The 57,671-nt window shown below is 33.8% G+C and carries 51 protein-coding genes and 1 tRNA gene (1 of these 52 running past the window's edge); 25 read left to right on the forward strand and 27 right to left on the reverse strand.

Annotated features, from left to right (window positions below):
• The 5 genes from ACM55H_RS07005 to ACM55H_RS07025 form a co-directional block, all read left to right on the forward strand.
• A partial coding sequence (locus tag ACM55H_RS07005; RefSeq protein WP_416835844.1) for a hypothetical protein occupies window positions 1–181 on the forward strand: 181 nt, incomplete at its 5' end.
• 57 nt (window positions 182–238) lie between these two features.
• The gene (locus tag ACM55H_RS07010; RefSeq protein ID WP_416836081.1) at window positions 239–1,474 is read left to right on the forward strand and encodes a tyrosine-type recombinase/integrase; all 1,236 of its coding nucleotides are present in this window, start codon (window positions 239–241) and stop codon (window positions 1,472–1,474) included.
• Window positions 1,475–1,646: 172 nt separating this feature from the next.
• Window positions 1,647–2,501 carry a hypothetical protein gene (locus ACM55H_RS07015; protein WP_416835845.1) on the forward strand — a complete coding sequence of 285 codons (855 nt, stop codon included), beginning with the start codon at window positions 1,647–1,649 and terminating at the stop codon, window positions 2,499–2,501.
• A 95-nt stretch (window positions 2,502–2,596) separates the two neighbouring features.
• Window positions 2,597–3,595, forward strand: a complete 999-nt coding sequence (locus tag ACM55H_RS07020; protein WP_416835846.1) for a hypothetical protein — start codon at window positions 2,597–2,599, stop codon at window positions 3,593–3,595.
• Between the two features lie 145 nt (window positions 3,596–3,740).
• Complete coding sequence (locus tag ACM55H_RS07025; RefSeq protein WP_416835847.1) at window positions 3,741–5,579, forward strand: hypothetical protein; 1,839 nt, start codon at window positions 3,741–3,743, stop codon at window positions 5,577–5,579.
• Window positions 5,580–5,728: 149 nt separating this feature from the next.
• On the opposite strand, the gene ACM55H_RS07030 is transcribed toward ACM55H_RS07025, so the two are convergent.
• A tRNA-Ala gene (locus tag ACM55H_RS07030) sits at window positions 5,729–5,805 on the reverse strand.
• Between the two features lie 127 nt (window positions 5,806–5,932).
• Here ACM55H_RS07030 and ACM55H_RS07035 point away from each other — a divergent pair.
• From ACM55H_RS07035 to ACM55H_RS07050, 4 genes are all read left to right on the forward strand, one after another.
• Window positions 5,933–6,700: an enoyl-CoA hydratase/isomerase family protein gene (locus ACM55H_RS07035; protein ID WP_416835848.1), complete on the forward strand. Its 768-nt coding sequence runs from the start codon at window positions 5,933–5,935 to the stop codon at window positions 6,698–6,700.
• A gap of 179 nt (window positions 6,701–6,879) precedes the next feature.
• A complete protein-coding gene (locus ACM55H_RS07040; RefSeq protein WP_416835849.1) occupies window positions 6,880–7,344 on the forward strand; it encodes a 6-pyruvoyl trahydropterin synthase family protein in 465 nt (154 codons plus the stop codon).
• A 4-nt stretch (window positions 7,345–7,348) separates the two neighbouring features.
• Window positions 7,349–8,104 carry a UDP-2,3-diacylglucosamine diphosphatase gene (locus ACM55H_RS07045; RefSeq protein ID WP_416835850.1) on the forward strand — a complete coding sequence of 252 codons (756 nt, stop codon included), beginning with the start codon at window positions 7,349–7,351 and terminating at the stop codon, window positions 8,102–8,104.
• Between the two features lie 176 nt (window positions 8,105–8,280).
• Complete coding sequence (locus ACM55H_RS07050; protein WP_416835851.1) at window positions 8,281–9,093, forward strand: alpha/beta fold hydrolase; 813 nt, start codon at window positions 8,281–8,283, stop codon at window positions 9,091–9,093.
• Window positions 9,094–9,247: 154 nt separating this feature from the next.
• On the opposite strand, the gene ACM55H_RS07055 is transcribed toward ACM55H_RS07050, so the two are convergent.
• The 6 genes from ACM55H_RS07055 to ACM55H_RS07080 form a co-directional block, all read right to left on the reverse strand.
• Window positions 9,248–9,604 carry a hypothetical protein gene (locus ACM55H_RS07055; protein ID WP_416835852.1) on the reverse strand — a complete coding sequence of 119 codons (357 nt, stop codon included), beginning with the start codon at window positions 9,602–9,604 and terminating at the stop codon, window positions 9,248–9,250.
• Between the two features lie 235 nt (window positions 9,605–9,839).
• A complete protein-coding gene (locus ACM55H_RS07060; RefSeq protein WP_416835853.1) occupies window positions 9,840–11,111 on the reverse strand; it encodes an MFS transporter in 1,272 nt (423 codons plus the stop codon).
• A gap of 13 nt (window positions 11,112–11,124) precedes the next feature.
• A complete protein-coding gene (gene recJ / locus ACM55H_RS07065; RefSeq protein WP_416835854.1) occupies window positions 11,125–12,813 on the reverse strand; it encodes a single-stranded-DNA-specific exonuclease RecJ in 1,689 nt (562 codons plus the stop codon).
• A gap of 115 nt (window positions 12,814–12,928) precedes the next feature.
• A complete protein-coding gene (locus tag ACM55H_RS07070; protein ID WP_416835855.1) occupies window positions 12,929–13,273 on the reverse strand; it encodes a HopJ type III effector protein in 345 nt (114 codons plus the stop codon).
• A gap of 7 nt (window positions 13,274–13,280) precedes the next feature.
• Complete coding sequence (gene rsmI / locus ACM55H_RS07075; RefSeq protein ID WP_416835856.1) at window positions 13,281–13,994, reverse strand: 16S rRNA (cytidine(1402)-2'-O)-methyltransferase; 714 nt, start codon at window positions 13,992–13,994, stop codon at window positions 13,281–13,283.
• Window positions 13,995–14,128: 134 nt separating this feature from the next.
• The gene (locus tag ACM55H_RS07080) at window positions 14,129–15,100 is read right to left on the reverse strand and encodes a hypothetical protein (RefSeq protein WP_416835857.1); all 972 of its coding nucleotides are present in this window, start codon (window positions 15,098–15,100) and stop codon (window positions 14,129–14,131) included.
• 197 nt (window positions 15,101–15,297) lie between these two features.
• On the opposite strand from ACM55H_RS07080, the gene ACM55H_RS07085 reads away from it, so the two are divergent.
• Window positions 15,298–15,888 carry a thymidine kinase gene (locus ACM55H_RS07085; protein ID WP_039108599.1) on the forward strand — a complete coding sequence of 197 codons (591 nt, stop codon included), beginning with the start codon at window positions 15,298–15,300 and terminating at the stop codon, window positions 15,886–15,888.
• A gap of 140 nt (window positions 15,889–16,028) precedes the next feature.
• Here ACM55H_RS07085 and ACM55H_RS07090 read toward each other — a convergent pair whose 3' ends face one another.
• From ACM55H_RS07090 to ACM55H_RS07110, 5 genes are all read right to left on the reverse strand, one after another.
• Window positions 16,029–16,319, reverse strand: coding sequence for a helix-turn-helix transcriptional regulator (locus ACM55H_RS07090; protein ID WP_416835859.1), 291 nt, complete (start codon window positions 16,317–16,319; stop codon window positions 16,029–16,031).
• On the reverse strand, window positions 16,309–16,662 hold the full coding sequence (locus tag ACM55H_RS07095; protein ID WP_416835860.1) for a type II toxin-antitoxin system RelE/ParE family toxin: 354 nt from the start codon (window positions 16,660–16,662) through the stop codon (window positions 16,309–16,311). The genes ACM55H_RS07090 and ACM55H_RS07095 overlap by 11 nt, the downstream gene beginning before the upstream one ends.
• A gap of 379 nt (window positions 16,663–17,041) precedes the next feature.
• Entirely contained in the window at window positions 17,042–18,508 is a 1,467-nt protein-coding gene (gene rpoN, locus ACM55H_RS07100) for an RNA polymerase factor sigma-54 (RefSeq protein WP_416835861.1), read from the reverse strand.
• 80 nt (window positions 18,509–18,588) lie between these two features.
• Window positions 18,589–20,025: an asparagine--tRNA ligase gene (gene asnS / locus ACM55H_RS07105; RefSeq protein ID WP_416835862.1), complete on the reverse strand. Its 1,437-nt coding sequence runs from the start codon at window positions 20,023–20,025 to the stop codon at window positions 18,589–18,591.
• Between the two features lie 430 nt (window positions 20,026–20,455).
• Window positions 20,456–22,828 (reverse strand): efflux RND transporter permease subunit, encoded by a 2,373-nt coding sequence (locus ACM55H_RS07110; RefSeq protein ID WP_416835863.1) that lies wholly within the window; start codon window positions 22,826–22,828, stop codon window positions 20,456–20,458.
• 196 nt (window positions 22,829–23,024) lie between these two features.
• On the opposite strand from ACM55H_RS07110, the gene ACM55H_RS07115 reads away from it, so the two are divergent.
• The 6 genes from ACM55H_RS07115 to ACM55H_RS07140 all read left to right on the forward strand — a co-directional run bounded on the left by ACM55H_RS07115 (window position 23,025) and on the right by ACM55H_RS07140 (window position 29,754).
• Window positions 23,025–25,292 (forward strand): cation:proton antiporter domain-containing protein, encoded by a 2,268-nt coding sequence (locus tag ACM55H_RS07115; RefSeq protein WP_416835864.1) that lies wholly within the window; start codon window positions 23,025–23,027, stop codon window positions 25,290–25,292.
• Window positions 25,293–25,294: 2 nt separating this feature from the next.
• On the forward strand, window positions 25,295–25,624 hold the full coding sequence (locus ACM55H_RS07120) for a DMT family transporter (RefSeq protein WP_416835865.1): 330 nt from the start codon (window positions 25,295–25,297) through the stop codon (window positions 25,622–25,624).
• Between the two features lie 4 nt (window positions 25,625–25,628).
• A complete protein-coding gene (locus tag ACM55H_RS07125; protein WP_416835866.1) occupies window positions 25,629–25,880 on the forward strand; it encodes a DUF7683 domain-containing protein in 252 nt (83 codons plus the stop codon).
• 26 nt (window positions 25,881–25,906) lie between these two features.
• Complete coding sequence (locus ACM55H_RS07130) at window positions 25,907–26,677, forward strand: sensor histidine kinase (protein ID WP_416835867.1); 771 nt, start codon at window positions 25,907–25,909, stop codon at window positions 26,675–26,677.
• Window positions 26,640–27,359 (forward strand): LytR/AlgR family response regulator transcription factor, encoded by a 720-nt coding sequence (locus ACM55H_RS07135; protein ID WP_416835868.1) that lies wholly within the window; start codon window positions 26,640–26,642, stop codon window positions 27,357–27,359. The genes ACM55H_RS07130 and ACM55H_RS07135 overlap by 38 nt, the downstream gene beginning before the upstream one ends.
• A gap of 124 nt (window positions 27,360–27,483) precedes the next feature.
• Entirely contained in the window at window positions 27,484–29,754 is a 2,271-nt protein-coding gene (locus ACM55H_RS07140) for a cation:proton antiporter (protein WP_416835869.1), read from the forward strand.
• Window positions 29,755–29,820: 66 nt separating this feature from the next.
• Here ACM55H_RS07140 and ACM55H_RS07145 read toward each other — a convergent pair whose 3' ends face one another.
• The 4 genes from ACM55H_RS07145 to ACM55H_RS07160 all read right to left on the reverse strand — a co-directional run bounded on the left by ACM55H_RS07145 (window position 29,821) and on the right by ACM55H_RS07160 (window position 34,621).
• Window positions 29,821–32,319, reverse strand: a complete 2,499-nt coding sequence (locus tag ACM55H_RS07145) for a DUF5686 family protein (protein ID WP_416835870.1) — start codon at window positions 32,317–32,319, stop codon at window positions 29,821–29,823.
• Between the two features lie 117 nt (window positions 32,320–32,436).
• The gene (gene frr / locus ACM55H_RS07150; protein ID WP_039108610.1) at window positions 32,437–33,000 is read right to left on the reverse strand and encodes a ribosome recycling factor; all 564 of its coding nucleotides are present in this window, start codon (window positions 32,998–33,000) and stop codon (window positions 32,437–32,439) included.
• 65 nt (window positions 33,001–33,065) lie between these two features.
• Window positions 33,066–33,773 carry a UMP kinase gene (gene pyrH / locus ACM55H_RS07155; RefSeq protein ID WP_416835871.1) on the reverse strand — a complete coding sequence of 236 codons (708 nt, stop codon included), beginning with the start codon at window positions 33,771–33,773 and terminating at the stop codon, window positions 33,066–33,068.
• Between the two features lie 68 nt (window positions 33,774–33,841).
• Window positions 33,842–34,621 (reverse strand): patatin-like phospholipase family protein, encoded by a 780-nt coding sequence (locus tag ACM55H_RS07160; protein WP_416835872.1) that lies wholly within the window; start codon window positions 34,619–34,621, stop codon window positions 33,842–33,844.
• 105 nt (window positions 34,622–34,726) lie between these two features.
• Here ACM55H_RS07160 and ACM55H_RS07165 point away from each other — a divergent pair, with 105 nt between their 5' ends.
• Entirely contained in the window at window positions 34,727–35,329 is a 603-nt protein-coding gene (locus ACM55H_RS07165; RefSeq protein WP_416835873.1) for a thioredoxin family protein, read from the forward strand.
• Window positions 35,330–35,708: 379 nt separating this feature from the next.
• On the opposite strand, the gene truB is transcribed toward ACM55H_RS07165, so the two are convergent.
• The 6 genes from truB to ACM55H_RS07195 form a co-directional block, all read right to left on the reverse strand.
• Window positions 35,709–36,407, reverse strand: a complete 699-nt coding sequence (truB, locus tag ACM55H_RS07170) for a tRNA pseudouridine(55) synthase TruB (protein WP_416835874.1) — start codon at window positions 36,405–36,407, stop codon at window positions 35,709–35,711.
• Complete coding sequence (locus ACM55H_RS07175) at window positions 36,407–37,207, reverse strand: undecaprenyl-diphosphate phosphatase (RefSeq protein ID WP_416835875.1); 801 nt, start codon at window positions 37,205–37,207, stop codon at window positions 36,407–36,409. The genes truB and ACM55H_RS07175 overlap by 1 nt, the downstream gene beginning before the upstream one ends.
• Window positions 37,208–37,450 (reverse strand): DUF3098 domain-containing protein, encoded by a 243-nt coding sequence (locus ACM55H_RS07180; RefSeq protein WP_039108616.1) that lies wholly within the window; start codon window positions 37,448–37,450, stop codon window positions 37,208–37,210.
• Window positions 37,451–37,565: 115 nt separating this feature from the next.
• Window positions 37,566–38,441, reverse strand: a complete 876-nt coding sequence (locus tag ACM55H_RS07185) for a cell division protein FtsX (RefSeq protein ID WP_416835876.1) — start codon at window positions 38,439–38,441, stop codon at window positions 37,566–37,568.
• Between the two features lie 131 nt (window positions 38,442–38,572).
• Window positions 38,573–41,140 carry a TonB-dependent receptor gene (locus tag ACM55H_RS07190; protein ID WP_416835877.1) on the reverse strand — a complete coding sequence of 856 codons (2,568 nt, stop codon included), beginning with the start codon at window positions 41,138–41,140 and terminating at the stop codon, window positions 38,573–38,575.
• A 54-nt stretch (window positions 41,141–41,194) separates the two neighbouring features.
• Complete coding sequence (locus ACM55H_RS07195) at window positions 41,195–41,542, reverse strand: winged helix-turn-helix domain-containing protein (protein WP_416835878.1); 348 nt, start codon at window positions 41,540–41,542, stop codon at window positions 41,195–41,197.
• A gap of 301 nt (window positions 41,543–41,843) precedes the next feature.
• Here ACM55H_RS07195 and ACM55H_RS07200 point away from each other — a divergent pair, with 301 nt between their 5' ends.
• Window positions 41,844–44,903: a leucine--tRNA ligase gene (locus tag ACM55H_RS07200; RefSeq protein WP_416835879.1), complete on the forward strand. Its 3,060-nt coding sequence runs from the start codon at window positions 41,844–41,846 to the stop codon at window positions 44,901–44,903.
• Window positions 44,904–45,110: 207 nt separating this feature from the next.
• Window positions 45,111–45,797 carry a zinc metallopeptidase gene (locus ACM55H_RS07205; protein WP_416835880.1) on the forward strand — a complete coding sequence of 229 codons (687 nt, stop codon included), beginning with the start codon at window positions 45,111–45,113 and terminating at the stop codon, window positions 45,795–45,797.
• 96 nt (window positions 45,798–45,893) lie between these two features.
• Here ACM55H_RS07205 and ACM55H_RS07210 read toward each other — a convergent pair whose 3' ends face one another.
• The gene (locus ACM55H_RS07210; RefSeq protein WP_143387568.1) at window positions 45,894–46,364 is read right to left on the reverse strand and encodes an Lrp/AsnC ligand binding domain-containing protein; all 471 of its coding nucleotides are present in this window, start codon (window positions 46,362–46,364) and stop codon (window positions 45,894–45,896) included.
• 183 nt (window positions 46,365–46,547) lie between these two features.
• Window positions 46,548–47,303, reverse strand: coding sequence for an SDR family NAD(P)-dependent oxidoreductase (locus ACM55H_RS07215; RefSeq protein ID WP_416835881.1), 756 nt, complete (start codon window positions 47,301–47,303; stop codon window positions 46,548–46,550).
• 120 nt (window positions 47,304–47,423) lie between these two features.
• Here ACM55H_RS07215 and ACM55H_RS07220 point away from each other — a divergent pair, with 120 nt between their 5' ends.
• On the forward strand, window positions 47,424–47,777 hold the full coding sequence (locus ACM55H_RS07220) for a winged helix-turn-helix transcriptional regulator (RefSeq protein WP_416835882.1): 354 nt from the start codon (window positions 47,424–47,426) through the stop codon (window positions 47,775–47,777).
• A gap of 81 nt (window positions 47,778–47,858) precedes the next feature.
• Here the strand turns inward: ACM55H_RS07220 and ACM55H_RS07225 are convergent, their stop codons facing one another.
• The gene (locus tag ACM55H_RS07225) at window positions 47,859–48,608 is read right to left on the reverse strand and encodes a uroporphyrinogen-III synthase (protein ID WP_039108622.1); all 750 of its coding nucleotides are present in this window, start codon (window positions 48,606–48,608) and stop codon (window positions 47,859–47,861) included.
• Window positions 48,609–48,621: 13 nt separating this feature from the next.
• Window positions 48,622–49,293: a DUF4271 domain-containing protein gene (locus ACM55H_RS07230; RefSeq protein WP_416835883.1), complete on the reverse strand. Its 672-nt coding sequence runs from the start codon at window positions 49,291–49,293 to the stop codon at window positions 48,622–48,624.
• A gap of 105 nt (window positions 49,294–49,398) precedes the next feature.
• Here ACM55H_RS07230 and ACM55H_RS07235 point away from each other — a divergent pair, with 105 nt between their 5' ends.
• The 3 genes from ACM55H_RS07235 to ACM55H_RS07245 are packed head-to-tail and all read left to right on the forward strand — an operon-like array spanning window position 49,399 to window position 51,943.
• A complete protein-coding gene (locus tag ACM55H_RS07235; RefSeq protein ID WP_416835884.1) occupies window positions 49,399–50,124 on the forward strand; it encodes a polyprenol monophosphomannose synthase in 726 nt (241 codons plus the stop codon).
• A gap of 12 nt (window positions 50,125–50,136) precedes the next feature.
• Window positions 50,137–51,477, forward strand: a complete 1,341-nt coding sequence (locus ACM55H_RS07240; RefSeq protein ID WP_416835885.1) for a dihydroorotase — start codon at window positions 50,137–50,139, stop codon at window positions 51,475–51,477.
• Between the two features lie 10 nt (window positions 51,478–51,487).
• Complete coding sequence (locus ACM55H_RS07245) at window positions 51,488–51,943, forward strand: DUF4296 domain-containing protein (RefSeq protein ID WP_416835886.1); 456 nt, start codon at window positions 51,488–51,490, stop codon at window positions 51,941–51,943.
• Here ACM55H_RS07245 and ACM55H_RS07250 read toward each other — a convergent pair whose 3' ends face one another.
• The gene (locus ACM55H_RS07250) at window positions 51,944–52,933 is read right to left on the reverse strand and encodes an NAD-dependent epimerase/dehydratase family protein (RefSeq protein WP_416835887.1); all 990 of its coding nucleotides are present in this window, start codon (window positions 52,931–52,933) and stop codon (window positions 51,944–51,946) included. It lies immediately after the preceding gene.
• Between the two features lie 91 nt (window positions 52,934–53,024).
• Here ACM55H_RS07250 and tyrS point away from each other — a divergent pair, with 91 nt between their 5' ends.
• Both tyrS and ACM55H_RS07260 read left to right on the forward strand, forming a co-directional pair.
• A complete protein-coding gene (gene tyrS, locus ACM55H_RS07255; RefSeq protein ID WP_416835888.1) occupies window positions 53,025–54,332 on the forward strand; it encodes a tyrosine--tRNA ligase in 1,308 nt (435 codons plus the stop codon).
• Between the two features lie 301 nt (window positions 54,333–54,633).
• A protein-coding gene (locus tag ACM55H_RS07260) for a hybrid sensor histidine kinase/response regulator transcription factor (protein ID WP_416835889.1) crosses the window boundary here: on the forward strand, window positions 54,634–57,671 show its 5' portion. The gene runs 1,036 nt beyond the window's last position; only the first 3,038 of its 4,074 coding nucleotides appear in the window; its start codon is at window positions 54,634–54,636; its stop codon lies beyond the right edge, outside the window.

Below are 57,671 nucleotides of genomic sequence, written 5' to 3' on the forward strand. Positions count from 1 at the left end.
GTTTTTAATGAAAAATGGAGGTGGTCATTTTGCTCCGGAATTAGGTGGTCATTTTGAATTGGAATCAGGTGGTCACTTTAAATTGGAATTGGGTGGTCAATATCACTGGAATTTGCACCAAAGGGAAAATTGTCCAAAAAATTATTTGGCGGGTCACTTAAATAAAGTACACTCGCATTAAATCTAATTATAAACTATGAAAATATTGAAATATAAAAAATTTACGGGGTTGCACATAGTGTGTAAGAAATGTAACAAACTCATTGAGGTTTCACAAGATGTTTACAAGGACTGTAAGCATCCATTTGAGAAGCAGAAATACAAAGCAATACTTAGGCAGAATGGAAGTCGTAAAACGAGGGATTTGAAAGCATTGGAGTACGATGATGCGATTAAGGAACTACTTGATTTCAAACATGAATTATCCAATCCAATTCAGTTCATTTCCAAGGCTCCAAAAGTTGAAGTTAAAAATGAATTATTGAAAGATTGTATTATGATGTTTGCCGATTGGCTTGAAAATGTTGATGTCCCAAATCATCAAAAAAGACCTCGTACAAAAGGATATATTACAACGACAGTTCAGTATCTTGTTAGATTTAGTAAGTTTCTAGAAGATAATAAGTTCGACCTCAACAAGTTTAAAATCTATGATTTGAATGATGTTATCGTTGGAAAATATTATGATTCTTTAGATGAGACTTGCAAGATGGCATCTACTTATAATCATAATACAAAGGCATTAAAGAATTTTAATAATTTTTTAATTAATCACAAGGGTTTCAACGTTCCAAATTATTTTGGAAAAGTAAAATTGAAATATGAAAGTATGAACCCAACAAGTATAAAGGATGATGATTTTAAAAAATTATTAGGAGTGATATCAGGTGATGAGTCTATAGAAATAAATCCAAAAGGACGAAGAAAGAATATGTACAGACCTTATACGAAAAATGCAATAGAGTTGGTTGCTTATACTGGAATGAGAATCGAAGAAACTATGGTTTTAAAGTTCTCCGATATTGTTTTAGATGATAATGGGGACGTTCAACATTTAGTCGGTACAGATTTGAAATTTGAAAGGGCTCATAATTGGAACAACACCAAGGCTCCTAAAAAAGTTATGATTCCATTTTCAATTGAGTTAGAAAACTTATTGAATAGATTGGAGTATAAGAAGTATTTAGGTGCTGATAAATATCTGATTGCCGATGATTATAATATTTCTAGAAAAACTCTTAAAACTCAAGTAAGTCATTCGTTTACTTTTTTCAGAAAGAAAGCGGGACTCAGTGATGATTTTAGCATTAAGCATTTGCGAAAAACATTTCTAACAAAATTGCATACCAAAACTGGTTTCATTGAGTCATTAGGGTATCAAAGGTCTGCAAAAGTAACATTGAACAATTATATTGATAAGGTTCAGGTCGTAAAAGAAATTAACAGAATGGGGTTTGGGTATTTTAATGAATAGTATTTTCTAAAAAAGCAAAATCATAGAGATATAAGACCCTTCTTAGCTCAAAAAGTATCCAACAAATAAAATATTCATTTGATGATTTGTAAAAATTAAAATGTACATTGGTTTTTTAAAAGTCTATATACCAGTTATTGGCAATGTTACCAAAAAACCGTAAAACTAAAAGATGGATAATTGTTGGATTTGTTCAAATATAGCTGATTCAGAAGAACACAAGTTTAAAGCTTCTGATTTAAAAAGATTCCATGGTAAAAAAATGAATGCTTTATATATTAGTAAAAAAATAATCGAGTTAAATTCGTATAAAGACAAAAGTCTAAAATTCCCAAAAGTAATTTGTACAAATTGTAATAATAATTTAACTCGTCCTCATGATGATGCTTATGATAAATTTGTGATTTTTTGTTTCGAAAACCACGAGCAAATTTTAAAAACTCAAGTTATAGATTTTGAAGAAATATATGGTGAAAATTGGGAATTAGAAAAAGTCAATCTTTATAGATATTATGCCAAACATGCTGGGTGCAAAATTGTAACATCCAATATAAAAGCAGATTTAAAAAACTTATCTGAATTCATAAAGGGCAATATACAAGTAACAGATTTTCTTGTAAAATTTGAAAGAAAAGCAGGAGTTCAGGCAATTATGCACGCTTTTAATCTGGCAGATAAATACAATCATCTATATAACTCTGAAACTACTTATTGGAATATTCATATTGCACCAAAATTTGGGGGTTGGTTATCTAATAATTATATGACCACAAATTGGGTTTTTGGTACTAATATAAATACTAATTCAAAAAATATTTTTAAAAACAAGTATGAGACTATACTTTTAACTGACAACCATTTTTTTGAAATTAAGGAACAAGAAGATGACACTGAATTTTCCAGAATAAAATTTATTGACCAATATATAATTGGTTTTGAAAATAGTCATAACAAAACAACTGAATTAAAAGTTGAATATTTTGAAAATCTAATACTCGCAAATAACACTGCCCATAACAACTCCTAAAACGGATTTTGGAAATCAAAAAATAGGCTTAATTTAGCCTAAAACCAGCTGTAGTTAAAGGTCGTTATGTTCCATATTAACTGAAATCGTATAAAATGATAGAAACTGAAATCACTATATTGATTAATCGAAAATCTGACATAGGAGTTATTAAGCAAAATATCATTGAAACAAATATTCAGTTTCCAGTTTACATCATTGAATATGAAAATCATTATAAAATAGATTTTGTAAGTGATTACGAAGAATGGGAATTTGATGCCAAAATCCTTAATTTTTTTTCAGAATATGAATTTACGTCAAACCTTGAAAACGGTAGAAAAGAGATAAGGTTACAATTATCAAGATATCAATCCGAACTTTCAACAGATGGTTGGGGAAGACGAATTGAAAACCCTCTAAATGAAGTAAAATATCTTATAAAAAAATCAAACATAAAAACTGAAAAATTCAATCCTAAAATAAAGGTTTTGTTTGGTAGCAATGAACAAAATTATTATATCAATATTGTTAATGGAATAAATAAAGCAACTGATGAAAAAGGTTTTTTACTTCTAAATGACTTTAAAAGCAATGATGAAAATAAAGAAGTCGAAATTATAAAAGACAAACTATATAAATCACCTATTGAAGCATTCGACAATGGTTGTTACAAAATTCAAGAAATAGTAAATCAAGACTTTAAAGATTACATTCAAGCTCAAAAGAAAGAAATAAGAGAAAAACAAAAACTTCCACGCAAACTTATTAGAGATTTCATAAATTCTTGCAATAAATCTGAAACAGAAGGAATTTTGAAAAATCTTGATGAAAACATAATTTTTGAAAAAAGAATTCGGTGGAAAACAGAATTACTGATTGAAGGGATTCAAGAATTTGAAACTTACATAAAATCCCCAAATCAAGAATTATTTGCAAAAAATTTTAAAATTAGGTCGTCTTGGAGTATAAATTTACCGCACATTACAATTGGAGTTAAATTTTATCCAATTACAACCAACCACGAGGAAGAAATCAAAAACACACTTAGATATAAGCAAATCAACTTTGAAATAAATAACAACAAAATTATATGCATAATAGAAGAACAATAAATACAGCACCAACAACGCGTATTTAACCATTTGCAAATTTAATGGAATTACCGTTTTTAATTGTATTTTAGTTAAGTCGAAAATACTACTCTACACCATTTGTGCAAACATAACGAACGACACAGAAACCATTGATTAACCAAATATGAAAACCATTTTGAAAACTGAAAAACAATATTTCTCCAATGCAGTTCATATGGGACAAATTCTAGAATTTAATGTTGCTTTTCCAGAAGAAGAAAGATTATCAATCGAACATTATTTGTCAGGATGCAGTAGAGAGATGATTTTAAATGCAGCCGCTTATTTTTTAGGTTTCAATAATCAAAAATCAAAGTTTGATGACATCGGGGAGTTTCTGGAAATGTTCTTCCGACAAGAAAATAGCGAGCTCGCAAATCAAGTTTATGATAGAATAAAAGAGATTGAAAAAAAAGGAGTTAATATTGGAATAATAAATACTTATTCGAGTTTGAAACTTTTTGAATATTTTTTTTCAAGGCCTGAAGAAGCCGAAACTCAAACAGAAGCAGACGCAGAAGTTAATTTGTTTAAAGCTTACTTAGCTTTAAATACGGAATTTACAGAAAAACAAAGTATTGCCTTTGCATCACTAAAAGGAAGTGACGAGGAATTGAAAATTCCAATGATAATGTTTTGTATGGATTATCCTGTATCAGATAAATCAAATTTTGACATCTATCAGATTTGGACAACACAAATGATTAAGGCAATTTATCTCTTTCAGTTTCTTGAGTCAAATGAAAAAGCACAGCCCCTATTGGCTGCATTTTTAGCTTATTTCAATTGTGATACATGGCAAGAGTATTTGAAAAGTATTTTACCATTAACTATTCCTGCAATAACGAATGAAAGAGAAGCTCATACCGACATCATTGTAGAGCTTGGAGATAATTTTGAACAGAGTTGTTCTTTTATTGAAAAGTTAATGATTCAGGAAAATGACGAACTTGACCAAAATGATTTCCTTACCATCAGAGCAAAGCCATTTTACAAATTAAAGGATGGCGTTTACCGTATCATCTTCAATTTGTTTGTGGTTGAAAAGCTTTTCAAAGGAGTTTATTTCCTTTTAAGAGATGTAAATAAAACTCTTCCCTCATCTCAAAGAATAAAAGAAATCAAAAGCTTTTATGGAGACGAATTTTCAGAAAAGATACTTTGCTACAAGGTAATGGAAAGCATATATCCTAATAACTGCATTCGGTTTTCAGGTAAAGAATTGACAGATAAGAAAATTGACGGTGCACCTGATTATTATGTAAGAAAAGGCAAAAATATTTTGCTTGTCGAATCAAAGGACTTCTTGATTACCGCAGATAAAAAAATGTCCTTCGACTTCAATGTATATGAAGAAGAATTTGGTAGAGTATTGGATTATGAAGAATTGCCAGATGGCAAAATAAAGTCAAAAGCAGTTATGCAATTGATAAACAGTATACGCAAAATTCTAAAAAATGAGTTTCCTGCTGATAAAGGCTATTACTACAGAGAAATTTTCATTTATCCAGTATTGCTTACTCATGACCATCAATACGATACCGCAGGATTTAATGAACTTATCGATTTTTGGTTTCAGGATGAATTATTGCAGCTAGCGGAAGAAGGTTTGTTTATCTATCATGTTAAACCCTTATCTATAGTAAATATTGATTCGCTTATCTACAATCAGGTTGGATTAGCCAACGACATTACATTGCATGAAATCTTAAACATTTATAACGAAAACAAAAAAATCGAAAAACAAAAAAAGAGAAACTTTAAATATCAACAAGAATATGACAAGTATTTGGAAGATTACAAACAAATGAGGATGTCTAAGCTTATTCCATTTTCGGTGTTTATAGATAAATATTTCAATAAAAAAGGATTGTGGAAACAACCCCCACAGCTTGACTTGGTATTTCCTGCAATTTTCAAAGAAGAATATGAAAAAAAGCAAGCGGCTAAAATTGAAGATTGATGAAGATTCCAATCCGACATCATTATGACATAGAAACTCAATAATAAAATAGAGTGGAGTTACTTTATATCATTTTTCGAAAAGTGCACTCTAAAAGAGCACTTAGATAAAATAAAAAAACCTTACATCTCTGTAAGGCTTGATTTTACTGGTGGAGAATACCGGATTCGAACCGGTCACCCCTTGCCTGCCAGGCAAGCACTCTAGCCAAATGAGCTAATCCCCCAAACTATATCGCAAATATAAGATATTAATAAAGCAAAAAGCAAATTTCATAAATACAAATCCATACTATTTGAAAAAAAAGCCAAAGCATCCTTTACTTTTTTTAACTTTACATCAAAATAGGTGCTATGGTAACAGAAATTCCAACAGGTTCGCTCATCACAACAATCGAAAATAAAATCGCAACACTTGAATTTGGTCATCCGGCGAGCAATTCTTTTCCGAGAGAATTGTTAGACCGTTTAACAAATGAATTCAATAGTTTGAGTGCTAATGCTGCTGTTTCGGTGATAATTGTAAAAAGCGAAGGAACAGGTGCTTTTTGTGCCGGAGCTTCGTTTGATGAACTTTTGGCGGTTTCTAATCAGGAAGAAGGAACCCGATTTTTCTCGGGATTTGCACATTTGATTAATGCCATGCGTTCGTGCTCAAAACTAATTGTTGGTCGCATTCACGGCAAAGCTGTAGGTGGTGGCGTAGGAATTGCTTCCGCTTGCGATTATTCATTGGCAACAAAAAATGCTGCTATAAAATTATCAGAATTGGCGATAGGCATTGGACCCTTTGTAATAGAACCCGTAGTTTCCAGAAAAATGGGGAAAATGGCAATGGCCGAAATGACACTGGCAGCGCACGAATGGAAAACAGCCGATTGGGCAAATGAGAAAGGATTGTATGCCAATACTTTTGAAACTGTCGAAGCACTTGATAATGCAATTGCTGATTTCAGTGCTAAATTATCCAGCTATAATCCAGAAGCATTAGCCGAAATGAAAAAAGTCTTGTGGGAAGGAACTCAAGATTGGGAAACACTATTGCTGGAGCGTGCTGAGATTTCGGGAAGATTAGTGTTGTCTGATTTTACCAAAAAGGCTTTGTCTCAATTCAAAAAGTAATTTTTTTAGAATTTATTTCAGGAGCTATTTCCTGCTGTCCGCTATATCTATTGTGGCGAACCCCGCCACAATAGGATGCCGCTTCCATCAGGGCTAGACCTTGGTGGAATTCGAATACCAATATTTACAACTCATTTCTCATATCAATTTGCTAAATTTGCAATCAAAATTAAACTCCGATGAGCAATATCAGAATTACAAAACAATTTGGTTTCGAAACCGGTCACGCTTTATATGGTTATGACGGGAAATGTAAAAATGTTCACGGGCATAGTTATAAATTGTCAGTAACCGTAATAGGGCAGCCAATCGAAAACCGTAACGACGTAAAATTTGGAATGGTAATCGATTTTTCTGATTTGAAGAAAATTGTAAAAGAAGAAATTGTAGATCAATTTGATCATGCAACGGTTTTTAACGAAACAACTCCTCATATTGAATTGGCAAACGAATTGAAAAATCGCGGACATCATGTTATTTTGGTAGATTATCAGCCAACGAGCGAGAATATGGTAGTCGATTTTTCTCAAAGAATAATGAGAAGATTACCGGAAGGAATTAAACTTTTCTCGTTAAAATTGCAAGAAACGGAATCTTCTTTCGCCGAATGGTTTGCCAGTGATAATGTGAAATCTATATTGTAGCTTCATGCAATTACCAAATAACAAAAAAATATATTTCGCCTCTGATCAGCATTTTGGAGCACCAACACCAGAATTGAGTTTTCCAAGAGAACAAAAATTTGTGGCTTGGCTCGATGAGGTAAAAAAAGATGCGGAAGCTATTTTTTTAGTAGGTGATTTGTTTGATTTTTGGTTCGAATACAAAACAGTAGTTCCAAAAGGGTTTATCCGTGTTTTAGGCAAACTGGCCGAAATTCGCGACAGCGGAATCCCTATTTATTTCTTCGTGGGAAACCACGATTTATGGATGGAAGATTATTTCCAGAAAGAATTGAATATTCCGGTGTATCATGACAATCAAGAATATACTTTTGGCGATAAAACATTCTTAGTGGGACATGGCGACGGAAAAGGACCCGGCGACTTGGGGTACAAACGAATGAAAAAAGTATTTACAAATCCATTCTCTAAATGGCTTTTTAGATGGCTTCATCCGGATATTGGAGTAGGGCTGGCGCAATATCTTTCCGTAAAAAATAAACTGATTTCAGGTGATGAAGACGTGACCTTTCTTGGCGAAGACAAGGAATGGTTGATTCTTTATTCCAAAAGAAAACTGGAAACCAAGCACTACAATTACCTTGTTTTTGGACACCGTCATTTACCTATGAAAGTAACAGTGGGAGAAAATTCCGAATATGTTAATTTGGGTGATTGGATCACTTATTTTACCTATGGCGTTTTTGATGGGGAGACTTTCGAAATCAAAGAGTATCAATAATTTTTCAAGGTTTTTTTTGACTTCCTGTTTTTTGTACTGTTTAAAAAACTTACAAATATACTAATGGTTTTCTATTAGTGTTTTCTTTTGTATATATTTGATGAATATCAAAGCAATGTGTCAGAGCTATAAATGAGTTGTGTCCCAGTTTAAAAAAAAAACGAAACGTATAAAATATGAGATTTAAAATATTGTTTTTTACATTGGTTTTCTCTTTAAGTGGAATTGCCCAAATAAAATACGGCTCAAATAATGGAAAATATTTGACAATTAAAGGAACGAAAATTTATTATGAAGAGTACGGAGAAGGAATTCCTCTATTGTTAATACACGGAGGATTTGGAAGTATTATCGACTTTGAAAATGTTATTCCAATTCTTTCAAAAAAATATAAAGTTATTATTTCTGATGCGCCTGGACTCGGTCGCTCAGAATACTCAGATATTCCATTAAGTTATAAATTATTGGCAGAGTACAACTCGGAAATCATTGATAAATTAAAACTAGATAGCCTTTATGTCATTGGTTGGAGTGATGGTGCAATTACTGGTTTGATTCTCGCAAAAAACAGACCTGAAAAAGTGAAAAAATTAATAATTTCAGGAGCGAATTATAAAATTGAAGGATTTAAAAATATAGAAGAGGCTAAAAATTGGACAGATACAAATTGGATCGAAAAAAATTGGCCACATTGGATAAAATATTATCAAAAACTATCATCAAAAGATTGGAAAAGATATGTTAATGAGGCTAGACAAATGTGGTTTCAAGAACAATATTTTCCAAAAACTGATTTAGAAGCAATAAAAACGCCAACTTTAGTGGTTTATGGCGACAATGATATGTATACTTTAGAACACGGCATTGAGATTCATAATGCTATAAAAAACAGTCAGTTTTGTGTAATTCCAAATTGTTCACACGAAGTGTTTGGAGAAAAACCTGAAATAATTAGCCGAATATCAATTGATTTTTTTAAAGGTGAATGAAACCTGTACACAAAAGGCTCTGATATGTTTCTGTCTATAAGAAGTCTTAGTTGTAACTGTTGTGTAAACATCTCTTTTGCCCCATTCTTGCATTATAAAAGTTCTTAAAAAGAAGAGTGTTAATTCCTAACGATAGTTAGTTTTAAAAAAAAAACTAATTCATTCCCACTCCATACAAATAATCATCTAAATTCATTTTAAACAGAGTACCTTCCACTAAGTCTTTTACGGCGTTTAATTCTTTCATGGAAACGACCAAATCAATTTGGGAACAAGTTGTTTTTAGCAAGAATTTGTGGCATTTGTTTTTCAGTTCGCAATCGTCGCAGCATTTATTTTGGATAAAACTTTCTTCAATGCAATATTTAAATAGTTGTAGTTCGTGCTTGGTAAAATAAAAACCTGTTTCTCTAAAAATTAATTGAACTTTATCCAGCATCACTTCATCCTCTTTTTTCCAGTAGAAAGAAGTTCCTGAATCATTGTAGTATATCTGTTTTATTTCTTTCATATGAAGATAATATTTGTTTTTTAAAGGAATATGGTATCGCCATTCGCCATTATTATTACTAATTTTTGAATCAAGGCGATTTCATTTGAGATTTCTTTGAAACAAATATAATAATTATTTAGATTTATTCTAAATAAAAAAATATAAAAAAGTCATAAAAAAAGTCGGTAAGTAATCCTGAGATTATTTTACCGACTGATTGTATTTTAAGCGTTTTTTTAGAAAAATCTATATGTTACTCGCCTTTTTCGTGTTCATCAATGTCCTTTTGTAAGTCCAATTTTCTAAATGAAGGAGAAAATATTCCTGTTCCAAGCACAATTAAAAGAGTCATGCTTCCGCCAAAAACCACTGCAGTTACCGTTCCCATTAGTTTTGCCGTCAATCCGCTTTCAAAAGCACCCAATTCATTGGAAGAACCCACAAAAATAGAATTCACTGCCGAAACTCGGCCACGCATGTGATCCGGTGTTTTCAATTGTAAAATAGTTTGACGTATCACTACAGAAATTCCATCAACTGCACCACTTAAAAACAAAGCGAATACTGATAAAGCAAAAATAGTGGAAAGCCCAAAAACAATAATACAAAGTCCAAAGACAAAAATAGCGGACAAAAGCTTCAATCCCGCGTTTTTATTCATTGGTACGTAAGCAGAAACAATCAGTGTTAAAAAAGAACCAACTGCTGGAGCAGCTCTTAAAACACCAAATCCTTCAGGACCAACTTTCAAAATATCCTGAGCAAAAATGGGTAACAGCGCAACGGCTCCGCCAAATAGAACTGCTACCATATCCAATGATAATGCGCCCAAAACGGTTTTGTTAGTGAAAACAAATTTTACACCTTCTTTCAAACTTTCCATAATGGGTTCGCCAATTTTTGGATTCAAAATAGGCTTAGCGGCTATTTGAGACAAAGCGATTAAAGAAAAAACGGAACAGGTAAAAACAGAACACATAGACCAGTGAACGCCAATCAAAGTAATAGAAAAACCCGCTACTGCTGGTCCTAAAACGGAACCTATTTGCCAAACCGAACTGCTCCATGTAGCAGCGTTAGGATATACTTTTTTTGGAACAATTAAGGATAAAAGTGAAAATATGGTTGGGCCAAGAAACGAACGTACAATTCCTCCCAGAAAAACCAGAAAATAAATGCCGTACAAAATTACTTTTGTAGAATATTCGCTTACAATTGGCGGCCATGTTAACAAAAATAATCCAAAACTGATTACTGAAAATCCTAAAATGCATTTGAAAAGAAGTGCTTTTTTCTCGTTTTGATCTACAATGTGTCCCGCAAATAATGCCATGGCAACAGCAGGAATTATTTCCATTAATCCGATGATTCCCAGTGAAAGTGGATTTTTGGTCAAACTATATACTTGCCATTCAATAACAATAAATTGCATGGACCAGGCAAAAACCATGGCAAAACGCAATAATAAAAATGTATTGAATTCTTTATAACGCAAGGCTGCGTAGGGATCGTGTGTTTTTTTCATTTTGTTAACCTAATTATTTAATATCTCTTAATCGTAATTGTAAACTGACATTTCCTTTCCATTCGTTTTCATCAATAGAATAAACCATTTCAAAAGGTTGTCCGTTTTTAGTAGTTTCTAATTTTTTGCCTAAGCCAAAGCCTATTGCAGCAATGCCTTCGGAATTATTTTGTTTTACAAACAGTTTTAAATGTTCGTCTTCTTGCCCCATTGGCTTTCCGTAACCAGTATCTTTTACATTTTTAGTCAGGAAAACAGGTGTCATATTTTGTGGTCCAAAAGGCTCAAATTGTTTTAGAATCCGAGTCAATTTTGGAGTTATATCGGTGAAATTAATTTCGGCATCAACCGAAATTTCCGGAGTCAACATATCTGGATGAATGGTTTTTTCGACTTCTTTTTCGAAAGCATCTTTGAATAGTTGGTAATTCTCTTCCTTTAAAGTCATTCCGGCAGCATACATATGACCACCAAATTGCTCCAAATGTTCCGCACAGGCTTCGAGTGCGTTATACACATCAAATCCTTTTACAGAGCGAGCCGAAGCCGCATATTTATCGCCACTTTTGGTGAAAACTAAGGTGGGACGATAATAAGTTTCTATCAATCGGGAAGCTACAATTCCTATGACTCCTTTGTGCCAATCCTCTTGAAAAACTACAGAGGTAAAGCGCTCTTTTTCCTTGTTGTTTTCAATTTGCGAAAGTGCTTCTTTAGTGATTTGTTTGTCTAATTCTTTCCTGTCGGAATTGTATTTTTCGATTTCTGAGGCAAATTGTTGCGCTTGCTCAAAATCAAATTCGGTTAATAATTCCACCGCATGATTGCCGTGTTTGATGCGCCCGGCAGCATTAATCCTTGGTGCTATTATATAAACAACATCAGTAATATCTAAGGTTTGTTTTTTTACTTGGTGAATCAAAGCTTTGATTCCGGGTCTCGGTTCAGAGTTGATGACTTGTAATCCAAAATAAGCCAACACTCTGTTTTCGCCAGTCATAGGTACAATATCAGCCGCAATGGCAGCTGCAACTAAATCCAAATAGGGAAATAAGTCTTCGATGGTTTCCTCTCGATTTTGGCCTAAAGCCTGAATCAATTTGAAACCAATTCCGCAACCGCACAATTCATCATACGGATAGGTGCAATCGTCCCGTTTTGGATCGAGAACCGCAACGGCTTCTGGTAAATTTTTCCCGGGTCTATGGTGATCACAAATGATAAAATCAATGTTTCGCTCTTTGGCGTAAGCAACATGATCGATGGATTTTATACCACAATCCAAAGCAATAATAAGCGAAAATCCATTATCATCAGCAAAGTCAATTCCTTTGAAAGAAATTCCGTAACCTTCGTCATAACGATCCGGAATGTAGGTCGCCACGTTAGGATAATAGCTTCTTAAATACGAAGAAACGAGCGAAACAGCTGTTGTTCCATCAACATCATAATCACCAAAAACAAGAATATTTTCCTGATTTTCAATTGCGTTTTCAATTCGTTCTACCGCCTTTTCCATATCTTTCATCAAATATGGGTCATGCAAATCATCTAAACTGGGACGAAAAAAGCGTTTGGCATCTTCAAAAGTTTCAATGCCGCGTTGCACTAATAATGTGGCCACAAAATCTTCCACATTCAAAGCTTGAGCGAGATGTTTCACGGTATCTTCGGAAGGTTTTGATTTTAGGGTCCAACGCATGTTGATTTGGGTTATAAGATTTTCAGTAGTGTTTTTTGTCAGGTCGAGCGCAGTCGAGACCAATTGATGTGTCTCGACTGCGCTCGACCTGACACTAAATAGTAACTTTTATTTTTTATTTTGAAACCAAAGCTTCGCCTTCAAATTGAATTCCGTTCCAGCCTGTTTTCATAAAGTTGCGGATATTTTGATGATCCGTTCCTTCTGGATTTTTCAGAACGTCCTCATAATAATAAGCTCCAAAACAGGATAAAGTTTCTGCCTCGGTTAGGTTTTGTAATTTGGCAAAAGCAAATAATTTACAAGAACCTGAATTTTCTCCTGCAGTATTCAGTTGAGAACCGTTTTGGAATGTAGTTGGAGTAAAAGTATAGTTTTCTTCAATGGTAGCAATAGTTTCTGTAAATGCGATTGCTTCTGGAGTTTGTTTTAGTTTTTCTAAGTAAGATGTTAGGCTCATATTTATATTATTCTTCTGATGAAAATTTAGATTTTTTAGGGTCTTTGGTAATTGTTTTTCCGCTTACGACCACGACAATTTCGCCTCTTGGCGCTATTTTATCAAAATGGGCAGCCACTTCTTTCACGGTTCCGCGAACATTTTCTTCGTGCATTTTTGATAATTCCCGTGAAACTGATATCTGTCGGTCTTCGCCAAAATAGGTAATGAACTCCGCTAAAGTCTTTACTAATTTATGCGGTGAAACATACAAAATCATCGTTCTGGTTTCTTCTGCCAAAGCCAAATATCGGGTTTGACGTCCTTTTTTGTCAGGCAAGAATCCTTCAAAAACAAACTTGTCATTGGGTAAACCGCTATTGACTAATGCAGGAACGAAAGCCGTTGCGCCGGGTAAACATTCCACATCAATTCCATTTTCGACACAAGCTCGGGTTAGTAAAAAGCCAGGATCAGAAATGGCAGGCGTTCCCGCATCCGAAATCAGGGCAATATTTTCTCCGGCTTTCAATCTCGAAATTAAATTTTCGATGGTTTTGTGTTCGTTGTGCATGTGATGGCTGTACATGTGCGTGCCAATTTCGAAATGCTTTAACAATTTTCCGCTGGTTCGCGTGTCTTCGGCGAGAATCAAATCGACTTCTTTAAGAATCCGAATCGCTCGAAAAGTCATGTCTTCGAGATTGCCAATAGGCGTAGGAACGATATATAATTTTGACATAATTAAAAAATTAAACGCATCCCGAATTTTCGGGATAAGAAATAAAACGGAATGAATTTTAAAACTTAAAATTCATTCCGTTTTTTATTATTTTGTTTTTGTTCAAAGGAACACTCAGAACAATTCAAACGGAATTACAAGAATTTTTTCTCGATAATATCCATAAAACGCTCCTCGTAATCTTGTTTTCCTTCCCAGTTATTGTAATCTGGTTTTACCATTTCCTGAATAAAATCTCTAGTTTCGTAGAACGTGTCAAACGTGATTAATTGATTTAAAACACGGTTGTAATCCTCACTGCTGTTACCAAAAAGGTGTTTTGTAAATGCAATGCGATCATTCAAATCGATATTGATATTTTTGGCTAATTTTTCGTTTAGGGAAGCTATTTTTGGTTCCGTCGGTTCCGGTTTCACTTCTTCAATGGTGTCCAATTGCTTTTCTTCGAAATCAATGGCAATGGCAGTAGGAATGTTTTCAAGCGGATGTACTTTTACAAACTGAGCATCGCTGTAATTGCCGCCTAATAAATCTTCGAAAGAAATTTGGACTGCTTCCATTTTCTTTGGCGTTTCAATTTCAGCTGCTTTTTCTTCTTCAACTTCCTCTTCTTCTGATAATTCAAAAGCAGGAAGGAATGGAGCAGTTTCCGGAGCTGTTATTTCTTCTTCAATTGCATCTTCCTCTTCAGCAACTATTTCCTCTTCAATTGCTGGTTCTTTCTCAGCTACTATTTCTTCTTTTTCCTCTAAAGGCGTTTCGATAGTTTTCTCAGAAATTATTTCTTCGGCAGCTACAGGGATTTCTTCGTTTTGTTCTGCCGGTGTTTCAACTATTTTGTCAGTTATCGTTTCTTCGGTAGCTGTATTTGTTTGAGGTTGAGTAGTTTCCTTTTGGTCAAAAACTTCCTCAATTTTTTTCTCTATTTCAGTAATTCCAATAGTTGGTTTTGCATCACTAAAATGTTCGTCTACAAATCGCAAGACAGAAAGTTTTTCATACAGTTTCTGCGTTTCCAGATATAATTGATTGATATCAGATTTATTTTTTAGTTGTAATATTCTGTGTGCAATGCTGATTAAATCGGCTTCCAATTTTTTTTTCATAACTTTGAAATTATAGTGTGTTAGGCGGGTCTTTTTCAATAAATTTCTTCCTGAGTTTTATTTAGCCTAAGGAAGAAGTAACCTTTAATAAAAATGTCATACTTTTGAAACGACGTAAAAGTATAAAATTTTTAAGTCGGTTTTATCCGTTACAAAGTAATAAAAACTATTCATTTTTTAAGTCAGAAAAATACAAAATGTTTCTCGAAAATACAGTAAATCATAAAGAACAATTTGGTTGGATTGAAGTCATTTGTGGCTCCATGTTTTCGGGTAAAACCGAGGAACTCATCCGTCGTCTGAAAAGAGCGCAATTTGCCAAACAAAAAGTAGAAATTTTCAAACCGGAAATTGATACACGCTATCATGATGATATGGTAGTTTCTCATGACGCTAACGAAATCCGTTCCACGCCTGTTCCTGCTGCTGCAAATATTGCTATTTTGGCGCAAGGTTGTGATGTGGTGGGAATTGACGAAGCGCAGTTTTTTGATGACGAAATCGTTAAAATCTGTAACGATTTGGCAAACCAGGGAATCCGGGTAATTGTTGCCGGATTGGATATGGATTTCAAAGGAAATCCTTTTGGTCCTATGCCCGCATTAATGGCGACTGCCGAATATGTTACCAAAGTGCACGCCGTATGTACCCGCACCGGAAATCTAGCGAATTACAGTTTTCGTAAAACCGATAATGACAAACTCGTCATGTTAGGCGAAACTGAAGAATACGAGCCGTTGAGTCGTGCCGCGTATTATCACGCAATGAGGAAAGATCAAGAGAAATAGATTCTCTCCCCTCCCGACGCTTCGGGACTCTCCAAAGGAAAGGGAGCCGGAACTGGATTGAAATATAAAAGTATGAAAAATTTAAAAACCCTTTCAAATGTTTAAATTTTGAAAGGGTTTTTAAATTTTTTACGGAGTGGTTATAGTTCAATCTGAATTTTGACTTTTCCACCTAAACCTTTTTCTACAATATCATACAAGGTTTTTAGCGTAAGATTACTTCCGTTATTTTCGATTCTGGAAATATATTCTCTTTTTTTATCAACAAGTTCTGCAAGTTCAGTTTGAGTTAAGTGTTTTTCTAAACGTGCTTTTTTTAATTGCAATCCAATTTTAAATCCTTCAAAATCTCTTTCCAGTTCGTCCCGTCTTTCCGTTCCTTTTTCCCCGTAAACACTATCTTTAATTTCTTTCCAGCTTTTAGTTTCCATTTTTATTTGATTTTTCTTGATAATATTGTTTCATTAAAAGCAAGGCTTTATCAATCTCATTTTTAGGCGTTTTTTGTGTTTTCTTTTGAAAGCCGTTTAGTAAAATAACAAGTTTACCATGGTCAAAAAAACAGAAAACCCTCCAAATGTTTGAAGCTAATTGTATTCTGGCTTCATAAAGTCCATTTGTTCCTTCCATTGATTTCAAATAATTGGATGGAACTCTTTCAAGAGTTTCTATAGCTTCAATAATTTTAAAGATTTTATCCTGAACTTTTTTCGGTTGTTCAAGAAGAAAATCTTCAAAGTAATTTTTATATGCTATGACTTCTCGAACATTCATTTCAAAGGTAATTTAAAAGTTACATAAAAACAATTTTTCAGTGTGATTTTGGAAGTGCTATTCATAAAGTCAGTTTGAATTTAAATAAAGCTGTTCTGTTTTAGGAAGATTTATTTTTTAGTTTAACATTGAATGGATAGGACAAATTTTAATTAAGCCGAAAACCCAAATTCAATAAAACGTCTTGTTGTAAGAAGCTTGTGTTAATGTTTAATCTATTTTTTGAACTTACAATCTGCAAGTTCAATTTTTTCAACTCCCTAAACAATACCCACATTTAGTGATATTTAAAAATTTGTAAAAGAGTAAATTTTTTACATAAAAAAAGGGGAACTTGTTTCAAAACAAATTTCCCCTTTTTAGTATTTTAAATTCCAGATTACATTTTCTTTCTCATTCTCGCTACAGGAATATCGAGTTGTTCCCTGTATTTTGCAATCGTTCTTCTCGCAATTGGATAGCCTTTTTCTTTAAGAATTTCGGCTAATTGATCGTCTGGAAGTGGTTTTTTCTTGTCTTCTTCTTCAATCGTATTCTGAAGAATTTTCTTGATTTCAAGTGTAGAAACATCTTCTCCTTGGTCGTTTTTCATCGATTCCGAGAAGAATTCTTTGATCAGTTTGGTGCCATAAGGCGTTTCCACGTATTTACTATTTGCTACACGCGAAACGGTCGAAATATCAAGACCTACCATATCAGCAATGTCTTTTAGAATCATCGGTTTCAACTTGGTTTCATCACCATCGAGGAAATATTCTTCCTGATAATGCATAATCGCATTCATGGTCACAAAAAGTGTTTCCTGACGTTGGCGTATCGCATCGATAAACCATTTAGCTGAATCCAATTTTTGCTTGATAAATTGTACCGCATCCTTTTGCTGCGCTGATTTATCACGGGAATCCTTATAGGTTTGCATCATTTCCTGATAATCTTTGGAAACGTGCAGGGAAGGAGCATTTCTTCCGTTTAAGGTCAATTCCAGTTCTCCATCCACAATTCTGATGGCAAAATCAGGAACTACATTTTCAGTAACTTTATTATTTCCGGTAAAGGAACCACCTGGTTTTGGATTCAGTTTTTCTATTTCGTGAATGGCTTTTTTAAGCTGCTCATTCGAAACATTGTATTTTTGAATTAATTTATCGTAATGTTTTTTGGTAAAAGCATCAAATTGATTTTCGATAATATCGGTTGCTAATGCTACGTATTCCGTTGGTGTTTTATGTTTCAATTGCAACAACAAACATTCCTGTAAATCTCGTGCGCCCACGCCTGAAGGTTCCAATTCATGAATGACCTGCAACATTTTCTCCACCATTTTCTCATCGGTGTAAATTCCTTGGGTAAATGCCATATCGTCCACCATATCAGGAACGCTGCGACGGATATAACCCATATCATCGATGCTTCCTACCAGAAATTCGGCAATTTCACGCTCTTCATCATTCAGGATGAACGTATTCAACTGATTGATTAAATCTTGGTGAAAACTTACAGGAGCGGCAAAAGGCGTTTCGCGATCATCATCATCGTCACTGTAATTGTTGGCCTGTGTTTTATAATCAGGTGTTTCGTCGTTGCTTAAATATTCGTCGATGTTAATATCTTCGGCATCAATTCGCTCTGATTCGGCATCATCATAGTCGTCATAATCTTCGTTGTCGAACTCGTCTTTTTCGTAATCCTCTTCATCTTTTCCAGTTTCCAGTGCTGGATTTTCGTTCATTTCTTCTAATAAACGTTGCTCGAAAGCTTGCGTAGGCAATTGAATTAACTTCATCAACTGTATTTGTTGAGGAGATAATTTCTGGGATAACTTTAAATTTAAGAATTGCTTTAGCATTAAGTTTAATCGTTTATTTGTTTAATCGTTTATTCGGGATGATCGGTTAAACAAATAAACGATTAACCGAATAAACCTTTTTAAAATTCTGCATTCATTGGTGTTCTAGGAAAAGGAATTACGTCACGAATATTCGTCATTCCTGTTACAAATAATACCAATCTTTCGAACCCAAGTCCAAAACCAGAGTGAACTGCTGAACCAAATCTTCGGGTATCAAGATACCACCACAATTCTTCTTCATCAATTCCTAAGGCTTTCATTTTTTCTACCAAAACATCAAAACGCTCTTCTCTTTGTGAGCCACCTACGATTTCTCCAATTCCAGGGAAAAGAATATCCATGGCGCGAACTGTTTTTCCGTCTTCATTCAAACGCATATAAAATGCTTTGATATTTGCCGGGTAATCAAACAAGATTACCGGACATTTAAAGTGTTTTTCCACCAAATAACGTTCGTGTTCTGATTGTAAATCAGCACCCCATTCGTTAATGATATAGTTGAATTTTTTCTTTTTATTTGGCGTACAATCTCTTAAAATATCAATTGCTTCGGTGTACGAAACACGTTTGAAATTGTTTTCCAAAACAAAGTTTAATTTATCAAGTAAAGCCATTTCACTTCTTTCTGCAACTGGTTTAGATTTCTCTTCATCCAACAGTCTTCCTTCCAGGAATTTCAAATCTTCCGGACATTTGTCCATCGTATATTTGATTACATACTGAATAAAATCTTCAGCCAAATCCATGTTGTCATTCAAATCATTGAAAGCCACTTCCGGCTCAATCATCCAAAATTCCGCAAGGTGACGCGAAGTATTTGAGTTTTCGGCTCTAAAGGTTGGTCCAAAAGTATATATCTGACCCAAAGCCATTGCAAAAGTCTCTCCTTCTAATTGTCCCGAAACCGTAAGATTCGTTTCTTTCCCAAAGAAATCTTCTTTGTAATTCACTTTTCCGTCTTCGGTTCTTGGCGTTCCGTCAAATGGCAAAGCGGTAACTTTGAACATTTCACCGGCACCTTCAGCATCCGATCCCGTGATGATTGGCGTGTTTACATACACAAAACCTTTCTCCTGAAAATAACTGTGAACCGCATATGATAATACAGAACGTACTCTCATAATGGCTCCAAACATATTGGTACGAACTCTCAAATGCGCATTTTCACGCAAGAAATCCAAGCTCGGTTTGTTTTTAGGCTGTATTGGGAATTTCTCTGCATCCGAATCTCCAAGGATTTCCAGTTTTGCCACCTGAATTTCAAATTGTTGTCCCGCGCCTTTACTTTCTACCAAAGTTCCGGTTACAGAAATGGCAGCACCAGTAGTAATTCTCTTTAAAGTCTCATCTGGAGTATTCTCAAAATCGACAACACATTGTATATTATTGATAGTTGAACCATCGTTCAACGCGATAAATTGATTGTTTCTAAAAGTTCTCACCCATCCTTTTGCATTAACTTCATGAAGCGTCGTGGTACTGTTTAGTAAGTCTTTAACTTTTGTGTGTCTCATTTTAAGTATATAATTGATATTGAAAATTGTCTTGTAACCGAACTGCAAATATAAAGGATTTGTTTTAAAAGTCATTGCGAGAAATAAGGTAATCAGGAGCTATTTCCCGCTATCCGCTATATCTTTGTGTTTTTAAAGAAAAAACACAAAGGATGCCGCTATTATCGGGGCTAAACGAATGGAGATATTTGGAATTTTTCTGAAAATATTTTTTAGGGATATCCTGCACCGTTTTTTTTAACTTGTAGGTTTGAAATAAAATCTTAATCTACAAGGTTAAAAAAAATCATGCAGGATAAAAGTGCGAATTGACTAAATTATAAGTTACCACAATTCCTAGCCCTGATTGAAACGGCATCCTTTTCTTGTCTCTTTTTTGGGACAAGAAAAGATAGAGTGTAAAGCGGGAAACAGCTCCAAATAAAAAAAACTAATTCACTAATTCGACTTCTACAAGGTCTTCTTTCTTGGCTTTTTTCTTTTCAAAAGTCAATACCAATGCCGGTAAAACCAATAAGTTAGCAAACATAGCAAACAATAACGTACAAGAAATCAAACCGCCAAGCGCAATGGTACCGCTAAAGCTGGAAAGTGTGAAAGTCGCAAATCCAAGAATCAATACCACCGAAGTATAGAACGTACTAATTCCAGTTTCTCTCAACGCACTAAATACTGATTTTTTGACTTTTCCGTTGTTTTGCAGTAAATCGTGACGGTATTTTGCCATAAACTGAATCGCATTATCCACCGAAATACCGAAAGCAATACTGAAAACCAGTATCGTAGATGGTTTCAACGGAATGCCAAAATAACCCATCAATCCTGAGGTGATGCAAAGCGGTAAAACATTCGTGATTACGGACGCCATTACCATTTTGCCCGATCTAAATAAATAGGCCATTAATAATGCTATCAAGAAAATAGCGAAAATCAAGGATTCAATAAGGTTGTCAATTAAGTATGAAGTTCCTTTTTGGAAAACCAACGCTTTTCCGGTAAGTGTCACTTCATAGCGGTCTTTTGGGAAAACTTTATCTATTTTTTGTTGCAACTGATGTTCCACTCTTGCCATTTCCACGGTTCCAATGTCTTTCATGAAAGTGGTGATTCTGGCATATTGTCCAGTGGAATCCACATAGCTTTTCATCAAGTTTTCTTTGGTGTTTTTAGTGGCATTTTTGGCATACGAAAGGATGAATGCCTGTTCTTGCGAAGTAGGTAATTCATAGTATTCCGGATTGCCGTTGTAATAGGCTTGCTTGGAATATTTAACCAAATTTACAATAGAAATAGGTTTTGATAATTCTGGAATTGTAGCAATAGTCTCTTGCAACTCGTCCATTTTTTTCATCGTGGACAATTTCATAACCCCTTTTTTCCGTTTGGTGTTAATCATGATTTCCAATGGCATAACACCGTTGAATTCCTTTTCGAAGAAAACAATATCTTTAAAGAAAGAAGCGCTTTTTGGCATTTCGCCAATCAAACTTCCCGAAACTTTCATCTGTGAAACCCCAATTACGCTAAATAGAAGTAGTAAAGCGTAGATGATATAAATCGTTTTTCGTTTGTATTTTACAATATTTTCCACCCAATCCAACAAGGTTGAAATGTAGGTTTTGCTCAAGTGATACAAGTGTTTTTCCTTTGGCAAAGGCATAAAACTATAAAAAATTGGCACAACAACCAGCGTCAACAGATACACGGAGATAACGTTGATGGAAGTCACTAATCCAAATTCAAAAAGTAAGTCGTTACCCGTAATCATAAACGTAGCAAAACCGGCCGCTGTTGTTAAATTTGTCATCAGCGTAGCAACACCAATTTTAGAAATTACACGTTGTAGGGCTTTAGCTTGATTCTGGTGAATTTTTATTTCCTGCTGGTATTTATTAATCAGGAAAATACAGTTTGTAATCCCAATAACGATAATCAATGGCGGTATAATAGCCGTTAAAATCGTGATTTTGTAATGGAATAATCCCAATGTTCCAAAGGACCACATCACTCCAAAAAGCAAAATGCAAATGGATATAAATGTCGCTCGAAACGAACGGAAGAATAAAAAGAAAATTAATGAAGTAATGAATAACGCCGCACCAATGAAAAGACCAATTTCGCCTTTCATGTTCTCAGCATTTATCGTTCGGATGTAAGGCATTCCCGAAACGCGAAGGTCGATTCCGGTAGTTTTTTCGAATTTCTCGATTTTTGGAACCAGATTCTCAATAATAAAAGTTTTTCTACCTGCAGTATTTACAATTTTCTTGTTTAAATAAACCGCTGAACGAATACTTCCCGATTGTTTATTGAACAATAATCCTTCGTAAAAAGGGAGATTATTAAAGAGTTCGTTTTTTATTTTCTGTAAATATCCTGGGTTTACAGTTTGAGTTTGGTCTATAAGCGGCACCAATTCAAATTTTTCCTCCGCTTCGTTTTTTTGTAATTTTTTTAAATCATTCAACGAAACAACCAGTTCCACTTCTTTGGAATTTTTTAAACCTGTCATCAATTCATTCCAAGCAGCAAAAGCTTTTGGAGTGAAAAAAGTGTTGTCTTTGAAACCGATAACAATCAAATTGCCTTCTTCGCCAAACTTGTTTAGAAAATCTTCGTATTGTTGATTTACAATGTGTTTTTTAGGAAGTAAATTGGCTTCGGTATACGTCATACCAAGGTTTTTCCATTGCAATGCCAGAAAAACGGTTAGGGCAAGAATAACTCCTAGTATTACAATTCTATTTTTAAGTACAATCCGGGCGATTAATTCCCAAAATCCTACTGTTATTTTCTTTTTCATAGCTGATTTAAAAATGCATGCAAATGTAATGAAAACCGTTATAAATCATAAAGTTTAAAGCAAACTTTTTGTATTGTGGCTAGGATGATTCTTTGTTTTTTATTTTACATTAAGATAATTTATGAGATATAAATTATATATTTGGTTTTCTCATCTTTACTTTTTTAGAGATAAGAAAGTCCATTTAAAAATAAATATGAAAAATTACAAAAATGCATTATTTTATTTCGGTGTAACAGGTGGTTTCACTGCTTTAATGTACTGGATTATTAAAAAAGGCAAGCATTTAGAAGTAAGTAAAAAAGTCACTATTGCTGCAATTGAAAATGGTTCCTGGAATGACTTCATAGCTTCAATGCAACATAGTTTTCAAGATCCTTTGGCGATACTTTTAGCCCAAATTATAACGATAATTCTTGTAGCCCGTTTTTTTGGATGGGTTTTTAAAAAAATTGGGCAACCCTCAGTAATAGGGGAGATTATCGCCGGTATTGTTTTAGGACCCTCTTTATTAGGGCTGTATTTTCCTGAATTTTCGGCTGCATTGTTTCCGGTGGAATCCTTAGGAAATTTAAAGTTTTTAAGCCAAATAGGATTGATACTTTTCATGTTCGTAATAGGTATGGAACTCGATTTGAAAGTGTTAAAAAATAAAGCCAATGAAGCCGTAGTAATTAGTCACGCCAGTATTGTGATTCCTTTTACCCTCGGTATTGGATTGGCCTATTTTGTTTACAATAGATTTGCTCCCGAAGGCGTAAAATTTCTTTCCTTTAGTTTGTTCATGGGAATTGCCATGAGTATAACCGCTTTTCCAGTTTTGGCAAGAATTGTTCAGGAACGAGGAATTCATAAAACTAAATTGGGTGCCATAGTTATCACTTGCGCTGCTGCCGATGATATTACTGCCTGGTGTATTCTGGCAGTGGTAATTGCAATTGTAAAGGCAGGAACTTTTGTTAGTTCGTTGTATATTATTTCGTTGGCATTAATTTATGTTCTATTAATGATTTTTATTGTAAAGCCTTTTTTGAAAAGAATCGGTGATTTATATGGAAGTAAGGATAGTATTATAAAACCGGTTGTAGCCATCTTTTTTTTGGTGCTTATACTTTCTTCGTATGCTACTGAAGTGATTGGTATTCATGCGCTTTTTGGTGCTTTTATGGCAGGAGCTATTATGCCTGATGTTCCAAAATTCAGATCTATATTTATTGAGAAAGTCGAGGATGTAGCTTTGATTCTTTTACTGCCTTTGTTTTTTGTTTTCACTGGTTTAAAAACCGAGATTGGACTGATTAATGATCCTTATTTATGGAAAGTAACTGGATTTATTATTCTGGTTGCGGTTGTCGGGAAGTTTTTAGGAAGTGCTTTGGCTGCTAAATTTGTAGGTCAGAGTTGGCGAGATAGTTTAACCATTGGTGCCTTGATGAATACCAGAGGATTGATGGAATTAATCGTGTTGAACATTGGATTAGAACTTAAAGTGTTGACTCCCGAAGTTTTTACGATGATGGTTATCATGGCGTTGGTTACTACTTTTATGACTGGTCCTGCTTTGGATTTAATCAATTATATCTTTAAAACGAAAGACAATGTTGACAACGAAGAAGTTGGAAATAATAAATTCCGAATATTAATTTCGTTTGGGAATAATGAAAAGGGAAAATCGCTTTTACGATTAGCCAATAGTTTAATAAAGAAAACCAAAGAAACATCCACTATTACTGTAATGCATTTGTCTTTGAGTGATGAAATGCATCAATTTAATATGGAGGACAAAGAGAAAAATAGCTTTATTCCAATTGTTGAAGAATCTAAACTATTAAAACAAGAAATCACTACTATTTTTAAAGCCACAATTGACATTGAAACGGATATTGCTGATATTGCAAATCAAGGAGATTACGATTTGTTACTTATTGGTTTAGGGAAATCAATTTTTGAAGGGACAATCCTGGGGAAAGTAATTGGTTTTACAACAAGAATAATCAATCCGGACCGACTGATTGACAAGTTTACCGGAAAAGAGGGATTGTTTGAAAATTCTCCTTTTGACGAAAGAACCAGACAGATTATTTCTAAAACCAAGATGCCTATCGGGATTTTGATTGATAAAGATTTACAATCGGTAAACGAGGTTTTTCTTCCTATTTTTTGTCAGGAAGACTCCTTTTTGATTGAATATGCCCAAAAATTAATTTACAATAACAATTCCAAAATAATGATTTTGGATGTAAATGGCCATGTTGACTCCAATTTTGTGATTAAAAGTGCCATAAATTCTTTGGAACAAAAATTCCCAAACAACATTGGTATCATCACAGATAAAATCGTTAAAAAAGAGCTTTTAGCCAAACAGGATTTAATGTTGATTAGTCTAGAAAGTTGGAAAACGCTGGTAGATTCAAGAAGTGTTTGGCTGAGTGGTGTTCCGTCTGTTTTGATTCTAAAACATTAAAAATGAACTGGATTTTATTGATTATTGGAGGCCTTTTTGAAGTGGGTTTTGCCACTTGCTTAGGCAAAGCCAAAGAAAGTTCGGGTATTACCGCCACAATATGGTTGGGTGGATTTTTAGTTTGTTTGACCATTAGTATGGTGTTGCTTTATAAAGCCACACAAACATTGCCGATAGGAACTGCTTATGCGGTTTGGACAGGAATAGGAGCCGTGGGGACAGTTTTGGTAGGGATTTTTATTTTTAAAGAACCAGCTGATTTCTGGAGGGTTTTCTTTATCACTACTTTAATAGCTTCTATTATTGGGTTAAAATTCGTGTCGAGTCATTAAAATTATGAAAATACAAAGAGAAATAGCAGTTTACCAAAAAAATGGTGAGACTTTAATTGAAGAAATAATTATAAACCTAACTACTGAGTTTCTAATTGAATTGTTTCAGATTCATATTGAAGACGATCCAGAGGTTTATTTATGTTATTTTGTAAATGAATCTCATTTCTTGAAATTAAAAAAATTAATTCCTGTATTGTCAAAATATGATTTAAATGAAGTTGAAATGTATGTTGAGTGTTTTCAAATTAATTAAAGACTATTTTAAATACAAATTTGAACATGAATAAAATACAAGAAAATAATGGTGTGATTTATATGTTTCTGGCAATTATTCTGATCCTTATAATTACGCTTTGCTACCTTATTTATCGATTAATCCAATCAGGAAAAGAGAAAGAAAGTGTGGAAGAGAAATTTCATTTACTGGAAATGAAAGTGAATAATTTACAGTTGGAAACATTGGAGTCCAAGCTCAATCCCCATCTTTTTAAAAATATTCTCAATTCAATTCAGTCACATGCCTATCAAACCTATTTTGCGTTGGATAAATTGGCGAATGTGCTGGATTACATTTTATATGAAAGCCAAAAAAAGTTCGTTTCTCCAAAAGAAGAAATCGAGTTTGCATTGAATCTGATAGAAATCAATAAAATCAAAGTCAGTCCGCTTTTTGAGTTAAAAGTAAAAACCAAAATTAATGAAGGTGAAATGCTCTATGAGCAGCGTCTTTTAGCACCTTTAATTTCGATAGATTTAATAGAAAATGCTTTTAAACATGCTGATTTGCAAAGCGCGGATGCTTTTATTTCGGTACTGTTTGAATTCAAAGACAATTGTTTCTATTTGACAGTTTCAAATAAAATTTCAGATAAAAAGACATTGAAAAAAGAACGAAGTGGCATTGGAGCAACAACATTGGAACAAAGATTGAAAATTATATACAAAAATCAGTTCAAACTGGATAAATTTGTCGAAAATGACATTTATATTGCGCACTTAAAAATCAATCTTCTTGAATACAAAACTCAAATGCTTGCTGCTGGACGATGAATTACCGGGATTGACGTACCTGAAAATGCTTTGTGAGCAAATTCCAGAATTAGAAATCATAAAAGCATTCAATAATCCGGAAAAATTACTAACAGAAATTCCAAAACTCGATTTTGATTTATGTATTTCAGATATTGAAATGCCAGGAATTGATGGTTTGACTCTTGCGGGTTTACTACAGAATAAATTAGTCATTTTTACCACGGCTTATAAAAACTATGCAGCCGAAGCATTTGATATTGATGCCGTTGATTACATCACTAAACCGGTTACAAAAGAGCGTTTGCAAAAAGCAGTTGCAAAGGCTTTAGAGCGATTCCATAAACCTTCGGTTACTAAAAAATTCATTCATTTGAATACGGATAAAGGGAAGGCATTGTTGTATTTTAATCAGATTCAATACATCAAAACTGCTGTGAGTGACAGTAGAGATAAAGAAGTATTTCTGGTTGATGGCAGTTCCTTGATTTTAAAAAACATTAATTTTGATTCGCTTTTAAGTCAGCTTCCTGAGACTGATTTTTGTAGAGTGAATAAAAAGGAAATTATTGCGATGACGGTGGTGAAATTTTTCAATCACAATGAAATTACGCTAAGCCATCAAGAACAAAATGGAAAATTCACCACATTAATTTTGAGCGAAACCTATCGTTCTGATTTTTTAATAAAAGTCAAAATCTAACTTATTACAAAGTTTTCCAATCTTGTTACATTCGGTGGAAATTACCTTGTGTTTCCCTTTATTTCTCAAAAATCACTTCCCATATTTGCATCGTAAACATTGAATAATTTAAAAAATAGGTTGTATGAGAAGTTTTAAAAATTCGTTTTTTTATTTGATAATTATAGGCGGATTTTCTGCCTTGATGTATTGGATTATCCTAAAAGGGAAAACGTTGGAAATAGGACAGAATATTGTTCGTCACCAAATAGAAAACGGACATTGGAATGATTTTTTAACGTCAATGAACAATAATTTGCAACATCCTCTAGCCATTCTTCTGGCGCAAATCGTCACTATTATTTTGGTAGCTCGATTTTTTGGATGGGTTTGCAGAAGAATTGGGCAGCCAACAGTAATAGGGGAGATGATTGCTGGGATTGTTTTAGGTCCTTCTTTAATCGGGATGTATTTTCCTGAATTTTCGGCAATGTTATTTCCAAAAGATTCGTTAGGCAACTTGCAGTTTTTGAGCCAAATTGGATTAATCCTTTTCATGTTTGTTATTGGGATGGAATTGGATTTAAAAGTGCTTAAAAATAAAGCGCATGATGCTGTTGTTATCAGTCATGCCAGTATTATAATTCCGTTTACTTTAGGGTTGGGACTTGCTTATTTTATATACCATTCTTTTGCTCCTCCAGGTGTTGAATTCCTTTCTTTTGGTTTGTTCTTAGGAATTGCCATGAGCATTACTGCATTTCCGGTTTTGGCAGGGATTGTTAGAGAACGTGGAATCCATAAAACTAAATTAGGGGCAATTGTAATTACCTGTGCCGCTGCCGATGATATCACGGCATGGTGTATTCTGGCAGCAGTAATCGCCATTGTAAAAGCAGGTTCTTTTATGAGTTCCTTATATGTTATTGGACTGGCGATACTCTATGTAATTGTAATGCTAAAAGTGGTTCGGCCTTTCCTAAAAAGAGTTGGTGATTTGAATTCCACCAGAGAAAGTCTTAACAAACCCGTTGTGGCTATTTTCTTTTTGACATTATTATTGTCTTCTTATGCGTCTGAGTTGATAGGGATTCACGCTTTGTTTGGAGCATTTTTGGCTGGGGCAATCATGCCGGAAAACAATAAATTCCGTACTATTTTTATCGAAAAAGTAGAAGACGTTTCCGTTGTAATTTTACTTCCTCTGTTCTTTGTTTTTACGGGTTTACGAACCCAAATAGGATTAATTGATGACCCTTATTTATGGAAAATTACAGGCTTGATTATTTTGGTTGCTGTGGTTGGGAAGTTTTTTGGTAGTGCCCTTGCGGCAAAGTTCGTAGGTCATAGCTGGAAAGACAGTCTGTCTATTGGTACATTAATGAACACAAGGGGTTTAATGGAATTGGTGGTGTTGAATATTGGGTATGATTTAGGAGTTTTGTCCACTCAAATTTTTACCATGATGGTTATTATGGCACTGGCAACTACTTTTATGACCGGTCCGGCTTTGGATTTAATTAATTATATTTTTAAAACCAAAAGCAGCATCGTGCCAGAAGAAATCAGCAACAAAAGTAAATACAAAGTCCTGATTTCTTTTGCCACACCCGAAAAAGGAAAAACATTATTGAAAGTAGCCAATAGTTTGGTCAAAAAACAAAGTGGGAATACGGTTGTTACCGCAATGCATTTATCATTAAGTTCAGAGTTGCATTCCTTTGATGTGAAAGATTATGAACGAGAAATGTTTTTACCGGTTATTTCGGAATCGGAAAATTTGAATCAAAAAATAATTACCCTTTTCAAAGCATCAAATGATATTGATTCTGATATAACGGATACCGCTAATCATGGTGATTATGACTTGTTATTGGTGGGTTTAGGACAATCTATTTTTGAAGGAACACTGTTGGGGAAAGTACTTGGTTTTACAACCAGAATAATCAATCCGGATCGCTTGATTGATAAATTTACTGGGAAAGAAGGTTTGTTTGAAAACTCTCCTTTTGATGAAAGGACGAGACAAATTATCGCTAAAAGCAAAATGTCAGTTGGAATTCTTGTGGATAAAGAATTAGATGAAATCAATCAGGTTTTTATGCCTATTTTTAGTTATGAAGATGCCTTTTTGATTGAATTTGCACAAAAATTGATTCACAATAACGGTTCCCAAATTACGGTTTTGGATGCCGTTGGGCACATTAGAAACAATCGAAAAATTCAAGAAGGGATTCGTTCCATAGAACAAATAGCACCCAATCATATTATGATGATGCAGGAAAGAACGATTAAAAAAGAGTTTTTAGAGCATCAGGATTTGATGATCATTAGTTTAGAAAGTTGGAAAAAACTGCTGGATTCCCACAGTATTTGGCTTAATAATACACCGTCAGTATTGATTATTAAACCATAAAATATTTTAAACGAAGACAAATGAAGTCCTGCATTTTTATAAAACTTGCAGGACTTTGTTTTTAGTTTAAAGACCTAAATTAAGTACATAATTTATTTTTACAGCGATATTATCTTCAAATTTAGGAAGTTGATTAGAACCGTATCTGTAAAATCCACTTAATCCTAATCCTTTAAAAATTTGATTGAGTTCTATTCCGGATTCAAAAAAGCCGTTATTTAAAGTTTTGTAATCGACACCAACATGTTGTTCCGGTTTTTTCATATTTCCCCAAGCCATTCTGGATACAAGAACTAAGGAAGGTTTTATTTTTTTGAATATAGTAACGCGACTAAAGCTATGCTTGAATTGAAAAAAAGCAAATTCACTGGAGAAAAATTCATTAAAATACATAGTTTCAAAACTGTTTTTCCCTGCAAAAGTAATTCTTTGAATTATCGTTTCTTTATTTAAATTATTAGGGGATGTATTGTATAAATGGGTCAGTGGTATGTCACCAAAAGCATATCCCGCTTCAAAAAGCAAGCTCGTTTTTTGACCGTTTAAATACTTTTTTTCATATTCGGTTTTGAAGTCAATTTTACTGAAGACAAAATCATTTTGCCAAATTTTAGGTAGTGATTGTGTGTATTGAAAGGTGAATTTTGGGAAACGTTTTTCTACTTCAATTCTTCCTGTTGGCGTTTGCATATAATCACTAAAAGGATTCCATCGCAAGGATACCATTGCTGTTGTCATCGTGTAATTAGAATATAATTTCCCATTCAGATTATACAGATAGTTGAATTTGGGTTCCACAACAGAATGCGAAAGTTCCCATATACTTTCTGTTTTAGGGATAATTTTAGTTTCTATAAATGTTTTCCAACTCACATACTTGTAAAATGTACTAATGTTTATGGGTCTAGGATCATAGAGTTTAAAAATTCGTTTATCTATAGCGTAGGAAGTACTGGCAATTTCCCGAACATCATCAGTATAAGAAGCACCAATCCAAGAATTGGAGAATTTCCCCACCCGAGTTGCCGTTGCTAAGTTATACTTGAAATTACCATCTTTTGTTCCATAAGCAGAATAGCCTTCAATTCTATATTTTTTTGAAAAATCCTCGTTTGTAATACCGCCTATTCCTAGTCGGAAGCCTTCATAGTTGTTATAGCTAAACAATTTACGCAGGTCTAAATCAAATTTTCCTATCGGCAAATACCCATTGATGATTTTTCTGCCAAAACGGATGCGGCTTTCTATTCTTTTTTTTACGGAAATGCTATCAAGTGCCAAATAGGTATTATGGCTTCGACTGTCTAAGCTGTCTTTTCTGTAGGTATTCCAAAAATTTTCGGGTTTGTTAATGGCATCGTCTTTAATCTCGATATAAATGGATGCTTTTTTAATTTCTATTGGCGTATTGTAATGAATATCAAAATTATTACTTTGTGATAACAAGTAGGTGTAATCGGAAGCTTCTTTTTTTCTTCTTTTAAAATCTTTTTCTACATCACCGTCAAATTGAATGGTTCCACCCAGAATTTTTAGATCGTCATCATTTTTGCCTTTTACTATTTTAAAAGTTTTATCAGATGGAAACCATAAATTCTCACTAGGAATGTATTTGAAATTATGCGTTCCGCTAATGTCAAGTACTCCTTTTATACGCATGATAGCTTTGGCGACAGCAAAATTATTTTGATCAATATACAATACTCCTTCTAGTCCCGATGCTTTCCTTTTTTTCTTGTTTTTAAAATAAATCATATAGGTATTCCTACCATCTATTGTCAAAGAGTCGAGTAGTTTATAGTTGTAATCCTTTAAAGCATCGTTAGCAATTGGGCTATTGTATTTGGTCTCAAAAAGTTCATAACTCGAATCATAAATAGAGAAAGACTGCAAATTAAAAGCAAGAATTTCATAAATAGGTTGTTTGAAACCAGCCATTTTAGTGCCTAAAATCGTTTCCTTTAATTTCGAATTATGGAATTGGTATTGCGACACTTTTTCGGTTTGAAACAAGTGTTGTTTTCGGATAATTTCTTTAAACTTATAATCAGAGGAATCAATTTTAGAGAATTGTTTTCCAATGGATTTTTGGATAAAAACAGAATCGATTCTTCCGTCAATGGAATCAGGATTAGCTGTTACAATTAATTTATTATAGGATTTAAACTCAAAACTGTTTAGTTTTTTTTGGGGATTATTGTTGTTTTTGTTTTCTATTACTTTCCTAATAATTGTCAAACCCGGATTCTCTTTTGGCACAAGAACTTCGTTCAGATTATTTGTTTTTTGGGAAAGAACTACAATATAATAATTTTTATTTTTTTGAACAGGAACAGTAGTTTTGATGAAACCAATATAAGAAACATCGAAAGTTGATAAGGGAATTGGAGATGAAATACTAAATTTCCCATCAACATCAGAGATGGTGTTTATATCGTTATTTACAGTAATGCTGGCAAAAGGGAGTGGTTTATTCGTTGAAGAGTCTTTTACAATTCCATTTGCCTGAAATTGTGCCTGAAGCGAAATCGTAAATAAAAAGAACAACAAACAAAATTGCTTCATAAATACATTTTATTACAAAACGGGTACAATCTCATTTTGTTATGACAAAAATAAGAATAAAAAAATCCGTCTCGTAATTTTGGCGGGACGGATTTTTAATATTGATTGATTTGAAACTTAAACTTTCATTATTTCAGCTTCTTTTAGAACCAGAAGTTCGTCTATTTTTCTGATGTAGCTATTGGTTAAGTTTTGAACTTCTTCTTCGGCACTTTTACAAATGTCTTCGGATGTTCCTTCTTTTTCTAATTTTTTAATATCAGTATTGGCATCTTTTCTTGCATTTCGAATACCCACTTTTGCGTCTTCAGCTTCTACTTTTGCTTGTTTAGCAAGATCACGTCTTCTTTCTTCAGTTAGTGCTGGAACGCTTATGATAATTACATCCCCGTTATTCATTGGGTTGAAACCAATGTTTGCTACCATAATTGCTTTTTCAATTACTTGTAACATGTTTTTTTCAAAAGGCTGTAAAGTAATCGTTCTGGCATCAGGAACACTAATTTTAGATACTTGTGAAAGCGGTGTTGCTGATCCATAATAATCTACAAAAACACTTCCTAGCATTGCTGGAGATGCTTTTCCGGCACGAATATTTAAAAATTCTTTTTCTAAATGCGCAATAGAACCTGTCATAGATTCTTTAGTACTATCTAATATAAATTCAATTTCTTCGGTCATATTTTTAGATTTTTAGATTTCTTAGACAGTTGGATTGTTAGACTTTCAACCACCTAATAGTCTATTTATATATTTACTACTGTTCCTATGTTTTCTCCGTCGCAAATTTTCAATAAATTCCCTATTTTATTCATGTCGAAAACTACAATAGGTAATTTATTTTCCTGACTTAATGTGAATGCTGTGGTATCCATTACATTCAATCCTTTTTTAAGGACATCTTCAAATGAGATAAAGTCAAATTTTATGGCAGATGCATTTTTCTCTGGATCACAATCATATACACCATCAACACGGGTTCCTTTTAAGATTACATCAGCATCAATTTCTACACCACGTAAAACGGCTGCTGTATCTGTTGTAAAATAAGGATTTCCTGTTCCTGCACCAAAAATTACAATTCTCCCTTTTTCTAGGTGACGAACGGCTCTTCTTTTTATATAAGGTTCAGCGATTGATTCCATTTTTAAAGCGGTTTGTAAACGAGTTTTCATCCCTTTGTCCTCTAATGCGCCTTGCAAAGCCATTCCGTTAATAACGGTAGCCAGCATTCCCATATAATCACCTTGCACTCTATCCATTCCTGCACTTGCTCCGGCAACTCCTCTAAAAATATTTCCACCACCTATTACAATGGCTATTTCTACTCCTTTTTCATGAATTTGCTTGATTTCGTCAGCATATTCAGCTAATCTTTTTGGGTCAATTCCATATTGTAAGTCGCCCATTAAAGCTTCACCACTTAGTTTTAGAAGAATTCTTTTGTATTTCATTTTTGTATTGAGTTGATTGGTGCAAATATAGACATATTCTGTTTTTTAAAAAAAGTGTTCTTTAAAATTTATAAATTAAGTTTTCCGTAGGATTTTTTTGCGGCTTCATAGCCAATGTTGAAGATGGCATCCATTTTAATCTTATTGGTTTCAAAAGTACTATAGAGGCACAAATCCTTTGGCTCAATAACCCAATCGCAAACATTGAATTTATGCATATTTGAATTTGCCGAAAGGATATCAAAAGCGCGGGTAGTTACGGCTTTTATTGAATTTAAGTCTTTCGCTTCAATTTTTTGGATAGGGCTTACATAAACTCCAATTACAGTGTCACATTGTCCTTGTAAAATATCTGTGGGAAAATGATTTAATATGCCACCATCACTATATAATTTTCCTTTGATTTCGTAAGGTGACAAAATTCCGGGAAATGCAGATGAAGCGAGAATAGCATCAATAATGGTTGTTTCAGGACCAAATATTTTTAGTCTTCCTCTAACCATATCAGTCGCTGTAATATGAATTGGAATCTTCAGATCCTCTAGTAAGGCGTCCTTGAAAATAGCATGAAAATAACTTTTGAAAGATTCAGAATCAATTATACCTGCTTTGGTGAAGGTAAAATGTTTCCAATGGAAAAGATAGATAGACTTAAAAAACTCTAGGATTTCGTCCGGTGTTTTCCCCCAGGCGTATAAGGCACCAACAATTGAGCCTGCGCTTGTTCCGGCAATACGAGAAGGAAAGATGTTTTTCTCTTCCAAGAATTTTAGTGCACCAGCATGTGCGATACCTTTAGAGCCTCCGCCAGAAAGGACCAGTCCTATCGATTTTGTTTTTAAATCCATTCTAAATATTTGTTATAAAATTACTCTTTTTGTGGAATGGAAACTGATATAAGTCATATTTAAGACCCAATTTTATGGTAACTTTGTGTGAATAAAGATTTTATCATGAAAACAACAGTAGCTAAAGCGTTATTTCACAGTCATTCGTATTCTGAGTATAGAAAACTAGTTTCTGATTTATTATTTGATGGAAAGTCAACAGGAAATGAACAATCCGAAAATTTGAAACAGTATAGTTCTTTGAATGAAACCCGTATGGATCGTTTGGATAAAACGATGAGAATTTCAGATGAAAATATTTTAAAAATAAAAAATTTAAAAAGAGAATATGTCTGGCTGGTTATTTCAGAAGGCTGGTGTGGAGATGCAGCGCAGATAATGCCTATTTTAAACCAAATGACAATTGCCTCCGAAAATAAAATTGAAATGAAAATAGTTTTGCGTGATGAAAATGAGGAGTTGATGAAGCTGTTTTTGACCCATAAAAAGAAAGCAATTCCAAAACTGATTATAATTGACAGAGAAACAGGAAGTGTATTGGACAGTTGGGGACCCAGACCAAAAGGCGCAACGGACTTGATTGACGGTTATAAAAAGAAATTTGGAGTCATTGATGAAAAAATCAAAACAGAATTACAATTATGGTATTTAAAAGATAAAGGGTTAAGTACGCAACAGGAATTAATTGATGTGATGCAGAATCTTTAAATACAAAAAGATGCACAGTTATTAACTTCTTTGTGTTAATAATTAAGCATGTTTTTTTGTTGTTTATTTTTTTTTATTAAAAATAAATCGTAACTTGGTGACTGCCAACCAGGTCTATTATTTGATTTACAATTTACTTTTTTTATTGGTGTTTAAATATTGTTTCAATTAAAAAAACATCGTTATGAAAAAGCTATTTGAAAGGTTTTATGATTATTTATCGTGCTTACTATTTGGGGGTAAAAACGTAACGCATTATTAAAACCAATGGCACAGCCAAGTAAACAAAAAAAGTATGGATTAAAACTACTTTAATTTTTAGAAAAAACACATCGCAAGTTCATTTTTTTGAATTAGTCATGTGTTTTTGCTTTTTTGATTACAATCGTGGAGCTAGACTTTGTTCAAATGTTTCAACATCCATTCCATTATTTACATTATAATCACCAATTTTTGTTCGGCGTAAAGCGGTTAAATGCGAACCTGAATTCATGGCTTTTCCAAAATCAAAAGCCAACGAACGAATGTAAGTTCCTTTGCTGCAAACTACTCTGAAATCGACTTCAGGAAGTGCGATTCTGGTAATTTCAAATTCGTGTATAGTTGTTTTTCTCGTAGCAATTTCTACTGTTTCTCCTGCTCTGGCGTGCTCGTATAAGCGAATACCATCTTTTTTTATAGCCGAATAAATAGGTGGTTTTTGGTCTATTTCACCTAAAAATTGTTTTAAGGTTTCCTCAATTAATGCCTCGTCAATATGTTCAGTTGGAAATGTCTGGTCAATTTCGGTTTCTAAATCATACGAAGGCGTTGTCGCTCCTATATAGAACGTTCCAGTATATTCTTTGGCTTGACCTTGCAGTTCCGTAATTCTTTTGGTGAATTTTCCGGTACATACTAAAAGCAATCCAGTCGCCAAAGGATCTAAAGTTCCGGCATGTCCAATCTTGAATTTTTTTGGAAGCCCTAGTTTAGTAATCAAAGCCCATTTCAATTTGTTCACTGCCTGAAAGGAAGTCCAATGCAAAGGTTTGTCAATGAGTATGATTTGTCCTTCTAAAAAATCTTCGGTTATCATTAAATAATGGTCAAGGGATGAATAAAAAAGTGGATTATCAATAATACGATTCCAGCTATAATTCTGTAATAACCAAATAGTTTAAATCCTTTTCGGCTTAAAAAACCAATGAATGATTTTATTGCTAAAAGTGCCACAATAAATGCCACCACATTACCAATGATAAGAAAGTTAATTTGATCGTGCGTCAATACATATCCGTCTTTGTAATAATCATAACATTTTTTTGCAGTTGCGCCTAACATAGTGGGAACGGCAAGAAAAAAGGAAAATTCTGCAGCAGTAGTTCGAGACAATTTCTGAGACATTCCGCCTACAATACTGGCACCACTTCTTGAAACCCCGGGAATCATGGCAAGGCATTGGAACAATCCAATTTTAAATGCTTGAAGATAAGTGATTTCTTTACTGACTGGAAAACCAACTTCTGGCACTGCAAACCAATCATCTACTTTTAATAAAATGATTCCTCCTATCAAAAGAGAAACGGCAACAGTAACCGGACTTTCTAGTAAAGCATCTATTTTTTTGCTGAAAAGCAATCCAAAAACTACTGCAGGAATAAAAGCAACAAGCAGTTTGAAATAAAAATCAAAAGATTGAAAGAATCGTTTAAAATATAAAACTACAACCGAAAGAATAGCTCCCAATTGAATGACAATCGTAAACAGTTTTGTGAAATCATCATGTGCAATTCCAAAAAAAGAAGATGCAATAATCATATGTCCAGTTGAAGAAACAGGTAAAAATTCAGTAATCCCTTCAATAATGGCAAGAACAATAGCTTGTAATGTATTCATTTATGCTTTTTTTGGATTTTTAAGAATTGCATAAACAGTGATTCCAAAACCGATTAAAACAGTTGTTGGAGCCAAACGTATTCTTCTGAAATCAAAGATTGCTTCACTAAATACTTTTGGATCATTACTTCCACCACCTGACATTAGGATAAATCCCAAAGCAATTACTCCAATTCCAATCAATAGAATTTTATAATTTATTTTGTCAAAAAGAAATTCTTGTTTTTGTTCTTCGTTTTTCATTTATGCTGAATTTATTTCAGCATCTAAAAATGCTGAATTATAGGTTTTTTTTAAAATCCTAAAAATGATATTGTTTTAATCTTCAATCTGTAATCTGAAACCTGCTGTCTGAAATTTAGTAGAGATCGTCTGTTCTTAAATTCAAAAAGCGTTGTGTTGCGAAGTAAGTGCTTAGCCAAGTAATCAAAATACCAATACCCAGAACAGCTAATAAAACCAAACCAACCAGTAATTTGTCGTCAAGAATACCAAGGTCAGGAAAATTAGTTTGAACGTAAACTAAAACGCCAATCAACGCTAAAATTGCTAAACCTGCACCAATCATTCCCAGTTTTATGCTTCGCATAACAAATGGTTTTCTGATAAAGGCTTTGGTAGCGCCTACCATTTGCATAGTTTTGATGATAAATCGATTCGAATGTATCGACAAACGTAAAGAGCTGTTGATTAATAAAACGGCGATAACAGTGAAAAATCCGCTGATTATTAAAATCCACATACTCACTTTTTTGATATTGTCATTTACCAGATTCACTAATTGTTTGTCATAAACAATATCCGAAATCATGGCGTTTTTGCGTAAGCGAGTTTCAATTTTTGCAATACTATCCTTGATTACATAATCTGCTTTTAAGTGAATATCGTAAGAGTTTTGCAAAGGATTTTCACCAAGAAATTCCATGAAATCTTCACCTATGATATCAGTATGTTGTTTAGCTGCAGCTTCTTTAGTGACATAAACGTATGATTTTGCAAAAGGAGCTGTTTTTAATTCGGTTCCAAAAGCTTTCAAAATACTGTCATTTGCATCGTTTTTGAAAAACACCGTCATGGCAATTTTTTCCTTGAAATCATCGGCCAGTTTTTTAGAATTTATAATGAAAAAGCCTAACATTCCCAATAGGAATAATACCAAGAATACACTTAGTACAACCGAAAAATAAGAGGAAATTAATCTGCGTTTTTGAAATTTATCAAAGTTAGAAGTCATAGTTTATTGTAATTATGGGGTAAAAATAATAAAGAATTTCTTTATTTAAAGTTAATAACGCTCAAAGTTTTAACTTTCGTACAATAAACGTAAATTTCAAAAGCAAACCAATCTTTATAAAGACTCTTTTTTTAGATTTTACCAACATTCCAAGTCAATGATAAATAATACAATGCCCCAATTGATGGTCCGCCTAGCATAGAATAATAGGTTTTGTTAAGGAAATTAGTTCCTCCTAGTTTAGCAATTACGCCAGATTTTTTAAAATTATAATTTACCTGTGCATCCATCGACCAATAGGCAGGTACTTCGCCACTGACAAGGAATGAAACATAATCATATTTATTTTGATAGCGATAGGTAACGCTTGCGCCAAGGTCTTTCCATAAGTTTTCTGTTATTACTGTTCCATTCACAATGAATTTAGGCGTGTTAAAGCCATCTTCCAGCCCATCTTTATCATCTGTTCGGTCTAATTTGGTGTAGGTTACATTCCCTAAAAATGAAAAAACAGCATTATATTTGTATTTCAATCCTAAACTACCGCCATAATTGTAGATTTTACTTTTAGAATTGGTCCATAAACGATAGCGACTTTGCGTAGCTTTAGAATAAAGGGCTGTTGGTATTTGCGTTGCATCCGCAGTGTTAGGAATACTTGCTTCAACTTGTGCGATAAAATTCTCATAGGAGTTGTAATAAAAATCGGCATCAATAAACAAACTCTTATTTAGGGTAACTCCTCTAAATCCAAATTCAAAAGAACGAACAAATTCAGGTTGTAAATAAGTATATGGGTTTTTCTGGATTATCGCTTTATTTTTGTCAATTGCCTGTGCCTGCGTTAGACCAAGCGTATTAATATCGCTTGTTACTTGGGCTTGAAATTTGTCTATGGATGCTTTTGTGTATGAATTTTCGAAAATCCCGTCAGACATGATGCGTAATCCACCCACGCGTTTTACACCACCGCTGTTAACGTTAGAAAATCCTTCGAAAATACTCGGAAATCGGTACCCGCTTTGGTAAGAAGCTCTAAAGTTAATTTCCTCTTTTGGAGAAAACACAGCGGTAAATCGTGGGGTGAATTTCAGATCGAAATAATCCGCTTTGTCTGCGCGGATTGTGGCACTTAGGTGTAATTTTTTGTCAAATAAATCCGTGCTTAACTGGGTAAATCCCCCTGTTTTTCCATAGGTCAGGTTTTTTCCGTCATCAACAGGATTTATAAAGTAATTTCCATCGGGGACAATGATGTAATTTCTATAATCAAAACCACTTAAGAGTTGTGTGTCGATTTTTTTGAAAAAGTCAGAAAAAGCTTTATCCCAATTAAACAAACCTTCCGCATGTACTAAAGAAGATTTTACACGCAACGCGGCACCATAATCCCAATTGTTGATATTGGTTAATTCGTCTTTCTTTTGATTATAGGCATCAGTTCCGGGTTGAAATCTTCCTTGATCTGATAATTCTCTCGCTGTTTTATGAGCATTTGCAACGGTTGATCCTCCATTTATTGCATTTTTGTAAGCAGTTGTATAATCCGAAAACCATTGGTCGTCTGATTTAAAAGCTCTGTCCATATTTTCTGCCAGTGAACGCATATTGTATGATTTTCCTGTATTCTCTTGGGTTAAATAGGTTCGTATCTGAAAAATATTTGTTTGGTAATCAATACTATATTGATTTAAGGTATAATCCTCTAATCTAAAACGATTGGAACGCTGATAAACCGTGTTAATTAAAGCACCTTTATAAGTTAGGGCCAATTCCTGTCCTTTCTTTAGGCGGAAATACAAACCAACATCGCCTTTATGGTTTTGGATGTTGTAATCTGCAATGTCGGTTTCTCTATATCCCGTTCGGGCAACAACGTATTTTTTTCCATTTAAGGTCAATGTTTTCCTATTTGCCGATTCGTTTCCATAGCCGTTTACTTCGTCAAAAGCGGGATTGTTAGCACCGTATAAATTAGTTGAAGCATTATTATTTGGAGCCAAATCGGTTCTGTTGTCTGCAACCCAATCCGTTCCTCCAGTTGTGGAACCATTTATTTTGAAAGCTATTTTGGAATTAATTGCTTTTGCATAGCGTAAATTGGTCTGGTTATAAAGCTGTGGAGAGAAACGGTCTACATGCGCAACATGATTCACACCGGTTAATTGCTGAATGCTCAATCCTTCGTATTCAAAGGGGTTTTTGGTTTGGATATTGGCTAATCCATTGATAGCATTCATTCCATATAGTGCGGAAGCTGCTCCGGGAATTATTTCAATTTTATCGATATCGAGGTCGTTTGCTCCAAGTGCGTTTGCAATGGGCGCCCCCAGATGTGGCGCTTGATTGTCTATGCCGTCTACTAATTGAGCAAAACGAACATTGGTTGTGTTGGCAAATCCTCTGGTGTTGATGACTTTAAAACCTAAGCTGGGTGTAATAATTTGAACTCCTTTTAAGTTTTCGAGTGCATCAAAACTGGATGAAGAACCCATATTTTTTGCATCTGCAGCTTTTAATTGCTCAATACTTATAGGAGATCGTAAAAACGTTTCTTGGGTACGGGAAGCGGTGATGACCACTTCTTTTAACATTTCTTTTTTGATGCTGTCCTGGCTTGTTTTTAAATTTTCTTTTTGGGTTTGGGCAAGACTTCTTAAGCTTAGTAATACTAGTATCAGATATAATTTTGATTTCATATATAGTTTTGATTTTTCAGTATGTTTAAAAAGGAATACTGCTATTCAAATTTTTTAAAATTTCAAATTCAACGTTTCTTTTCTGGCAAAATCTTGAATTTTCTTTTCTAATTCATAAAAAGTCTGAATGGCTCTTTCTCCGGCTTCCGTCAATCTGGCACCGCCACCACCTTTGCCGCCAAGTAGTTTTTCTACCAGTGGTTTTTCGGCACGTTTGTTCATTTCTTCCACTAATTGCCAAGCTTGACGATACGCCATTTTCATTTCTTTGGCTGCATTAGTAATCGAACCCGTTTTTGCGATATTCTCCAGCAACCATATCTTTCCAATGCCTAAAAAAGGACCATCGGCTTCTTCAATCCAAATTCTGACTGCAATAGTGTATTTTTTATTTTCTTTCATCAGTATGTTTTAAAAAATATAGTGAAAAGCAATTAACTACTAATAAATCAAATTTTGTAAGATTTGATAATTTAAAATACGTAGATATTATTTTACAAACATAAGTATTTTTACTTAGTTTTAATTAATTAATTATTTATTTTTTTCTTTGTCAAAGAAATAGCTTTGGTACAATGTACAATAACCTTAAATTTGGCACCTAAAATAGCCGTCCTGAAAAGTCTTTGTCACTTTACAACTTTTATAAAATGACCTGAGTATGCGATAGCGTGACTCCATTTAAAAAACAATAAAAAAAGGAATGAAATACAATCCGAACGAAATAGAGGCCAAATGGCAGAAATATTGGTTAGAAAACGCAACGTTTAAAGCCGAAAATAACTCAACAAAACCTAAATATTACGTACTTGATATGTTTCCTTATCCATCTGGAGCGGGATTACACGTTGGGCATCCGCTGGGATATATTGCTTCTGATGTGTATTCAAGATACAAAAGACACCAAGGTTTTAATGTGTTGCACCCTATGGGTTATGACAGTTTTGGTTTGCCTGCGGAACAATATGCCATTCAAACGGGGCAACGTCCGGAAGATACTACTTCGGTAAATATTGATGGAGGAACGGATAAAGAAGGAAATAAAATTGCGGGTTACAGAAAACAACTGGATAAAATTGGATTTTCATTCGATTGGAGCAGGGAAGTGCGCACTTCAAATTCGGATTATTACAAACATACCCAATGGATTTTCATCCAATTATTCAATTCTTGGTATAATAAAAACAGCGATAAAGCAGAAGATATTTCGACTTTGGTTTCCATTTTTTCAACAGAAGGAAATGTAAATGTAAATGCAGTTTGCGATGAAAATATTGAAGTGTTTTCGGCAAATGAATGGAACGCTTTCGCAAAAGAACAGCAGGAGCGAATTTTGCTACAATACAGATTGACCTATTTGGCCGAGACTGAGGTGAACTGGTGTCCGGGATTAGGAACGGTATTGGCGAATGACGAAATCGTAAATGGTGTTTCAGAGCGTGGAGGTTTTACGGTTGTTCGTAAAAAAATGACGCAATGGAGCATGCGAATTTCGGCTTATGCAGAACGTTTGTTGCAAGGATTAAATGATATTGATTGGAGTGAAAGTATCAAAGAAAGTCAAAGAAACTGGATTGGAAAATCCGTTGGAGCAACGGTTTCTTTTAAAGTCGAAAGTCAAAAGTCGAAAGTCGAAAGTGAGCAACAATATATCGATGTGTTTACTACAAGACCTGATACAATCTTTGGAGTTACGTTCATGACGTTGGCGCCGGAACATGAATTGGTAGCACAAATTACCACTCCTGAACAAAAAGCGGAAGTGGAAGCCTATATAGAAAAAACCGCAAAACGTTCCGAAAGAGAACGTATGGCTGATGTGAAAACTATTTCGGGAGTGTTTACAGGAGCGTATGCGGAACATCCGTTTACGAAAGAACCAATTCCAGTTTGGATTGGGGATTATGTTTTGGCAGGCTACGGAACAGGCGCTGTTATGGCGGTTCCTTGTGGCGACGAAAGAGATTATGCTTTTGCGAATTTTTTCAAAGGGCAACAAGGCATGCAGGAAATCAAAAACATTTTTGCCAATGTGGATATTTCTGAAGTTGCCTATGGTTCGAAAGACAATGTAATTATCGCTAATTCTGATTTCCTAAACGGATTGAATTACAAGGAAGCGACCAAAAAAGTTATCGAGGAATTAGAAAAATTAAATCAAGGAAAAGGAAAAACGAATTACCGTTTGCGTGATGCCGTTTTCTCTCGCCAGCGCTATTGGGGAGAACCGTTTCCGGTATATTATGTGAATGGCTTGCCGCAAATGATTGATGCGCAACATTTGCCAATCATCTTGCCGGAAGTGGAGAAATATTTACCAACCGAAGAAGGTTTGCCTCCTTTAGGAAACGCTTTGGTTTGGGCTTGGAATACAGAAACAAATCAAGTTGTCAATACGGATTTAGTAGACAATAAAACGATTCATCCTCTTGAATTGAATACCATGCCAGGTTGGGCGGGAAGTTCATGGTATTGGATGCGTTATATGGATGCGCACAATGAAAAGGAGTTTGCGAGCAAGGAAGCACTTTCATATTGGGAAAGCGTAGATTTATACATAGGCGGAAGCGAACACGCAACCGGGCATTTATTGTATTCTCGTTTTTGGAACAAATTCCTGAAAGATAAAGGTTTTGCACCAACTGAAGAACCGTTCAAAAAATTGATCAATCAGGGAATGATTTTGGGAACGAGTGCTTTTGTAAAACGTATAGATTTGCCTAATTCATATGTTATTTCATATAAAAAAGGTTATGAAAACAATGATGATAGTGAGGTTTTTAAAAATTTATTCATTTCAAATGGAGAGTCTAAAAAAATTCTTGAGGGAGATTTAACAATTTTCAAGAAATATTTTTTGGATGCAATTAAGAAAAAATATAAAGTTGAAGATTCTCAAGAGGTTGTAGAATTTATTCATATTGATAAAATTGAAGTAAATAATATTCACGCTGATGTTCATTTTGTAAATGCTTCGGATGAGTTAGATATTGAAAAATTCAAAGCTTGGAGAGAAGATTACGCTAATGCAGAATTTATTTTAGATGATAATGGCAAATACATCGTGGGTCGTGAAGTTGAAAAAATGTCGAAATCGAAATACAATGTAGTAACTCCAGATGATATTTGTAATGAATATGGAGCAGATACTTTGCGTTTGTATGAAATGTTCTTAGGACCATTGGAACAGGCAAAACCTTGGAATACGGCAGGAATTTCGGGAGTTTTTGGATTCTTGAAAAAACTGTGTCGTTTGTATTTTGATGAAAATGGTTTGATCGTTACCAATGACGAACCTACGAAAGACAATCTAAAATCATTGCACAAAACCATCAAAAAAGTGGCGGAAGATATTGAGAGTTTTTCTTTCAACACTTCGGTTTCTCAGTTTATGATTTGTGTGAATGAATTGTCAACCCAAAATTGCCATTCTCGTGCGATTCTGGAACCATTAGCGATTGTGATTTCGCCTTATGCGCCACATATTGCCGAAGAATTATGGTCGTTGTTAGGAAATAAGGGTTCGATTGCAACAGTTGATTTTCCATTATTCGACGCACAACATTTGGTGGAAAGCAGCAAAGAATATCCAGTTTCTTTCAACGGAAAAATGCGATTTACGATGGTTTTACCTTTGGATTTAACCAAAGAACAAATCGAGGAAATCGTAATGAAAGACGAAAGAACCATCAAACAATTAGAAGGAAGAACGCCGAATAAGGTGATTATTGTTCCGGGTAAAATTATCAATTTAGTGGGGTAAGTTGATCATCACCATGAATGCATTTAAATCCAAATTCTAATAATAGAATTTGGATTTTTTTTTAAAATTCATGAAAACCCGTGCAAATTCGTTTCATCCACGTTATCCGTGTTCTATTTCAGCAATGCCAAATTGACATTACAAAAAATTGGTTCAAAATTTGATGTTTTATTTTAAACATTTAAAAACAAACAAACAAACAAAAATATGGGAATGAGTTATTTGATTCTTGCTGGAGCAATTATGCTATTTAGCTGGTTAGTTAGTTCAAGACTGAAAAGCAAATTTGAACATTATTCTAAATTACAATTACAAAACGGAATGTCGGGCGCTGAAATCGCCGAAAAAATGCTTGCTGATAATGGAATTCGGGATGTGCGGGTAATCTCGGTTGCAGGACAATTGACGGATCATTATAATCCTTTGGATAAAACAGTAAATTTAAGCGAGGCGGTTTATAACCAACGAAATGCTGCTGCGGCCGCTGTTGCTGCTCACGAATGCGGTCACGCGGTGCAACATGCTGTAGGATATCGATGGTTGACGATGCGTTCGCAATTAGTTCCAATCGTAAATGTAGCTTCAACGTACATGCAGTGGATTTTACTGGCTGGTATTTTGATGATGAGAACTTTTCCTCAATTGTTATTGGTAGGAATCGTGATTTTTGCGGCAACAACCTTATTTTCAATCATTACTTTACCGGTAGAATATGATGCGAGTAATCGCGCATTGGCTTGGTTGGAAAATAAAAGAATGTTGACGCAACAAGAACAAGCTGGAGCTAAAGATTCACTAAAATGGGCAGCCAGAACCTATGTAGTGGCCACTTTGGGCTCTATTGCTACATTGTTGTATTATGTTTCGATATATATGGGCGGAAGAAGAAATTAATTTTTGCTCAAAAAATATAAATCCGTCTTGTTTAAAAACGAGACGGATTTTTTTGTCAAATAACCAAAGTAAGGATTAACCGATTAAACCAAAAAGTTATAGCTGAATCTGTCGATCAATTTGTTGGTCTAAGGAAATGAAGGTTTCTGTTCTGGAAACGCCTTCGATAGCCTGAATTTTGGTGTTGAGCAAATGCATTAAATGTTCGTTATCGCGGCAAATAATCTTGATTAATATCGACCAATTTCCGGTGGTATAATGGCATTCCAGTACTTCGGGAATTTTTTTTAAATCTCTTACGGCTTCTGGATTTCGAGCTGCTTTGTCTAAGTAAATTCCAACAAAGGCCATTGTGTTATAACCCAAAATCTTATGATTTACCGTAAATTTTGAACCCGAAATCACGCCGGATTGTTCCAGCTTTCGCAATCGCTGGTGAATAGCAGCTCCTGAAATTCCTATTTTGTTCGCGATTTGAAGAATTGGCTTTCGGGCATCTTCCATCAGGTCACGTAAAATTTCTTTATCGATACCGTCTATTTCTACTATTAGGGAATTGATTTTCATGAGTTGTTTTTTTTAACTAAAATGTGAAATTTAGTTTGAATTGAAAATCAAATTTAAATAAAAAACGATTAGTAAAAAGGATATGAGGTTGTTTTTATAATTTTTGCCATAAAAAAAGCCATTCGCAATCTGAATGGCTTTTATCTTTAATGTGAAGTTATAAATCTAATGAGCTATTGATTTTTATAATCCGTAAAGACCTCCGGCAACAGTAATTTTTTCTCCAGTAATCCAACCTGAATCATCAGAAGCAAGGAAAACTGCAACTTTTGCGATATCATCAGGATGACCGATACGACCAAGTGGCGTTTTTTCAATAATAGTTTTTTCTAGGTCACTACCCGTAATTCCTGCAGTTCTTGTGCCTTCGGTTTCAACACCACCAGGAAGTATAGAATTGATTCGAATGTTTCTACCGCTAAACTCTTTTGATAAGGAAACGGTAATAGCATCTAATGCCGCTTTAGTAGCTGAATATTCAGACATCATTGCTAAAGGCGTGGTGCTGACTCCAGAACTAATATTTATTATTACTCCTCCAACATTTCCAAACTGTTTAACAGCTTCCTTAATTGTTAATAGTGATCCTAACACATTAACATTGAAAAGTTTGTGAAAAGACTCCTCTGTAACATCTTGTATTAGTGCAGCAGGATAAATACCTGCATTATTTACTAAAATGTCCAAAGTGCCAAAAGCATTCTTAGTTTCTTCAAAAATTCTAATCACATCAGATACTTTTGACACATCACCTTGAATAGCTATTGCAGTTCCTCCATTATCAGTTATGGATTGAACAACTTTTTCCGCATCTTCTTTATTTGAAGAATAGTTTACGACAACTTTTGCCCCTTCTGTTGCAAAATATTTTGCAATTGAAGCTCCAATTCCTTTAGAAGCACCTGTAACAATTGCAATCTTGTTTTTTAATTTACTCATAGTGTATTTTATTAATTATGAAGCAAAGCTATAACACTCTAATTTATTTTAGTAACTTTGTTTCTAAAAGTTACAATCACATTAGGGTAACATAGTAACATTAAAGTAACAAGAAATAGCATGAAATGTAGCGAATACAATACAGACGAGCATAAGAGAGAAATGATGGCAGTCCAAGATTCAATGGATGTGTTAAGTGGCAAATGGAAAATATCTATAATTTCTTCCATCTGCTATTACAACAAAAGAAGATTTTCGGATATTTTAAATGACATCAATGGTATTTCTAACAAAATGCTGAGTAAGGAACTAAAAGAATTAGAAATAAATAAATTGATCAAAAGAACAGTTTTGGACACACAACCAATAACGGTTCGATATGAACTTACGGAACACGGAAAGACATTGCAAACCATAATAAGAAACCTAACTGAGTGGGGAATTGAACACCGAAAGAAAATTATTAGTGAATAAATACTGATATATTACTATTTTAAAATCAAAAAAGCCATTCGGATTGCGAATGGCTTTTGATTGTATCTGAAAAGTAATTTTCTATTTTCCTTTATTTGCTTCTACAATGTATTTTTCCAAAGCCATTGTCATTGAAGGTGTTGCTGGTGTTGGTGCCAAGATATCTACTCTTAAACCATGATCCAACGCTTCTTTTTGTGTAGTGCTTCCAAAAACTGCAATTCGGGTATCGTTTTGCTTGAAATCCGGGAAGTTTTTAAACAATGATTTTATTCCAGTTGGACTAAAGAAAGCTAAAACATCATAATACACATCGGCTAAATCAGACAAATCGCTCATTACAGTTTTATAAAAAACCGCTGGAGTCCAATCTACTTTCAATGCATTAAGCGTTATTGGCGCATCGGCATTCAATTGATCTGAAGCTGGTAATAAGAATTTTTCGTCTTTGTATTTTTTTATCAGTGGAGATAAATCAGCAAAATCTTTAGGGCCTACGTAAATTTTACGTTTTCTATACACGACATACTTTTGCAGGTAAAAAGCAATTGCTTCCGACTGGCAAAAATATTTCAATCCTTCAGGAACTTTAAAACGCATTTCATCAGCAACTCTAAAGAAATGATCAACTGCATTCTTGCTCGTTAAAATAATTGCGGTGTAATGATTAAGATCGATTTTTTGAAGTCTAATCTCTTTTGCATTAACGCCTTCTACATGAATAAAAGGTCTGAAATCAATTTTAACTTTATGCTTTTGTTGAAGCTCAAAGTAAGGGGAATTTTCCACTTTAGGCTCAGGCTGTGACACCAAAATTGTTTTCACTTTCATATTTTGACATTTTCTATGCGCTCCCTTTTGTAAACCAATAATACATAAAATAATAGGGGGCTATTTCAAGTGCGCAAAGATATAAAATAAAATAAAACAACTTACTGAATATTAAATTTTGATAGTTTTTTATTGAAATCAAATAAGTTAATATGTTTATTATCAGTACTATAGCTATGATAAATAATGGAAAATTTCTTGAAATTGAGTCGTAATAAAACAAAATAATATTGATTGGCAGTATTGTTAAGCCAATATAAGTTCTATAGGTAACCTTTTGAAGATTAAATTGTTCAACAAATTCTTCCATATTGAATGCCGTGGCAATAATTTTTTCTATGAGATATTTCGATAAAATAAAAAAGATAAGGAAAGTAGTTATTTGAATGTATAAAATCCAATCTGTTTTTGTGGCATATCCAAACTGACTCAACGATAGCTGAATGAAGAATGCAAATGAAATAACCTGAACAAAAAACAAAGCAATGGTAAAACCGCTTTTAAGATGGCTGCTGTCTCTATATATTTTAGTGTATTTATCTGAAAAAATTAATTTTGAAAAATCACCAAAACGATTTTCAAAAACAGATTTAGTAACAGCAATAATAGCAAAAGACAACACAAATAAAAGTGTAGCCCAATCTTTATTTCCGGTTATCCTTGGATGAAGTACGTGTTCAATCATAGCGATACAAAATTACTATTTTTTTGCATCATTCTTTTTTATTATAAATTTATTATGAATCAAATGGCATAAAAAGTTTACTTTTGCGTTGAAATTACTCAAAAGATGAACGATTGTATTGTTATAATTCCTACCTATAACGAAATTGAAAATATCGAAAGCATTATCAGAACTGTGCTTTCTCAACACAAGCTTTTTCATGTTCTTATTATTGATGATAATTCGCCAGATGGTACAGCGGATAGAGTAGTTATGCTTCAATCTGAATTCAAAGACAGATTGTTTTTGGAAAAAAGAGCAAAAAAATCAGGCTTAGGAACTGCTTATGTACATGGTTTTAAATGGGCTTTGAGGCATACGTATGAGTTTGTTTTTGAGATGGATGCTGATTTTTCACACAATCCAAATGATTTAGAAAAATTATATAATGCCTGTCATTTAGGAGATGCTGATTTAGCGATCGGCTCTAGATATGTAACAGGTGTGAATGTGGTAAACTGGCCTTTAAGCCGTGTTTTGATGTCCTATTTTGCCTCAGTTTATGTTAAATTAATAACCGGAATGAAAATTCATGATGCTACAGCGGGTTTTGTTTGTTACAAAAGAAAAGTGTTGGAAAGCATCAATTTAGATAAAATAAAATTTGTTGGATATGCCTTTCAAATTGAAATGAAATACAGAACATACTGTAAGAAATTTCAAATTGTTGAGGTTCCCATCATTTTTACCGATAGAACAAAAGGACAATCCAAAATGAGTAACTCTATAATTATAGAAGCCGTTTTTGGAGTTATTTCCCTTAGATTAAAAAAATTAGTCAACACATTATAAGAAGAAGATACGATGAACAGGATTTTAATTAAGAATGCCAAAATAGTAAATGAAGGAACGATTTTTGAAGGCGATGTATTAATTGAAGATGACTTAATTGTTGAAATTGCGGAAAGCATAAGTGCTAAATCTTCCCAATGCAAAATCATTGATGCCGAAGGGAATTACCTAATTCCTGGAGCGATTGATGATCAGGTTCATTTTAGAGAACCGGGTCTTACATACAAAGGTGATATAGAATCAGAATCGAAAGCTGCAGTTGCCGGAGGAATTACTTCTTACATAGAACAACCAAATACGGTTCCAAATGCCGTAACCCAAGAAATTTTAGAAGAAAAATATAAAATTGCTGCAGAGAAATCCTATGCAAATTATTCTTTTATGATGGGTGCAACAAACGATAATTTAGAAGAAGTTCTAAAGACAAATCCGAAGAATGTTGCAGGAATAAAAATATTTTTAGGTTCATCAACCGGAAATATGTTGGTGGATAACGAAGCTACTTTAGAAAAAATATTCTCCAGTACGCCTATGCTTATTGCGGTTCATTGTGAGGATGAAGCTACCATCAAAAACAATCTTGAAAAATACAAAGAAGAGTTTGGAGAAGATGTTCCGGTAACGGTTCATCACCTGATCAGAAGTGAAGAAGCCTGTTATATTTCCTCTTCAAAAGCAATTGCTTTGGCTAAGAAAACAGGTGCTCGTTTGCATATTTTTCATCTTTCGACAGCTAAAGAAATGGATTTGTTTACCAATAAAATCCCATTGGAAGACAAGAAAATCACTGCTGAAGTTTGTGTGCATCATTTATGGTTTACTAATGATGATTATGCAACCAAAGGCAATTTAATCAAATGGAATCCAGCGGTAAAAACAGCCAATGACCGAAAAGTACTTTGGGAAGCCTTGCTTGATGACCGAATTGATGTGATTGCAACCGATCACGCACCACATACACTGGAAGAGAAAAAACTCCCGTATCTAAAAGCTCCTTCTGGTGGGCCATTAGTGCAACATGCCGTTGTGGCTATGTTTGAAGCGCATCACCAAGGTAAAATCAGTATTGAAAAAATTGTTGAAAAAATGTGTCATAATCCGGCTAAGATTTTCAAAATTGAGAAGCGTGGTTTTATAAAAGAAGGGTATTATGCGGATTTGGTTATTATAAATTCAGGTTTACCGTGGAGTGTTAAAAAAGAAAATATTCTTGCTAAATGCGGATGGTCACCATTTGAAGGATTTACATTTAAATCTAGAATAACGCATACTTTTGTAAATGGACAATTAGTGTATACTGCTTTCAAAGTAAAAGAAATTCGTGCAGGAAAACGATTGTTATTTGATAGATAAAAAGGTAGATATGAAGAAACTAATAGCATTTTTAGCGATTGTTGCGGTACTTGTAAGCTGTAAGGATGAGGTATTGAAAAAACCAAATCGGCTTATAGAAAAAGACGAAATGATTAATATTATGTATGATTTATCGCTTTTGGAAGCTATTAAATACCAAAATCCGACCTCTTTAGATACCTTTAAAATAAATCCTAAAAACTATATTTATAAAAAGTACAAAGTTGACAGTCTGCAATTTTCTAAAAATAATACTTATTATGCTTCTAATTATGAGGAATATGCAAATATTATTGATCAAGTAAAAGATAGGTTGACTAAAAATAAAACAGCAATAACTGCTTTAATTAAGGCTGAAGAGAAAAAGAATAAGAAGAATAAGAAGAAAAAGCCAGCTGAGAAATCCGTTTCGCCTACTAGTAAAATGATAGATTCATTGGAAATTAACCAAAGAAAAAGGCTTTAATTACAAAGTTGAAATTTCTTTGATGTATTGGTGAATATCTAAAAACTCCGTTTTCAAAATAGTTGTAACTTTCTCATTGGAATATTCATTTATAGAATAAGATGCTTTTGCAGTAGCGCTAGTTAGTTGTCTTTTTTGCATAAAAATATTCGATAGTATCCAGTCTATTCTCCAGCAAATTTTCATAAATAATGGTTTCGCATGAATAGTTGGTCTTTTTGTGTGAAGAGAGTCAGCAATGCTGTTCAAGATATCTCTGAAAACGATATTTTTTGCAATTAATGTGAATCGTTCATTATGAATTTCACTTTTCATTAATTGAGTTGCAATTCGGACTACATCAGTCACAGCGACAAACCCGGAGCTTCCCAAAGTGTAAAATGATAATCCTTTTTTTACTTTCGTAAAAAGTTGTCCGCTTCCTTGTTCCCAAAAACCAGGGCCAATAATTACACCAGGATTTAGAATTATCACTTCCAATCCTTCCTGCTGCCCACGCCATATTTCCATTTCGGCACCATATTTAGAAATAGCATAATCGCTGTGTGGTTTTTCGGGATTCCATTCGGTTTCTTCTGTGATAACTTTTTCGTGTGGGGCAATATCGCCAAGAGCGGCTATTGAACTCACAAAGCACAGTTTTTTTATAGCATTGGCAACACAAAAATTGACAATATTTGCGGTTCCTTCAATATTAATTTTTCGAATTAAATCTTCGTCTTTTGGATCGAAAGAAATCAAAGCGGCACAATGATAAACATAATTGATTCCCTCAAAAGCATTTTCTAACGCTGGAATGTCAGTGATATCAGCTTGAATCCATTCGATAGCATCAAATAAATTCGATTTTTTGTATAAATTAAATAGATTTTTAGTCTTTTCTATACTTTTTGTATTGCGATAAATGGCACGGACATTTTCTCCACTTTCAATTAAATGAAGCAATACATGCGCACCTACTAAACCTGTTCCTCCTGTGACTAAAATCATTTGGTAAAGATAATGGATTGTTCGATTTTATAGAGATAGATTTTCAAATTATGCAATTAAAACTATCTTTGTGCAAATTGATTTTTATAAAATGAAAAATATTATTTCCGAATTACAATGGCGCGGTTTAGTTCACGATATCATGCCTGGAACTGAAGAGCAACTTCTAAAAGAAATGACAACCACTTACATCGGATTTGATCCAACATCGGATTCCTTACATATTGGAAGCTTGGTGCCTATAATTCTTTTGGTTCATTTGAAAAATTTTGGACACAAACCTATTGCATTGGTTGGTGGAGCTACAGGAATGATTGGGGATCCATCCGGTAAATCTGATGAGAGAAATCTCTTGGATGAAGCTACTTTGAATCATAATGTAGAAGGAATAAAAAGTGTTTTATCTCGTTTTTTAGATTTTAATTCGAATGAAATAAACGCGCCAGTTCTGGTAAATAATTACGATTGGATGAAGAATTTGTCATTCATTAATTTCGCTCGTGATGTGGGTAAAAGAATCACCGTGAATTATATGATGGCCAAAGATTCTGTAAAGAAAAGATTGTCTGGCGAAGGTGAAGGGATGTCTTTTACCGAGTTTACGTATCAATTAATTCAAGGATATGATTTTTACCATTTGCATAAAGAATACAATTGTTTGTTACAAATGGGAGGTTCAGACCAATGGGGAAATATTACAACCGGGACTGAATTAGTAAGACGAATGAATTCAGAAGGAGCCAAAGCATATGCGATGACTTGTCCGTTAATTACAAAAGCTGACGGTTCAAAATTTGGAAAATCCGAAGGAGGAAATGTTTGGTTGACGGCTGATAAAACTTCGGTTTATAAATTTTACCAGTTTTGGTTGAATACCACCGATGTTGATGCAGAGAAATACATTAAGATTTTTACTTTTTTAGACAAAGAAACAATAGATACACTAATAGAAGAACATCAAACGGCTCCGCATTTAAGAGTTTTACAACGAAGATTGGCTGAAGAGTTAACGGTTTTTGTTCATTCAAAAGAAGAGTTGGAGAAAGCGCAAAAAGCATCAGAAGCTTTTTTTAAGCCAACTATTGATGATTTAAAGACTTTACCTTTTGAGACATTGGAAGAAATTTTCGAAAGTTTACCAACTGCTAAAATCACGCAAAAAGAAATTGAAGCAGGCTATTCAATAGTAGATGCTTTTTCAAAAACAGGTTTTTTGTCTTCAAATAATGAGGTAAGACGTGCTTTGAAGGAAAATGCGATTTCTGTAAACAAAGTAAAAGTTTCGGAAGATTTTGTACTTACAGTCGATAATTTAATACATGGAAGATTTATTTTACTTCAAAAAGGGAAAAAGAATCAATACTATATTGATGTAGAATTTTCATTTCCTTCAAATTAATTAAACAACCATCAAATTACAACCTCGAATATCAGAATTATCAAAACGTCCCAATACCTCGAAAGAGTTGTTGGGATTTTTTTTGACTATAATTTGATTTTTTGTTTTATTTGAGTGAAATTCAATTTTTGAGCAATCCTCCGATATTTTATATTAAAATTCATTAGAAGCAAAAAAAGATATAAATAAAAGTCAATTGTATATATTTGTTGTTTAGAACAAATTTGTAAATCGTTTATTTAGTACTAAAAAATAGATTTCAATAATTTATTTCTAGGGATTTCTTAAATTAAATCTGACATTGAAAACAAAACTAATACACGCTTTTTTTGCCTTATTTTCCCTTTTAATATATTCTGTTTTTACTCCTTGTTTTGGTCAGTCGCAAGTTATATTTAATAAAATAAATCAAACCAATGGGCTCTCTAATGACAGAGTCAGAAGTATTGTAAAGGAAAAAAATGGTTTTGTTTGGATTGGTACTGAAAACGGATTGAATCGGTATGACGGCAACAAAATAAAAACATACAATAAACAAAATAGTGCTTTAAGCGCAAATGATATCTCCGATTTACTGATAGATCATAAAGGAAAAATTTGGATTGCTACGTTTGGAGGAGGATTGAATTTATACAATCCTTCGAATGATAAATTCGTGGCTTACAAAAATATTTTGAATGACAATCATTCTGTTCCTTCTAATGAATTGAATACTCTTTTTGAAGATTCAAAGGGAACGATTTGGCTAGGGACAAAAAATGGGCTTTCCTTTTTTGAAGAAAGAAAAAAAATATTTAAAACCTATAAGTTTCAGGCTACCAATAACAAATCATTAAGTAATAATGACGTTAGAAGTATTTATGAAGATGCTGACAAAAATCTTTGGATAGGTACTTTTGGAGGCGGCTTAAATAAATTCAATCCCCAAACAGGTGCGTTTGTACGCATCAGTTCTTCAAGTGGTATCTCACCAGATTACATACATTCGATAAGCAGTTTAAATAAGAATGAAATTCTCATCGGATCGAGCGGAAAAGGATTACTGACATTAAATGTCAACACTTTAAGTTTTGAAAAAAAGAATTATGGGATAGATCAGACGATTACTATTGTACGGTGCATAAAAAGGGATCGGAATGGGGTTTTATGGATCGGAACGGATGGTAACGGACTTTTTAAAATAACTAATATCAATAGTGTAAAGCCAATTGTTTATAATTATACAAATGATTCCCAATTAGAATCTTCAATTTCCAGTAATGCCATATACAATCTCATGGAAGATGAGAATTCTAATATTTGGTTAGGAACGGCATGGAATGGTGTTGATGTATTAAGTTCTAATAAAGACTATACTTTTTTGCCCAGTGCTGATAAAGGGGAAACTCCAATATCAGTATTGTCTGTTTATAAAAATAAGGATGCTTTTTTTATGGGACTAGACGGAAAAGGACTGGCTGTTTTGCAAGAAAAAACAAATACCGTAAAGCGATATAATAGTGAGCGAAAGAATTCAATAGGAGACGATTATATTCAGTACATAAAAGAGGCTAATAACGGAACGCTTTGGATTGGAACCTTTGTAAATGGTCTGGTTAATTTTAATTACAAAACAGGTTCCACTATACAATTCAAACAAGATATAGCAAACCCAAAATCCTTAAGTTACAATGATGTCCGTTACGTTGTTGAAGATGAAAAAAACAATATTTGGGTAGCTACTTGGGGAGGAGGACTTAATTATTATAATGTAACTGCAAAAGAATTTAAAAGTTATAAAAAGAAATCAAGAGACCCATTTTCTATAAGTAGTGACAATGTAATCTCGCTTCAAAAAGATGGAGATTTAATTTGGCTGGCTACTTTTGGTGGCGGAGTCAATCTCTTGAATCCAAAAACCAACCGTTTTAAAGTTTATAAAAGTTCAGGGAATAACCAAAACTCCATTAGCAGTGATTATGTTTACAGTATCTTAAAAGATACCAAAGGGAATTTATGGATTGGAACTGCCGGGGAAGGAATTAATCTTTTGGATAAAAAGACCAAAAAAATTAATCGTTTTGAAAAATATAAAAATGTCCGTTATCAGACCGTGACGGCAATTATAGAAGATAACATTGGATTAATCTGGTTTAGTACTAAGCAAGGGATTTTTAATTATGATTATAAAACAAAAAATTTCAACAGTTTTTCAAATCTTAAAGGGGTTTATCATATTAACTCCAGTTTTAAAGACGAAAAAGGGATGTTGTACTTTGGTTGTTCTAAAGGAGTTATTAAATTTAATCCTGAAACAATCAAAGCTAAAAATATCACTCCTAAAGTAAAATTTACAAGTTTCAAACTTTTCAATAAAGAAGTTCCAATCGGGAAAGATGAAATATTGAAAAACGACATTGCTTTTTCTAAAGATATAACTCTAGAATACGACCAGGATGTAATTACTTTTGAATTTGCAGCAATGCAATTTCCATCCTCTGCTAATTGTGAGTACCAGATTAAAATGGACAATTTTGATGAAAATTGGCGTTCGATAGGTAAAGATGGTACGGCTACCTATACGAATCTTTCTCCGGGTAAATATATTTTCAAAGTGAGGAGCAGAGAATTGGGAAGTGATTGGACAAATGAATATAGTGCTGTAAATATTAAAATTTTAAAACCTTTTTGGTTGGAATGGTGGGCATTTTTAATTTATACTGTTTTAGTGATTCTAATTTTATATGTTTTTATAAAATACATCATTTCATGGGAAAAAATGAAAACGGATTTAAGATTCGAGAAATTCACACACGAAAAAGACATAGAACTCTATAATCTGAAACAAGATTTTTTTACGAATATCTCCCATGAAATAAGAACTCCGGTAACGCTGATTTTGAGTTCCATTAATAAATTATTAAAAACCGATGACTTTCCTGAAGGCCATCAACAAAACCCCTTTGGAACCATTAAAAAGAATGGTGAATATTTACTTAATCTGGTGAATGAACTTCTTGACTTTAGAAAACTGGAGCATCATCAAATCAAATTAAATGTAGTAAAAGAGGATTGGGTTAAGTTTAGCAAAGAGATTTACCTGTCGTTTAAGGAATTTGCCTATCAGAAGGAAATCAAATTTGAGTTTGAATCCTCAAGCGAAATGATAAAATTATGGTTTGACAAAAATCAGATGGAAAAAGTGCTGTATAATTTATTTTCTAATGCATTAAAATTCACAAACACTGGAGGCACCATAAAGCTTTTTGTCACAGAAACGGAAGAAAAAGTACAATTAGAATTGGTAGATGAAGGAGTTGGGATTTCAAAGAAACATCTTTCTAAAATATTTAATCGTTT

This window comes from Flavobacterium cryoconiti, assembly GCF_048158645.1.
Taxonomy (GTDB): domain Bacteria; phylum Bacteroidota; class Bacteroidia; order Flavobacteriales; family Flavobacteriaceae; genus Flavobacterium; species Flavobacterium cryoconiti.

What these genes read in the sequence shown, in the direction of transcription:
- ACM55H_RS07085 (WP_039108599.1), top strand. Translation starts at nt 15,298, where the DNA reads ATGTTTCTCGAAAATACAGTAAATCATAAAGAACAATTTGGTTGGATT.
- rsmI (WP_416835856.1), bottom strand. Translation starts at nt 13,994, where the DNA reads ATGTCAAAATTATATATCGTTCCTACGCCTATTGGCAATCTCGAAGAC.
- frr (WP_039108610.1), bottom strand. Translation starts at nt 33,000, where the DNA reads ATGACCGAAGAAATTGAATTTATATTAGATAGTACTAAAGAATCTATG.
- ACM55H_RS07175 (WP_416835875.1), bottom strand. Translation starts at nt 37,207, where the DNA reads ATGAATACATTACAAGCTATTGTTCTTGCCATTATTGAAGGGATTACT.
- ACM55H_RS07055 (WP_416835852.1), bottom strand. Translation starts at nt 9,604, where the DNA reads ATGAAAGAAATAAAACAGATATACTACAATGATTCAGGAACTTCTTTC.
- ACM55H_RS07015 (WP_416835845.1), top strand. Translation starts at nt 1,647, where the DNA reads ATGGATAATTGTTGGATTTGTTCAAATATAGCTGATTCAGAAGAACAC.
- ACM55H_RS07250 (WP_416835887.1), bottom strand. Translation starts at nt 52,933, where the DNA reads ATGATTTTAGTCACAGGAGGAACAGGTTTAGTAGGTGCGCATGTATTG.
- ACM55H_RS07035 (WP_416835848.1), top strand. Translation starts at nt 5,933, where the DNA reads ATGGTAACAGAAATTCCAACAGGTTCGCTCATCACAACAATCGAAAAT.
- ACM55H_RS07095 (WP_416835860.1), bottom strand. Translation starts at nt 16,662, where the DNA reads ATGAATGTTCGAGAAGTCATAGCATATAAAAATTACTTTGAAGATTTT.
- ACM55H_RS07120 (WP_416835865.1), top strand. Translation starts at nt 25,295, where the DNA reads ATGAACTGGATTTTATTGATTATTGGAGGCCTTTTTGAAGTGGGTTTT.
- ACM55H_RS07080 (WP_416835857.1), bottom strand. Translation starts at nt 15,100, where the DNA reads ATGAAAAAAAAATTGGAAGCCGATTTAATCAGCATTGCACACAGAATA.
- ACM55H_RS07140 (WP_416835869.1), top strand. Translation starts at nt 27,484, where the DNA reads ATGAGAAGTTTTAAAAATTCGTTTTTTTATTTGATAATTATAGGCGGA.
- ACM55H_RS07045 (WP_416835850.1), top strand. Translation starts at nt 7,349, where the DNA reads ATGCAATTACCAAATAACAAAAAAATATATTTCGCCTCTGATCAGCAT.
- ACM55H_RS07050 (WP_416835851.1), top strand. Translation starts at nt 8,281, where the DNA reads ATGAGATTTAAAATATTGTTTTTTACATTGGTTTTCTCTTTAAGTGGA.
- ACM55H_RS07180 (WP_039108616.1), bottom strand. Translation starts at nt 37,450, where the DNA reads ATGAAAAACGAAGAACAAAAACAAGAATTTCTTTTTGACAAAATAAAT.
- truB (WP_416835874.1), bottom strand. Translation starts at nt 36,407, where the DNA reads ATGATAACCGAAGATTTTTTAGAAGGACAAATCATACTCATTGACAAA.
- ACM55H_RS07160 (WP_416835872.1), bottom strand. Translation starts at nt 34,621, where the DNA reads ATGGATTTAAAAACAAAATCGATAGGACTGGTCCTTTCTGGCGGAGGC.
- rpoN (WP_416835861.1), bottom strand. Translation starts at nt 18,508, where the DNA reads ATGCTAAAGCAATTCTTAAATTTAAAGTTATCCCAGAAATTATCTCCT.
- ACM55H_RS07210 (WP_143387568.1), bottom strand. Translation starts at nt 46,364, where the DNA reads ATGAAAATCAATTCCCTAATAGTAGAAATAGACGGTATCGATAAAGAA.
- ACM55H_RS07130 (WP_416835867.1), top strand. Translation starts at nt 25,907, where the DNA reads ATGAATAAAATACAAGAAAATAATGGTGTGATTTATATGTTTCTGGCA.
- ACM55H_RS07235 (WP_416835884.1), top strand. Translation starts at nt 49,399, where the DNA reads ATGAACGATTGTATTGTTATAATTCCTACCTATAACGAAATTGAAAAT.
- ACM55H_RS07090 (WP_416835859.1), bottom strand. Translation starts at nt 16,319, where the DNA reads ATGGAAACTAAAAGCTGGAAAGAAATTAAAGATAGTGTTTACGGGGAA.
- ACM55H_RS07200 (WP_416835879.1), top strand. Translation starts at nt 41,844, where the DNA reads ATGAAATACAATCCGAACGAAATAGAGGCCAAATGGCAGAAATATTGG.
- ACM55H_RS07245 (WP_416835886.1), top strand. Translation starts at nt 51,488, where the DNA reads ATGAAGAAACTAATAGCATTTTTAGCGATTGTTGCGGTACTTGTAAGC.
- ACM55H_RS07125 (WP_416835866.1), top strand. Translation starts at nt 25,629, where the DNA reads ATGAAAATACAAAGAGAAATAGCAGTTTACCAAAAAAATGGTGAGACT.
- ACM55H_RS07190 (WP_416835877.1), bottom strand. Translation starts at nt 41,140, where the DNA reads ATGAAATCAAAATTATATCTGATACTAGTATTACTAAGCTTAAGAAGT.
- ACM55H_RS07185 (WP_416835876.1), bottom strand. Translation starts at nt 38,441, where the DNA reads ATGACTTCTAACTTTGATAAATTTCAAAAACGCAGATTAATTTCCTCT.
- ACM55H_RS07110 (WP_416835863.1), bottom strand. Translation starts at nt 22,828, where the DNA reads ATGAAAAAGAAAATAACAGTAGGATTTTGGGAATTAATCGCCCGGATT.
- pyrH (WP_416835871.1), bottom strand. Translation starts at nt 33,773, where the DNA reads ATGAAATACAAAAGAATTCTTCTAAAACTAAGTGGTGAAGCTTTAATG.
- ACM55H_RS07205 (WP_416835880.1), top strand. Translation starts at nt 45,111, where the DNA reads ATGGGAATGAGTTATTTGATTCTTGCTGGAGCAATTATGCTATTTAGC.
- ACM55H_RS07145 (WP_416835870.1), bottom strand. Translation starts at nt 32,319, where the DNA reads ATGAAGCAATTTTGTTTGTTGTTCTTTTTATTTACGATTTCGCTTCAG.
- asnS (WP_416835862.1), bottom strand. Translation starts at nt 20,025, where the DNA reads ATGAGACACACAAAAGTTAAAGACTTACTAAACAGTACCACGACGCTT.
- ACM55H_RS07025 (WP_416835847.1), top strand. Translation starts at nt 3,741, where the DNA reads ATGAAAACCATTTTGAAAACTGAAAAACAATATTTCTCCAATGCAGTT.
- ACM55H_RS07060 (WP_416835853.1), bottom strand. Translation starts at nt 11,111, where the DNA reads ATGAAAAAAACACACGATCCCTACGCAGCCTTGCGTTATAAAGAATTC.
- ACM55H_RS07215 (WP_416835881.1), bottom strand. Translation starts at nt 47,303, where the DNA reads ATGAGTAAATTAAAAAACAAGATTGCAATTGTTACAGGTGCTTCTAAA.
- ACM55H_RS07115 (WP_416835864.1), top strand. Translation starts at nt 23,025, where the DNA reads ATGAAAAATTACAAAAATGCATTATTTTATTTCGGTGTAACAGGTGGT.
- ACM55H_RS07220 (WP_416835882.1), top strand. Translation starts at nt 47,424, where the DNA reads ATGAAATGTAGCGAATACAATACAGACGAGCATAAGAGAGAAATGATG.
- ACM55H_RS07225 (WP_039108622.1), bottom strand. Translation starts at nt 48,608, where the DNA reads ATGAAAGTGAAAACAATTTTGGTGTCACAGCCTGAGCCTAAAGTGGAA.
- ACM55H_RS07230 (WP_416835883.1), bottom strand. Translation starts at nt 49,293, where the DNA reads ATGATTGAACACGTACTTCATCCAAGGATAACCGGAAATAAAGATTGG.
- ACM55H_RS07040 (WP_416835849.1), top strand. Translation starts at nt 6,880, where the DNA reads ATGAGCAATATCAGAATTACAAAACAATTTGGTTTCGAAACCGGTCAC.
- ACM55H_RS07240 (WP_416835885.1), top strand. Translation starts at nt 50,137, where the DNA reads ATGAACAGGATTTTAATTAAGAATGCCAAAATAGTAAATGAAGGAACG.
- recJ (WP_416835854.1), bottom strand. Translation starts at nt 12,813, where the DNA reads ATGCGTTGGACCCTAAAATCAAAACCTTCCGAAGATACCGTGAAACAT.
- ACM55H_RS07165 (WP_416835873.1), top strand. Translation starts at nt 34,727, where the DNA reads ATGAAAACAACAGTAGCTAAAGCGTTATTTCACAGTCATTCGTATTCT.
- ACM55H_RS07195 (WP_416835878.1), bottom strand. Translation starts at nt 41,542, where the DNA reads ATGAAAGAAAATAAAAAATACACTATTGCAGTCAGAATTTGGATTGAA.
- ACM55H_RS07070 (WP_416835855.1), bottom strand. Translation starts at nt 13,273, where the DNA reads ATGAGCCTAACATCTTACTTAGAAAAACTAAAACAAACTCCAGAAGCA.
- ACM55H_RS07020 (WP_416835846.1), top strand. Translation starts at nt 2,597, where the DNA reads ATGATAGAAACTGAAATCACTATATTGATTAATCGAAAATCTGACATA.
- tyrS (WP_416835888.1), top strand. Translation starts at nt 53,025, where the DNA reads ATGAAAAATATTATTTCCGAATTACAATGGCGCGGTTTAGTTCACGAT.